Annotated in this window: 52 protein-coding genes (2 of these 52 cut by a window edge); 27 read left to right on the top strand and 25 right to left on the bottom strand. The window is 66.9% G+C overall.

What is annotated here, in order from left to right; all coding sequences use genetic code 11:
• Positions 1–941, bottom strand: partial view of an efflux transporter outer membrane subunit gene (locus AC1RNQ_RS15285; RefSeq protein WP_493172333.1) — the 5' portion only. It extends 487 nt beyond the left edge of the window; 941 of the gene's 1,428 nt are visible here — the first part of the coding sequence; the start codon lies at positions 939–941; its stop codon lies beyond the left edge, outside the window.
• A gap of 65 nt (positions 942–1,006) precedes the next feature.
• On the opposite strand from AC1RNQ_RS15285, the gene AC1RNQ_RS15280 reads away from it, so the two are divergent.
• A complete protein-coding gene (locus AC1RNQ_RS15280; RefSeq protein ID WP_493172331.1) occupies positions 1,007–1,654 on the top strand; it encodes a TetR/AcrR family transcriptional regulator in 648 nt (215 codons plus the stop codon).
• 12 nt (positions 1,655–1,666) lie between these two features.
• On the opposite strand, the gene AC1RNQ_RS15275 is transcribed toward AC1RNQ_RS15280, so the two are convergent.
• The 7 genes from AC1RNQ_RS15275 to AC1RNQ_RS15245 form a co-directional block, all read right to left on the bottom strand.
• Positions 1,667–2,707, bottom strand: a complete 1,041-nt coding sequence (locus tag AC1RNQ_RS15275) for a rod shape-determining protein (RefSeq protein WP_493172329.1) — start codon at positions 2,705–2,707, stop codon at positions 1,667–1,669.
• A gap of 174 nt (positions 2,708–2,881) precedes the next feature.
• Positions 2,882–3,262 carry a reverse transcriptase-like protein gene (locus AC1RNQ_RS15270; protein ID WP_493172610.1) on the bottom strand — a complete coding sequence of 127 codons (381 nt, stop codon included), beginning with the start codon at positions 3,260–3,262 and terminating at the stop codon, positions 2,882–2,884.
• Between the two features lie 190 nt (positions 3,263–3,452).
• Positions 3,453–5,546 (bottom strand): TonB-dependent receptor plug domain-containing protein, encoded by a 2,094-nt coding sequence (locus AC1RNQ_RS15265; protein WP_493172327.1) that lies wholly within the window; start codon positions 5,544–5,546, stop codon positions 3,453–3,455.
• A complete protein-coding gene (locus tag AC1RNQ_RS15260) occupies positions 5,543–6,409 on the bottom strand; it encodes a hypothetical protein (protein WP_493172326.1) in 867 nt (288 codons plus the stop codon). The genes AC1RNQ_RS15265 and AC1RNQ_RS15260 overlap by 4 nt, the downstream gene beginning before the upstream one ends.
• 118 nt (positions 6,410–6,527) lie before the next feature.
• Entirely contained in the window at positions 6,528–8,276 is a 1,749-nt protein-coding gene (locus AC1RNQ_RS15255; protein ID WP_493172324.1) for a M56 family metallopeptidase, read from the bottom strand.
• Positions 8,277–8,284: 8 nt separating this feature from the next.
• On the bottom strand, positions 8,285–8,662 hold the full coding sequence (locus AC1RNQ_RS15250) for a BlaI/MecI/CopY family transcriptional regulator (protein ID WP_493172322.1): 378 nt from the start codon (positions 8,660–8,662) through the stop codon (positions 8,285–8,287).
• A gap of 100 nt (positions 8,663–8,762) precedes the next feature.
• Complete coding sequence (locus tag AC1RNQ_RS15245) at positions 8,763–10,202, bottom strand: CYTH and CHAD domain-containing protein (RefSeq protein ID WP_493172320.1); 1,440 nt, start codon at positions 10,200–10,202, stop codon at positions 8,763–8,765.
• A 157-nt stretch (positions 10,203–10,359) separates the two neighbouring features.
• Between AC1RNQ_RS15245 and AC1RNQ_RS15240 the strand changes: the two genes are divergently transcribed.
• Complete coding sequence (locus AC1RNQ_RS15240) at positions 10,360–12,699, top strand: GH92 family glycosyl hydrolase (protein WP_493172318.1); 2,340 nt, start codon at positions 10,360–10,362, stop codon at positions 12,697–12,699.
• 10 nt (positions 12,700–12,709) lie between these two features.
• Positions 12,710–13,681 carry a magnesium and cobalt transport protein CorA gene (locus AC1RNQ_RS15235; RefSeq protein WP_493172316.1) on the top strand — a complete coding sequence of 324 codons (972 nt, stop codon included), beginning with the start codon at positions 12,710–12,712 and terminating at the stop codon, positions 13,679–13,681.
• A 433-nt stretch (positions 13,682–14,114) separates the two neighbouring features.
• Here the strand turns inward: AC1RNQ_RS15235 and AC1RNQ_RS15230 are convergent, their stop codons facing one another.
• Both AC1RNQ_RS15230 and AC1RNQ_RS15225 read right to left on the bottom strand, forming a co-directional pair.
• Positions 14,115–14,690 (bottom strand): SRPBCC family protein, encoded by a 576-nt coding sequence (locus AC1RNQ_RS15230; RefSeq protein ID WP_493172314.1) that lies wholly within the window; start codon positions 14,688–14,690, stop codon positions 14,115–14,117.
• Positions 14,690–15,337: a glutathione S-transferase family protein gene (locus AC1RNQ_RS15225; RefSeq protein ID WP_493172312.1), complete on the bottom strand. Its 648-nt coding sequence runs from the start codon at positions 15,335–15,337 to the stop codon at positions 14,690–14,692. The genes AC1RNQ_RS15230 and AC1RNQ_RS15225 overlap by 1 nt, the downstream gene beginning before the upstream one ends.
• A 159-nt stretch (positions 15,338–15,496) precedes the next feature.
• Here AC1RNQ_RS15225 and AC1RNQ_RS15220 point away from each other — a divergent pair, with 159 nt between their 5' ends.
• The 5 genes from AC1RNQ_RS15220 (at position 15,497) to AC1RNQ_RS15200 (ending at position 23,886) form a co-directional block, all read left to right on the top strand.
• Positions 15,497–17,146 carry a CHASE domain-containing protein gene (locus AC1RNQ_RS15220; protein WP_493172311.1) on the top strand — a complete coding sequence of 550 codons (1,650 nt, stop codon included), beginning with the start codon at positions 15,497–15,499 and terminating at the stop codon, positions 17,144–17,146.
• A complete protein-coding gene (locus AC1RNQ_RS15215; RefSeq protein WP_493172309.1) occupies positions 17,133–20,831 on the top strand; it encodes a hydantoinase B/oxoprolinase family protein in 3,699 nt (1,232 codons plus the stop codon). The genes AC1RNQ_RS15220 and AC1RNQ_RS15215 overlap by 14 nt, the downstream gene beginning before the upstream one ends.
• A 337-nt stretch (positions 20,832–21,168) precedes the next feature.
• Positions 21,169–21,843: a DUF969 domain-containing protein gene (locus AC1RNQ_RS15210; protein WP_493172307.1), complete on the top strand. Its 675-nt coding sequence runs from the start codon at positions 21,169–21,171 to the stop codon at positions 21,841–21,843.
• Positions 21,840–22,778: a DUF979 domain-containing protein gene (locus AC1RNQ_RS15205; protein WP_493172305.1), complete on the top strand. Its 939-nt coding sequence runs from the start codon at positions 21,840–21,842 to the stop codon at positions 22,776–22,778. Before AC1RNQ_RS15210 ends, AC1RNQ_RS15205 begins: the two co-directional genes overlap by 4 nt.
• A gap of 118 nt (positions 22,779–22,896) precedes the next feature.
• Positions 22,897–23,886, top strand: a complete 990-nt coding sequence (locus AC1RNQ_RS15200) for a DUF2891 domain-containing protein (RefSeq protein ID WP_493172303.1) — start codon at positions 22,897–22,899, stop codon at positions 23,884–23,886.
• Here AC1RNQ_RS15200 and AC1RNQ_RS15195 read toward each other — a convergent pair.
• From AC1RNQ_RS15195 to AC1RNQ_RS15180, 4 genes are read right to left on the bottom strand one after another with little or no spacing between them, the layout of a single operon-like run.
• Positions 23,883–25,118, bottom strand: a complete 1,236-nt coding sequence (locus AC1RNQ_RS15195) for a nucleotidyltransferase domain-containing protein (protein WP_493172301.1) — start codon at positions 25,116–25,118, stop codon at positions 23,883–23,885. The two genes, AC1RNQ_RS15200 and AC1RNQ_RS15195, sit on opposite strands and share 4 nt — an antisense overlap.
• The gene (locus AC1RNQ_RS15190) at positions 25,115–26,857 is read right to left on the bottom strand and encodes an ABC transporter ATP-binding protein (protein ID WP_493172299.1); all 1,743 of its coding nucleotides are present in this window, start codon (positions 26,855–26,857) and stop codon (positions 25,115–25,117) included. The genes AC1RNQ_RS15195 and AC1RNQ_RS15190 overlap by 4 nt, the downstream gene beginning before the upstream one ends.
• The gene (locus tag AC1RNQ_RS15185; RefSeq protein ID WP_493172298.1) at positions 26,850–27,338 is read right to left on the bottom strand and encodes a lasso peptide biosynthesis B2 protein; all 489 of its coding nucleotides are present in this window, start codon (positions 27,336–27,338) and stop codon (positions 26,850–26,852) included. The genes AC1RNQ_RS15190 and AC1RNQ_RS15185 overlap by 8 nt, the downstream gene beginning before the upstream one ends.
• On the bottom strand, positions 27,335–28,558 hold the full coding sequence (locus tag AC1RNQ_RS15180) for a cupin domain-containing protein (protein WP_493172296.1): 1,224 nt from the start codon (positions 28,556–28,558) through the stop codon (positions 27,335–27,337). Before AC1RNQ_RS15180 ends, AC1RNQ_RS15185 begins: the two co-directional genes overlap by 4 nt.
• 273 nt (positions 28,559–28,831) lie before the next feature.
• Between AC1RNQ_RS15180 and AC1RNQ_RS15175 the strand changes: the two genes are divergently transcribed.
• From AC1RNQ_RS15175 to AC1RNQ_RS15115, 13 genes are all read left to right on the top strand, one after another.
• Positions 28,832–29,428, top strand: a complete 597-nt coding sequence (locus AC1RNQ_RS15175) for an aspartyl/asparaginyl beta-hydroxylase domain-containing protein (RefSeq protein WP_493172294.1) — start codon at positions 28,832–28,834, stop codon at positions 29,426–29,428.
• Positions 29,425–30,351: a hypothetical protein gene (locus tag AC1RNQ_RS15170; protein ID WP_493172292.1), complete on the top strand. Its 927-nt coding sequence runs from the start codon at positions 29,425–29,427 to the stop codon at positions 30,349–30,351. Before AC1RNQ_RS15175 ends, AC1RNQ_RS15170 begins: the two co-directional genes overlap by 4 nt.
• Positions 30,352–30,359: 8 nt before the next feature.
• Entirely contained in the window at positions 30,360–31,214 is an 855-nt protein-coding gene (locus AC1RNQ_RS15165) for a sulfotransferase domain-containing protein (RefSeq protein WP_493172290.1), read from the top strand.
• Between the two features lie 56 nt (positions 31,215–31,270).
• Positions 31,271–31,561, top strand: a complete 291-nt coding sequence (locus AC1RNQ_RS15160; RefSeq protein WP_493172288.1) for a PqqD family peptide modification chaperone — start codon at positions 31,271–31,273, stop codon at positions 31,559–31,561.
• A 128-nt stretch (positions 31,562–31,689) separates the two neighbouring features.
• The gene (locus AC1RNQ_RS15155) at positions 31,690–31,830 is read left to right on the top strand and encodes a hypothetical protein (protein WP_493172285.1); all 141 of its coding nucleotides are present in this window, start codon (positions 31,690–31,692) and stop codon (positions 31,828–31,830) included.
• Positions 31,831–32,030: 200 nt separating this feature from the next.
• On the top strand, positions 32,031–33,854 hold the full coding sequence (locus AC1RNQ_RS15150) for an asparagine synthetase B family protein (protein ID WP_493172283.1): 1,824 nt from the start codon (positions 32,031–32,033) through the stop codon (positions 33,852–33,854).
• Positions 33,851–34,477, top strand: coding sequence for a sulfotransferase family protein (locus AC1RNQ_RS15145; protein ID WP_493172281.1), 627 nt, complete (start codon positions 33,851–33,853; stop codon positions 34,475–34,477). Before AC1RNQ_RS15150 ends, AC1RNQ_RS15145 begins: the two co-directional genes overlap by 4 nt.
• Positions 34,474–35,310 carry a glycosyltransferase gene (locus tag AC1RNQ_RS15140; RefSeq protein ID WP_493172279.1) on the top strand — a complete coding sequence of 279 codons (837 nt, stop codon included), beginning with the start codon at positions 34,474–34,476 and terminating at the stop codon, positions 35,308–35,310. Before AC1RNQ_RS15145 ends, AC1RNQ_RS15140 begins: the two co-directional genes overlap by 4 nt.
• The gene (locus AC1RNQ_RS15135) at positions 35,307–36,107 is read left to right on the top strand and encodes a sulfotransferase (RefSeq protein WP_493172277.1); all 801 of its coding nucleotides are present in this window, start codon (positions 35,307–35,309) and stop codon (positions 36,105–36,107) included. Before AC1RNQ_RS15140 ends, AC1RNQ_RS15135 begins: the two co-directional genes overlap by 4 nt.
• On the top strand, positions 36,104–36,859 hold the full coding sequence (locus tag AC1RNQ_RS15130; protein WP_493172276.1) for a sulfotransferase family 2 domain-containing protein: 756 nt from the start codon (positions 36,104–36,106) through the stop codon (positions 36,857–36,859). The genes AC1RNQ_RS15135 and AC1RNQ_RS15130 overlap by 4 nt, the downstream gene beginning before the upstream one ends.
• A gap of 49 nt (positions 36,860–36,908) precedes the next feature.
• On the top strand, positions 36,909–37,925 hold the full coding sequence (locus tag AC1RNQ_RS15125; protein ID WP_493172274.1) for a LacI family DNA-binding transcriptional regulator: 1,017 nt from the start codon (positions 36,909–36,911) through the stop codon (positions 37,923–37,925).
• Positions 37,926–38,338: 413 nt separating this feature from the next.
• On the top strand, positions 38,339–39,019 hold the full coding sequence (locus AC1RNQ_RS15120) for a hypothetical protein (RefSeq protein ID WP_493172273.1): 681 nt from the start codon (positions 38,339–38,341) through the stop codon (positions 39,017–39,019).
• A 123-nt stretch (positions 39,020–39,142) separates the two neighbouring features.
• Complete coding sequence (locus tag AC1RNQ_RS15115; protein ID WP_493172271.1) at positions 39,143–39,427, top strand: hypothetical protein; 285 nt, start codon at positions 39,143–39,145, stop codon at positions 39,425–39,427.
• Between the two features lie 34 nt (positions 39,428–39,461).
• Here the strand turns inward: AC1RNQ_RS15115 and AC1RNQ_RS15110 are convergent, their stop codons facing one another.
• From AC1RNQ_RS15110 to AC1RNQ_RS15095, 4 genes are all read right to left on the bottom strand, one after another.
• Positions 39,462–39,947: a MarR family winged helix-turn-helix transcriptional regulator gene (locus tag AC1RNQ_RS15110; RefSeq protein WP_493172269.1), complete on the bottom strand. Its 486-nt coding sequence runs from the start codon at positions 39,945–39,947 to the stop codon at positions 39,462–39,464.
• A 53-nt stretch (positions 39,948–40,000) separates the two neighbouring features.
• A complete protein-coding gene (locus tag AC1RNQ_RS15105) occupies positions 40,001–40,468 on the bottom strand; it encodes a Rid family hydrolase (protein ID WP_493172267.1) in 468 nt (155 codons plus the stop codon).
• A 472-nt stretch (positions 40,469–40,940) separates the two neighbouring features.
• A complete protein-coding gene (locus tag AC1RNQ_RS15100) occupies positions 40,941–41,810 on the bottom strand; it encodes a DNA adenine methylase (RefSeq protein WP_493172265.1) in 870 nt (289 codons plus the stop codon).
• Complete coding sequence (locus tag AC1RNQ_RS15095; protein ID WP_493172263.1) at positions 41,803–44,436, bottom strand: DGQHR domain-containing protein; 2,634 nt, start codon at positions 44,434–44,436, stop codon at positions 41,803–41,805. Before AC1RNQ_RS15095 ends, AC1RNQ_RS15100 begins: the two co-directional genes overlap by 8 nt.
• A 34-nt stretch (positions 44,437–44,470) precedes the next feature.
• On the opposite strand from AC1RNQ_RS15095, the gene acnA reads away from it, so the two are divergent.
• Genes acnA through AC1RNQ_RS15080 form a run of 3 tightly spaced genes read left to right on the top strand, consistent with a single transcriptional unit; the run spans position 44,471 to position 47,768 of the window.
• Positions 44,471–47,143, top strand: coding sequence for an aconitate hydratase AcnA (acnA, locus tag AC1RNQ_RS15090; protein WP_493172262.1), 2,673 nt, complete (start codon positions 44,471–44,473; stop codon positions 47,141–47,143).
• A gap of 19 nt (positions 47,144–47,162) precedes the next feature.
• Positions 47,163–47,444 (top strand): ribosomal protein L7/L12, encoded by a 282-nt coding sequence (locus AC1RNQ_RS15085; protein ID WP_493172260.1) that lies wholly within the window; start codon positions 47,163–47,165, stop codon positions 47,442–47,444.
• Between the two features lie 48 nt (positions 47,445–47,492).
• The gene (locus tag AC1RNQ_RS15080; RefSeq protein ID WP_493172258.1) at positions 47,493–47,768 is read left to right on the top strand and encodes a CBU_0592 family membrane protein; all 276 of its coding nucleotides are present in this window, start codon (positions 47,493–47,495) and stop codon (positions 47,766–47,768) included.
• Here AC1RNQ_RS15080 and AC1RNQ_RS15075 read toward each other — a convergent pair.
• Positions 47,765–49,207, bottom strand: coding sequence for an amidohydrolase family protein (locus AC1RNQ_RS15075; RefSeq protein WP_493172257.1), 1,443 nt, complete (start codon positions 49,205–49,207; stop codon positions 47,765–47,767). The two genes, AC1RNQ_RS15080 and AC1RNQ_RS15075, sit on opposite strands and share 4 nt — an antisense overlap.
• 46 nt (positions 49,208–49,253) lie before the next feature.
• On the bottom strand, positions 49,254–49,751 hold the full coding sequence (locus tag AC1RNQ_RS15070; RefSeq protein ID WP_493172255.1) for a GFA family protein: 498 nt from the start codon (positions 49,749–49,751) through the stop codon (positions 49,254–49,256).
• Positions 49,752–49,941: 190 nt separating this feature from the next.
• Here AC1RNQ_RS15070 and AC1RNQ_RS15065 point away from each other — a divergent pair, with 190 nt between their 5' ends.
• Entirely contained in the window at positions 49,942–50,109 is a 168-nt protein-coding gene (locus AC1RNQ_RS15065) for a DUF1328 domain-containing protein (protein WP_493172253.1), read from the top strand.
• A gap of 656 nt (positions 50,110–50,765) precedes the next feature.
• Here the strand turns inward: AC1RNQ_RS15065 and AC1RNQ_RS15060 are convergent.
• The 3 genes from AC1RNQ_RS15060 to AC1RNQ_RS15050 are packed head-to-tail and all read right to left on the bottom strand — an operon-like array spanning position 50,766 to position 53,571.
• Entirely contained in the window at positions 50,766–52,118 is a 1,353-nt protein-coding gene (locus tag AC1RNQ_RS15060) for a cytochrome P450 (protein ID WP_493172251.1), read from the bottom strand.
• 53 nt (positions 52,119–52,171) lie between these two features.
• Positions 52,172–53,413, bottom strand: a complete 1,242-nt coding sequence (locus AC1RNQ_RS15055) for a TonB-dependent receptor (RefSeq protein ID WP_493172249.1) — start codon at positions 53,411–53,413, stop codon at positions 52,172–52,174.
• Positions 53,410–53,571, bottom strand: a complete 162-nt coding sequence (locus AC1RNQ_RS15050; protein WP_493172247.1) for a hypothetical protein — start codon at positions 53,569–53,571, stop codon at positions 53,410–53,412. Before AC1RNQ_RS15050 ends, AC1RNQ_RS15055 begins: the two co-directional genes overlap by 4 nt.
• 204 nt (positions 53,572–53,775) lie before the next feature.
• On the opposite strand from AC1RNQ_RS15050, the gene AC1RNQ_RS15045 reads away from it, so the two are divergent.
• Positions 53,776–53,979, top strand: a complete 204-nt coding sequence (locus tag AC1RNQ_RS15045; RefSeq protein WP_493172245.1) for a helix-turn-helix domain-containing protein — start codon at positions 53,776–53,778, stop codon at positions 53,977–53,979.
• Positions 53,980–54,289: 310 nt separating this feature from the next.
• Positions 54,290–54,628, top strand: coding sequence for a GFA family protein (locus AC1RNQ_RS15040; protein ID WP_493172243.1), 339 nt, complete (start codon positions 54,290–54,292; stop codon positions 54,626–54,628).
• A gap of 369 nt (positions 54,629–54,997) precedes the next feature.
• Here AC1RNQ_RS15040 and AC1RNQ_RS15035 read toward each other — a convergent pair whose 3' ends face one another.
• Together AC1RNQ_RS15035 and AC1RNQ_RS15030 are read right to left on the bottom strand one after the other, a co-directional pair.
• A complete protein-coding gene (locus tag AC1RNQ_RS15035; RefSeq protein WP_493172241.1) occupies positions 54,998–55,315 on the bottom strand; it encodes a 2Fe-2S iron-sulfur cluster-binding protein in 318 nt (105 codons plus the stop codon).
• A gap of 16 nt (positions 55,316–55,331) precedes the next feature.
• A protein-coding gene (locus AC1RNQ_RS15030; protein ID WP_493172239.1) for a glucose 1-dehydrogenase crosses the window boundary here: on the bottom strand, positions 55,332–55,922 show its 3' portion. Its footprint extends 156 nt past the window's final position; only the last 591 of its 747 coding nucleotides appear in the window; its start codon lies off the right edge, out of view; its stop codon occupies positions 55,332–55,334.

Raw genomic sequence — 55,922 nt, 5'->3', positions numbered from 1 at the left:
GGATAGAAATCGGCGCGCGCGACGTCGATGCGCTTCGCCGCCGCCTCGCCGCGCAGCCTTGCCGCGACGATATCGGGGCGTCGCCCGACGAGCGCGATCCCGGCATCGGCGGGGAGAGCCGCAGGCGGCACGGCCAGCGTCGGCCGCGTCAGCGCCAGCCCGCGATCGGGCCCGGCGCCGACCAGCGCCGCGATGCGATTGCGGGTCAGCGCGATCGCTTCCTCGAGCGCGACGACATCGCCGCGCGCCGCCGCGACGCGGCTCTCGGCCTGGCGCTGCGCCGACAGATTCTCGATCCCCGCCTTCGCGCGCTCGGCCGACAGGCCCGCGCTGACGCCGCGCACGCGCACTGCATCCTGCGCGACATCGAGCGCCGCAAACTGCCCCGCGAGGTCGGCATAGGCCGCCGCGATCCCGGTGCTCAGCATCAGCCGCGCCTGCGCCGCATCGACGCGCGCCGCATCGGCCTCCGAAGTCGCCGCCGCCAGTGCCGCGCGGTTCCGGCCCCACAGATCGAGGTCGAAGGCAAAGGTCGCCGCGATATGGCCGGTATCCTGAATGCCGTCGGGCACGAACTGCGGCGGGATGCCCATATTCTTGCTCTGCTGGACCCCGCCCGCGCTGGCCTCGGCGCCGATCCGCGGCCCGAGCGCCGCGCCCGCCTGCTGCGCCAGCGCGTCGGCGGCGCGCACCCGCGCCGCGGCGATCGCGACGTCGGGCGAGCCCGCCAGCCCCTCTTCGATCAGCGCGGACAGCTGCGCATCGCCCAGCGCCTGCCACCACCCCTCGGCCGGCCATGCGCCCGTGGCGTCGGCGAAGGAGGTGCGCGACTCGAGCGACTCGGCGGCGAGCGGAACCGGCTTCGGCCCGACGTCGGGGGTGCTCACGCAGCCCGCAAGCAGGCCGAAAATTGCGGTTGTAAGAAAAAATCTGCGGGGCATGGCATCCAACGATACTAGCTGGTATCGTGGCCCAATGAACCCCGGAGAATGCGTTGTCAATTGAAATGATACCAGACAGTACGCCAAGTAGCATAAGCGCGCTCGACGATGCCGCCGCCGCGCGGCGCAAGGCGTTCGTCGACGCCGCGCGCGCGCTCTTCTTCGCGAACGGCTATGCGGGCACGACGATGTCGTCGATTGCCAGCAAGGTCGGCGGATCGAAGACCACGCTCTGGACCTATTTCCCGTCGAAGGAGGAATTGTTCGCCGCGGTCGTCGACGACATCGTCGGTCAATATGGCAGCACGCTGCACGTCGACCTGCCGGTCGACGAGCCCGTCGTGGACGTTCTCACCCGCTTCGGCAACATATTGATGACGGCGCTGGTGACGACGCCACTGTTGTCGCTCTTCCGCCTCGTCGTCGGCGAGGCCGAGCGTTTTCCGCACCTTGCCGAAACCTTCTACGAACGCGGCCCGCGCCGCGGCAAGGCGCGCGCCGCGCTGTGGGTCGCCGCCAAGATGGCGCGCGGCGAAGTGCGGCAGGGCGACCCGATGCAAGCGGTGCGCCACTTCGCCGGCCTCTGCCAGTCGGGGATATACCAACATGCCGTGCTCGGCCTGCCCGAAGGCCGCGAAACCCACCGCCTCGCCGCCGAGGTCGATGCCGCAGTCGACACCTTCTACCGCGCCTGGGGGCCCGTGACGCGCTGAACCGGCGCCCCGTCAGGCGGAGATCAGCACACCCTCATAGGCGGGATCCTCGGCGGCGCGCCCTGCACCCATCGCAACGCACATCAGCGCATCGTCGGCGACCATGACGTGCATCCCCGTCGCGCTCGCGATCGCCTCGTCCATGCGGCGGAGCAGCGCGCCGCCGCCGGTCAGGACGATGCCCTCGTCGATGATGTCCGCCGACAATTCGGGCGGCGTCTGTTCGAGCGCGGCGCGCACCGCGCCGACGATCTGCCCGACGGGCTCGACCAGCGCCTCGGCGACTTCGGCCTCGGTCACCCGCACCTCCGACGGCCGGCCGTTGACCAGGTCGCGCCCCTTGACCCCCATCACCAGCCCCTCGCCCTCGGGCGGGGTCGCACAGCCGAGCAGCAGCTTGACGCGCTCGGCGGTCATTTCGCCGATCATCAGATTATGCTTGCGGCGGATGTAGGAGGCGATCATCTCGTCCATCTTGTCGCCGCCGACGCGCACCGAATTGCTGTAGGCGATGCCGCCGAGCGACAGCACCGCGACCTCGGTCGTCCCGCCGCCGATGTCGACGACCATCGCCCCCTGCGGCGCGGTCACCGGCAGGCCGGCGCCGATCGCCGCCGCCAGCGATTCCTCGATCAGCCGGACCGAGACCGCCCCAGCGTTGGAGGCGGCGTCGCGGATCGCGCGGCGCTCGACCATCGTCGATCCCGAGGGGACGCAGATCACGACGTGGCTGCGCCGGCGAAAGCGGCTGGGCCCGCCCAGCGCCTTTTCGATGAAATGCGACAGCATCTGCTCGGCAACGCCGATATCGGCGATTACCCCGTCGCGTAAGGGCCGGATCGCCTGGATATTGTCGGGGGTCTTGCCCATCATCAGCTTCGCCTCGTTGCCGACGACCTTGACCCGCCGCACCCCGTCGCGCGTTTCGAGCGCGACGACCGAGGGTTCGTTGAGCACGATGCCGCGGTCGCGCACATAGACGACGGTGTTCACCGTCCCGAGGTCGATCGCCATGTCGTGTGCGGCGGAGGTCAGGCGGCGGAAAAACTGCATGATGAGGGTGCGGGCCTTTTTTGGATTCAGAGGGGGTGGGCGGGGCTGGCTCAAGGGGCGCCCGCGCCGTCGGTTGGTCTCCCTTTCGCCTGCGGCGGACGCCGGGGCGCGTCAATCGCCCGCGCCGCGCGGGGTGGCAGGCCGGTGGTTTCTCAGGTCCGGCCGATGGTGCGCCTATCGCGCGTGCAGCCGCGCGAGCGCGATCCCGGCGAGATTCTGGGCGCGCTTGATGTGACGGATGCGCGGGGGCGGTCCGCCCGCCGCCAGCGCCCGAAAAGCGGCGAGATGCTGCGCCGCACCGCCCCGCGCGGGCGCAGCGCCGTTCGCCTGCGCGACCACCGCCGCCGCATCGCCGAGCAGCAGCACATCGTCCAGCCCGCGCTCGCGTGCCAGCCGCAGCGCCGCGATCAGCGCCAGCCACTCGGCGTCGAGGCTGCCCCCGATGCCGATATCGCGCTCGATATGCGCGACCCCGCCCGCCACCACGGCGATCTCCATCGCGCCCGGATTGGGGCGAGCGCCGCCATCGAAATAGATCTTGGTCCGTCGCGTCATCATGCCGGCAGCATAGCGGAGACCGCAACGATCGAGAACGATCCTCCCCAAGCGCAGCGATGGGGAGGTGGCAGCCCGCAGGGCTGACGGAGGGGTCGACGCCGTCAGGCGTCGGTGCAACCTTTCAACCCCTCCACCACCGCTTCGCGGCGGTCCCCCTCCCCACGGCTGCGCCAAGGGGAGGATCTGGCTAGAACTTCCCGCGCACCGAGAATGCGAAGATCGGACCGATCAGCCGGTTGCGGTCCTCGATGAAGGCGATCGGGCTCTCGCCGCGCACGCCGGTGTAGACCGTGCGGTCGCGCCGCGAGCGCGCGTTGACGATATTGTTGATCGTCGCGCGGATCGTCAGCCCCATCACATCCTTGTGCTCGACGAAGACCGACGCCCAGACGGGCCCTTCCCAGACCTTGTCGGTCTGGTTGCGGCGATAATTGGGCTGGTAGTGGCCATATTCGGCATTCGCGCCCCAGGCGATGTCGCTGCCCGGGATGTCGTGGCGCACGCCGATCTCGGCGACGGTGTCGGTGAAACCGCTCCACTGGCGCTTCTCGCCGGTGAAGGGATCGCGCAGCGAGCTGGTCTGGAGCAGCAGGCGGGTATCGATCTTCATCCCCTTGATCCCCGCGGGGTCGAGGTTGATCGTCGCGGTCCAGTCGATCGCGCTCGCCTTCGCCTTGGCGATATTGCCCACCGCCTCGCCATTGCCGACCGGGACGATGTCGACGCGGTCCTCGACGTCGCGGTGGATCAGGATGATCTTGGTCGAGCCCCAGGCGCCGAACTTCTTGTTGATCTCGGCCTCGTAGCTCCAGTCCTGCTGCGGGCGGAGATCGAAATTGGTCTCGTTCTGGTTGCCGTCGTTGAGGAAGGCGCGGCCGAGGAAGTCGTAGAAGGAGAGCTGGAGCACGCGGCGGCGGATCTTGAGCGAGGCGTCGAAGTCGGCCGAGGGCGTCCACGACAGCGTCAGCGACCCCTTGGGCCGCGCGAAACTGCGGCTGAGTCCGTTGGGGCCCTTCTGGACGATCGTCGAATGTTCGGCGCCCGCCACCAGCTGGAAGGAGAATTTGTCGGTGATCTTGCGCCCGAAGCTGAGCAGCCCCTCGTAGCGATCCTCACTGACCCCGCCGGTGCCGCCCGGGAAGGGCTGGTTGACGAATTCGCCCGAGGGACCCAACACGCCGATCGACGCGACATTGTCGAGCGTGTTGAACGCGGCCTCGCCCGACAATTGCCAGTCGCCGCCCCACATCTTCCACTGATATTCGCCGCGCCCGATCGTCTCGCCGAGGTCGCCCACCTGCGCGAAGCGGTCGCCCGTCGCGGGGCTGCCGTCGTCGGGGGTCGAAATGACTTCGGACGAATAGGGTTCGTGGCTGAACCGGCGCAGCCCGATCAGCTTGAGCTTTCCGGGGCCAAGCCCGAACTGATAGTCGCCGCTGAGCTCGTAGTTCCAGCTGTCTGCATTGTCGCGCACGGTACGGAGGCGGTCGGGACGCCCCGGCGCGACACGCACGCCATCCTCGTAATAGCGGTCATATTCGCGCTGATAATGGCCGCCGAGGTTCGCGACCGTATCGCCCGCGGGATCCCAGGTGATGCGCCCCGACAGCTTGGGCGAGTCATAATGGGTGTGCCAGATGTCGCGCCGGCGCTCGATGATGTTGCCGGCTCCGTCGTAGATCAAGGTCGGGCCGCCCGCGCCGCTGCGCGCCGAATCGTCGTTGCTCAGCGCGGCCTCATATTCGACGTCGCCCTGGCGCCCGCGCACCGATATGTCGCCGCGGGTGAACAGCGGGTCGGTGTAATGCGGGCGAAACTGCGGCTTCCACGAGAATTGGCCCGAGAAGCCGTCGGCGCGGTAGACGATATTGGCGACCTGCCCCGACAGGCCGGGGATGTCGAGGCTCGCGCCGTCGACGATCTCGATCCGCTCGACATTGCCCGCGGGGATGCGCGACAATTGGGTGAACATATCGTCGCCCTTGTTCGAGGGCCGCTCGCCGTTGAACAGCACATTGCCCGTCGCAACGCCCAGCCCGCGGAGGTTCTCGTTGTCGCGGATCGAAAAGCCCGGGACCTGGATCAGCATGTCATAGGCGTTCGTCGGCGCGTAGCGCGCGAAGTCGGCGGGGGTATAGACCTGCCCCTGCGTGCGCTGGCCGCCGACCGGCGCCTCGGCCGGCGCGGGCGGCGGGGTGTCGCCGGTCGGGGCTTCCTGCGCCGCGGCGGGCACCGAAGACAAAGCTGCCGCGAGCGCGGCGAGGCTGGTCCAATGGCTCACCGGGCGGCCTCCACCGCGCCGTTCATCCGCCGGGCATAGTCGCCCGTCACCCCCATCGCCTTCATCCCGATCACATCCTCTGCCGATAGATTTTTATACCCCGCCGCGGTCAGCTCGCGGACGTAATCGCCGGTGACGCCGAGCGCCTTCATGCCGGTGACGTCGTCGATGCCGAGCCTGGCGAAGCCCGCCCGATTGAGGTCGCGGACATAGTCGCCCGACACACCGAGCGCGCGAAAGGCGACGGCGTCGTCGACCTCGCTGAGCTCCAGCGACGTGCCCTTGAAGCCGCGCACGAAGGCGGGGGTCACCTCGAGCGCCGCGGCGGCGATCAACTCGTCCGAATCCCCGGGCTTCACGCCCTCGGCGGTCAGCCCGTCGGCGAGTTCGATCGTCGCATCGACGATGAACATCGCGAAGATGTCGCCGCGCTTGTCCGGCGCGAGCCCGCGCGCCGCGAGCTCGCGCTCGAACCCCGCATCGGGGGTGAAGCTGCACCGCCCCTCGCCGCGATAGGCGCGCGCCAGCGTGCCGCTGCATTCGAGCGTGCCGGACTCGTGGCGCACCGAAAAGCGCACCGGCCCGGTGCCGCCGAGCGCGCTCCGCGCCGCGCCGAACTCGGGGCGCTTCGCGGCCAGCGCGCTGTCGAGCGAAAGGTCGCTGCTCGACTTGCGATGTTCGAGCCGCAGCTTGGGCTGCCCGCCCTTGCCCGCGTCAGCCTCGACGGTCCAGCGTATGTCGCCGCTCTCGGGACCATTCTCCGGGCCGCTCTCCTGCGCGGCGGCGGTCGCCGGCTGGCTGGGCGTCGTGCAGGCAAGAACCGACAGCAGCGCCAGGCTCGAGGCGAAAATCAGGGTCTTCATGGCAACACTCCTCCCTCGCGTGCGCCAGACGAGCACCATCGCTCGCCGCCGCAGCGACATTTTTCAAAACAGGTTCGATCAGCAACTTGTGGGTGCGGACGAACGTCCGGACGTCAGCTCAATATTCGGGCGGGACCGGGGGCACGGGGACCTCGGGCATTTCGACGCGCGCCACCGATCCGTCGGCGTGGCGCACCTCGACCACCCCGGCACCGGGGCCCGGACCCATGCGGACCGTCGCCGACTTCGGTCCCCTGTCGCCCTTGCCGCCCTTGCCGCCCTTCGGCGACTTGCTTGCGACAAACATGCCCGTGGCGCGCAGCTCGATCGCATCGTCGGCGTCGCGCATCCGCACGCCGGACTTCTGCATCTCGGTGACGAAATCGCAGTCGATCCCCATCGATTTGAGCGCGATCAGGTCGTCGAGCCCGACGCCGGGGAAATGCGATTTCATGTCGCGGGCAAAGACGGGCGTGACCCCCAATTGCCGCGCGCCGACCAGGTCGCCGAAATCGGCGCCCCGGACGATCCCGCGCATCTCGCGGATATAGGCGGGGTCGAGCCCGCTGGCGCGCGCCGCGATGATGTCGTCGGCGTCGATCGAGCCACCATGCTCGCGCATCTCGGCGACATATTCGGGGGTGACGCCGACCGCGCGCATGCTCACCAGCTCCTCGGCGGTCAGCGCCTTCGCCTCTGCCGCCGCGACGTCGCGGTCGGCTTCGGCAACGGCGCGCGTGGCGACCGCATTATGCGAGGCGGCCACCGCCGACCGGCGTTCGGCTTCGGCCACGGTGGAGCCGGCTTCGGCCGCGGCGGAGCCGGCTTCGGCGATCGCGCGCTCGTCGGCGGTTGCCGAAAAGGCCGCCAGCGGCGCGGTGACGCCCGCGAGCAGCAACAGGCTCATCAGCATCCAGCTCGCGCTCGCCGGGCCGCGCTTCAGCCCGCTGTCGAGGACGCGGGTGATGCGGCGCTTGAGGCTCGACTTGCCCGGCGCGACGCCGTGCGCGGCGAGCAGCGCGCCCTGATTGTCGTGCCGCGCCGCGCCGACCAGCAGGCTCGCATAGTCGGGGCCGTCGATATCGGCCATCAGCACCGCATCGTCGGCGGCTTCCTCGCGCAATTGGTGGCTCTCCCTTGCCAGCATCCACACCAAAGGATTGAACCAGAAGACCGCACAGGCGACGCGCGCGCCGAGCAGCTTCGCCCAGTCGAGCCGCGCGACATGGGCCAGTTCGTGCGCGATGATCGCCTCGGCCTCGCCCGTCGCGCTCACCGCCTTGGGGCTGAGTACGATCGTCGGGCGCAGCACGCCCCAGCTGATCGGCGAGCGCAGTTCCTCGCTGACCAGCAGCGCGGTGCCATGCTTGAACCCCATGCGCCGCTGCGCCTCGGCGAGCGCCGACAGCCACGATCTTTCGACCAGGATTTCGGCGCGGCTGCGCATCGCGAACAGCCGCACCACCGCGAGCAGCATCACTCCGAACAGCAAGGCCAGCGGGATCGCATAGAGAAAGGGGGCGATATCGCCCGGCGAAAAAACGATCGGCGGCGACCCGGCCTGTTCCACCACGACAGGGACTGAAGCCGTGGCGGGAGCAGGATCGGCCGCCGATCCCCCTGTTGTTGCGATTTCGGTTGCCGCAGGCGCGGCCTCGGCGAACCAGCTCGCGGGCAGCGGGGTCCACGCTGGCAGCATCAGGCTGGCGGCGGGCAGCGCGAGCAGCGCGATCAGCCCGGCATGCGCAATCATCGACCGCTCGCCCGCCGAGCGGCTGCGCACCAGCCGCAGCAGCAGCAAGGTGACGCCCGCGATGGCGACGGATTTCCAGGCGAGGCCCAGCAGCATGTCGGCTGTGATCGGCATATCCGGCATCATTTCGCTTTCCCTTCGCGTGCGTCGGCGATCAGTTTTTCGAGCTCGTCGAGTTCGGAGGTGCTCATCTCGCCCTGCATGCCGAGCAGCGCCGCGGCGGCGCTCGTCGGCGATCCGTTGAAGAAGACGCGCACGACCTGGCTCAGCGCCGACTTGCTCGCCGCCTTTTCGGGGACGCTCGGCGCGTAGACGAAGCCGCGGTCCGATGCTTCGCGGGCGACGAAGCCCTTGCCCTCGAGCCGCTTCAGCATCGCGCGGATCGCCGAGCCCGACAGTTCGTCGGCGAGCGCGTCGGCGATCTCGATCACGGTCGAGGCGCCGCGCTCGTACAGGATATCGACGATCTCGCGTTCCCGCGGCGGCAAACTGGTCAGCATCCGAATCACCTCATGCGCTACATTTGTAGCGTGCTACATTTGTAGCGCATGCTTGGCAAGGGGTTTTATCCGGATAATACACGCCGCCGCGAACGGCACGCTATTTCCAGAAACATTTGGCATCGACCAGCGCATCGAAGGCCTTGTCCGCCGCGGCGATCAGCTTGGGTTTGCGGCGCGTGCGCACGAGCGACTCCACCCCCTCGACATCGGCGATGCCCGCGCGGGCCAGTATCGCGGGCGCAGCGGCCAGATCGTTGAGCGCGCCAAGCGCGTCCTGCAACGCCTCGAGCGCCCTGACGAAATGCCCGTGCCGCCGCCGCTCGACCTTGCCGTCGAACAGCGGGGTAAAGAACTCCGCGGCGTAGCGGAGCTTCTTTGCGCGCTTGCGAAGGTCGTGCCGCTCCTCGTCGCTCGCCTCGGCAAGGCCGCGGCCCGCCTTCTTCATCTGCCGGCGCAGGCGGCCGAGCGCGCGGACCGCGAAATCGCGCGCGGGGCCAGCGGCGACGGCACTCTCCGCCCACGCACCGAGCGCGGCCCATTCGGCGATATCGAGCATCAGCGCCCGCGCGCGCGGCGCGGCGCGCGCCGCCTCGACGCGCGCATAGGCGGTCTCGCGCGCCGCGGCGATCCGGCGGTGCAGTTCGCCCTCGCCGGCGCGCGCGAGCAACACGTCGAGATCGCGCGCTTCGCCGAGCGACCCCGCCAGCCAGCGCAATTCGCCGCGCAGCGCCGCGGCGCTGCGGCCCGTCACCGACCTGAAGATCGACAGCGCCGAGCGCAGGCGCCGGATCGCGACGCGCGCCTGGTGCAGCGCCGCCGGGTCGCGGGTCGCCGACAGCAGCGCCTCGTTGAGCCGGAACTGCCGCACGCAGCCGCCGACGATATGCCGCACCGCCTCCGCCAGCGTGGCGTCGCGGCCGAAGTCGGCCGGGTCGGCTTTTACCGCCGAAGAGGCGGGGCCGATCAGCACGAAGCCGCGCTCGGCCTTGGTCTGGACGCCCAGCCGCACCGGGACGACCGCATCGATTTCGCGCGCCAAGGCGAACAGCGCCGATGCCTCGCCCGACAGGAGTTCGAGCTCGATCTCGCAAACCGGCGCGCGCCGAGCGCCCGCGATCACCGCGCCGCGGTCGAGCACCAGCTCGATCGACGCGCCATGCGCCGCGGCGATCCAGCGCCGCCGCTCGACCGCCACGGTGAAAACCGGGCCCAGCCGGTCGGCCGCGTCGCCGACCAGCGCCGCCGGCCCTTCGCCCTCGATCACCGGCGTATCGCTGCGGACGACGCGCTCCCATTCGGGTCGCACGAACAGCCCCGCCGCGCCGCTCCCACTCGCCTTGATCGTCTGCACCCTTTTGCGCCCCGATCGGCGAATGCGCAGCACCACGCCGGCCTGCGACAGCTCATGGTCCGGGGTGTCGAAATAGATCGCGCCCAGCTTCGCCACTTCGGGCTCGCCGGCGACCAGCCCCGATCCCTCGAACGCATCGGCGGCGGCGTGCGACAGTTCGAGCTTCAATTCGATCTCGTCGGCCATGGCGTCGTTCCATCCATCGACGTGGGGAAGAATAGCGGCGGGGTCATAGCATGACAGCGCGCGGTTAAGGGAACGGGAATCCTGCGTCTCGCCACCCGCTTCAAGATCCGGCAATTCGCGGTTGGCGGGCGCGCCACTTCACGGCACAAGCGTCGCCATGAAACGCCTGCCCTTCGCCGCCGCCGCGCTCCTGCTCTCGCCGCTGTCGTTGCAGAGCGCCGCAGAGGAACCTGCGCCCGACGTCCTCACCTACGTCGACCCGATGATCGGCACCGGACCCGAGGGGCATACCTTCCCCGGCGCGACCGCGCCCTTCGGCATGGTCCAGCTGTCGCCCGACACCGACGCGACGTGCCGCATCCGCGACTGCTACGACCATGCCGCGGGCTATTCCTATCACGACAGCACGATCCAGGGGTTCAGCCACACGCATTTCTCGGGCGCCGGCCATTCGGACCTCGGCGATGTCCTTGTCATGCCGCAGGTGGGCCCAATTGCTAACGTCCAGCTCGACCCCGGCGATCCCAAGGGACCCGGCACGGGTTACCGCCAGCGCTTCAGCCACGACAGCGAGCGCGCCAGCCCCGGCTATTATGCCGTCACGCTTGCGGACAGCGGCATCCGCGCGGAACTCACTGCGGGCACGCGCGTCGGCATCCATCGCTACACCTTCCCGGCCGGACAGGAAGCACATCTCCTCCTCGACCTGCGCTCGTCGCTCTACGACTATCCAGGCAAGATCCTCTGGTCGGGGCTCCGCCGCCACGCCGACGGCACGATCACCGGCTTTCGCGAGACGCGCGGCTGGGCGGCCGGGCGCAAGCTCTTCTTCGCGATGCGCTTCTCGGCGCCGCTCGCGGGCCACGCCTTCCTCGATCGCGACGCGGCGATCGCGTACAAGGGGTTCCAGGGTCCGGGATGCGGCAGCGACGCGCTCGCGGAAAAGCTCGGCAAGGCGCTCGAGGCGCGCTTCGATTTCGGCAAGCTGAGCGGGCCGCTTGAGGTCCGGGTGGCGCTCTCCGGGGTCGACGAGGCGGGCGCGACCGCCAATCTGGACGCCGAAGGCGCCAGCTTCGACGCCGTCCGCACGCGCACCGAGGACGCCTGGCGCACCGCGCTCGGCGCGCTCGAGATCGAGGCGCCCGCGCCGATGCGCACCAACCTCACCACCGCGCTCTACCACAGCCTGCTCGCGCCCAGCGTGTGGAGCGACGTCGACGGCCGCTACCGCGGCCCCGACGACGCGGTCCATGTCGCGAAGGATTTCACCTTCCGCTCGACCTTTTCGCTGTGGGACACTTTCCGCGCGCAGCACCCGCTGCTCACCCTCGTCCAGCCCGAGCAGGTCAACAGCGACATCGTCAAATCGCTCGTCGCCAGCCGCCGCCACAGCCCGCACGGCATCCTCCCCGTCTGGCAGTTCCACGGGCGCGAGACGTGGACGATGATCGGCTATCACGCCGTCCCGGTGATCGCCGACGCTTATATGAAGGGCGTGGGCGATTTCGATGCGAACGAAGCTTTGGACGCGATGGTCGCGAGCGCCGAATATGCCCCCTATGGCGGGCTCGGCGACTATATGACGCGCGGCTATGTGCCGATCGACCGCGAGCCCGAGGCGGCGTCGAAGACCGTCGAATATGCCTATGACGACTGGACCATCGCGCGCATGGCCGAGAAGATGGGCCGCAAGGATATCGCGGACCGCTTCTATAAACGCGCCGGCTATTGGCGGAACAGTTTCGATGCGAAGACCGGCTGGCTGCGGGCGCGCAAGGCCGACGGCAGCTTCCGCACCCCCTTCGATCCCACCGCGATCAACTATGGTTCGGACTATACCGAGGGCAATGCCTGGCAATATTCGTGGTTCGTGCCGCAGGATCAGGCGGCGCTCTTCCGCATCCTCGGCGGCGACGCCAAGGCGGTGGCGAAGCTCGACGCGATGTTCGATTACGACGTCTCGAAGCTCGACTATAGCCACGCCGAGGATATCGCGGGGTTGATCGGCCAATATATCCACGGCAACGAGCCGAGCCACCATGTCGCCTATCTCTATAATTATGCGGGAGCCCCCTGGCGTACGCAGGAGCGGCTGAAGCAGATCATGGGCAGCCAGTACAAGCCCGCCCCCGACGGGCTGTCGGGCAACGACGACCTCGGCCAGATGTCGGCGTGGCTGCTCTTCACCGGCCTCGGCTTCTACCCCGTCGCGCCCGCGTCGAACCAATATGTCATCGGTCGCCCCTTCGTCGACCGCGCGGTGCTGAACCTGCCCGGCGGCAAGCGCTTCGTCGTCGAAACAATCGGCCTCTCGGACGCCAACCCCTATGTCGGCAAGGTCGAACTCAACGGCAAAGTGCTGAGCCGCAGCTGGATTGGCGACGAAGAAATCCGCCGCGGCGGGACGCTGCGCTTCACGATGCAGTCGACGCCCGACGCCGATTGGGGCAAATGGCCCGGCGCGCGGCCCTATTCGATGTCGACCACGGGCCAATAGGAGAGCGCCGATGCCGATCATGGCCGCCCGCCATTATAATCATGGCAAGCTCGTCCGCGACCTCGGGCCCGACGACATCATTCCCGAGGATTGCGACGAGGGCGATTTCTACTGGCTCGGCCTCTATGAGCCGACCCCCGACGAGCTCGCTGGCATCGCCAAGCGCTTCGGCCTCCACCCGCTCGCGGTCGAGGACGCGCTCAAGGCAAAGCAGCTGCCCAAGGTCGAGGTCTATGGCGACCAGTTGTTCGTCATCGCCGCGACGGGCAACCGCGAGGGCGACACGATCCAGTCGGGCGAGACCGCGATCTTCGTCGGCCGCCACTTCATCGTCAGCGTCCGCCACGGCTCGGCGCGCGCGCACACCGATGTCCGCGCGCGGCTCGAAACCCTGCCCGCAAAGCTGTCGCACGGCCCCGACTATGTCCTCTATGCGATCCTCGATTTCATCGTCGACGGCTATTTCCCGGTGATCGACGCGATCGAGGACCGGCTGCTGCTCGTCGAGGAAAGCGTGATGGACACCCCGCTCGACGCGCAGGAAATCCGCCACCTTTATGGCCAGCGACACGAGATCATCCGTTTCCAGCGCATCGTCGGGCTGATGAAGGAGATCGCCTGGCGGCTCGTCCATGCCGAGGACCTGCCGTGGATCGACGAGGCGGTGCGCCCCTATTTCCGCGACATCTGGGACCATGTGCAGCGCGCCGAATTCCGCCTGTCGGGCCTCCGCGAAATCACCGCCTCGGTCGTCGAGACCAATTCGCTGCTCGAACAGCAGCGCCAGGGCGTGATCACCCGCCAGCTCGCCGCCTGGGCCGCAATCCTCGCGTTGCCGACCGCGATCGCGGGCATTTACGGCATGAATTTCGAGTTCATGCCTGAACTCGGCTGGACCTTCGGCTATCCGCTTGCGTTGACGTTGATCTTTGGCGGCTCAGGTTTCCTGTTCTGGCGCTTCAAGCATATCGGGTGGCTTTGACCGGTTGAGGATGGTTCGGGGCGGGGAGCTGCCGCTGCTCAACCCCTCCTCTTCAGAGGAGGGGCAGTGAGACTTGGTCCGGCGTAGCCGGGCCTTTAGTCGAACGGGGTGGTGGCCGAAGGAGCACGCCGGCCCGAAGCACCACCCCGCTGCGACTAACGAACAAGTTCGTAAGTCTCGTACCCCCTCCTCTGAAGAGGAGGGGCTTGCAACGTCTTCTAACGCCCGTAACCAATCGCCACCCCACCCAAATCACCCATCCACCTTGGGCACCCGTTTCCCTTTGGTCCGGCTCGTCAAATGAAACCGCCCGCAGCGGTCGCATCGATACGCCCGCAGCACCAGCCCGCTTTCCCGCGCCGCCGCGATCGCCTCCTCCACCGAGGCATAGCGCAGCTTGCGCGCGCAGATGCTCGCCCGCGTGCGCACGGGCTCAGCGCCGCGCCGCCGCCCAGTCGATCGGCCCGCCCACGAAGCGCTGGCGCAGATTGCCGAGCGCCATGGCGTTGCCGCCCTCGAAAAAGCCGACCAGCGCGCGCCCGCCGTCGCTGCCGGGATAGCCGCGCGAGGTCAGCCGCACGCGTGTCTGCTGGCCCGCCGGCTCGATCTCGAAGACGCTCGTCACCTTCTGATAGTCGTCCCAGTGCGGAAAACCCGCGGGCGCCTTGACCGTCCGAAACGCCAGCCGCTTGCCCGCGACCCGCTCGCCGAAGCGCTGCTGGATCGTGTCGGGACCGCCGGGCTTGGCCGCGGGATCGTAGCTGCTCTCGATCAGGTCGGGGTCACGATCGACGATCCGCGCGACCGGCACCGCCCATGTCATCCAGCCCTCGGCGGTCGAGATCGCGGTCCATACATCCGCCGGACGAGCATCGACCAGCACCTCATGCACCATCGTCGTCGTCGCATCGGCCTCGACCGTCTTGGCGACCGTCACCTTGTCGGCCTGCGCCGCCGTCGGCATCGCGACCGAAAGCGCCGCCGCCAGCCCGAGGAGCAGAAGGCGCATCAGGCGAGCAGCTTCGCCATCATCCGCTCTTCCTTTTCGACCCACGGCGCAAAGCTCGGCCGCGCCAATATCGCCGCGCTCCACGCCGCGACCTTCGGGTGCGTCGCGGGGTCGACGCACGCGCCGCAGTGGCGAAAGTTCATCAGCGGCGACGCCACCGCGAGGTCAGCGAGCGTCAGCCGGTCGCCGACGAGGAAGCCCGACGCCGGGATCGCACTTTCGAGATAATCGAGCAGCTTGGGCAGTTCCTCGCTCTCGGCGAGCGCCGCCGCGGCGAGGTCACCCTCGCGCCCGAGGAATTTCGGCGCGACGATGCGGTTGAAGAACATCTTGCCGCTGCAGGCCGCGAACACCGTGTCGCCGAACTCCTCCCACCAGATCACGCGCCCGCGCGCCTGCGGGTCGGCGGGGATCAGCGCGGGCGCGGGATATTTGGCCTCCAGATACTGGATGATCGCGCTCGAATCGGCGAGCATGAAGCCGTCGTCGTTCATCGCCGGCATCTTGCCGAGCGGCGAGGCGGCGCGGAACCCCGGGTCGGGATCGCCGATGCCGACCCCCTTCAGCTCGAAATCGAGCCCCTTCTCGCCCAGATAGGCGAGCAATTTGCGCACGAAAGGCGACACCAGCGAACCATAGACGATCATATCCCGCTCCCGACTTGTTTCGCCGCCATAGTGGGACAGGCGGCGGCGGATCGCAAGGCGCCAACGGCCTGATATATAGCGCTTGCCATGCCCGCCGCCGCATGTGAGAGTCCTCGGCGAGGGGCGCCATCCACGGCAATTGCACCGCAGGAAAGCATGATGTTGGGCTCCGCTTGGGCAGATCGGCTGATGGCGCTCTCGGTGCGCGTGATCGGCTTCGTGATCGTCGCCGCCGCGCTCGCCGGGGCGGCGGGCAGCTTCCTCTACAACCAGTCGCAGGAGGCCGATCAGGCGGCGCGCATCGCGCTGCAGATGAACACGCGGCTGCGCGACCATGTCGGGGTGCTCGAGGGCGTGCGCGCGATGTACCAGTCGGATACCGCCGCGAGCGGCCCCGGCATCCGCTCCTATCTCGCCGCGCTCAGGCCGCAGGAGAATGCCCCGGGCATGGAGGGGGTCGGCATCGCCGCCGCGATGCGCCGCGACGATCCGTCGACGGCAGAGGCGCAATTGCGCGCCAACTACGGCCGCGACATCAGGGTCTGGCCGAGGGCGAGCAGCCAGAAGGTCGGCTTCGCGGTCGTCCTCGTCGAGCCCTATACCCCGCGCCGCAACGTCGCGCTCGGCTTCGACATGTACAGCGAAAGGACGCGGCGCGAGGCGATGCGCCGCGCCTGGCAGACCGGACGCCCCGCCGCGAGCGGCATCGTCCACCTCGCGCAGGAACGCGCCGCCGCGGTCAAGCAGCCGGGTTTCCTCATCTATGTCCCCGTCTATGCGCGGCGCCCGATCGAGGCGCCCATGCTGCCCCCCGGCCGCCCGCCTTCGGAAAGCGACGCCCCGGTCATCGCCACACTGCCCGGCCAGCGCCCGGTCGAGGCCTTCATCTACGCGCCGTTCCGTACCGACGACATGATGCGCGCGATCCTCGGCGAGCAATTGAATTCGATCGACGGGGTCGAGGTGCGCGCGGGCGAGGGGCCGTCGGCGCCGCTCGTCTTCCACCACGGCACGCTCGGCTGGGACGCGCATGAACAGAAGTTGCGCGTCGCCGACCGCCAATGGACGATCCGCATCTCCTATGGCCGCTTCCTCGACCGGCTCGGCCGCCCGCTCGGCATCTTCCTCTTCGGCGTCGCGCTCGCGCTGCTCGCGATGCAGATCCACCGCCTCCAGCATCGCCGTCTCGATGTGGCGCAGGCGCTCGCCGACGAACAGGCGCGCCACGCCGAAGACCGCGAGCTGATGATCGGCGAGATGGCGCACCGGATGAAGAACGCCTTCGCGCGCATCGGCGCGCTCGCGCGCATCACCCTCCGCGAGTCGGCCGATCTCGCGGAGTTCGAAACCAAATTCGACGGCCGCATGCGCGCGCTGTCCGACGCCAAGCAGATGCTCGTCACGGGCGCGGTCGATATCTTCGACCTCGGCCGGATCATCCGCCGCGAACTCGAGACCACCGGCCGCAGCTCCAACGATGTCGTCGGCCCCGATGTCCGCCTCGACGACGAAGCTGCGCAGGCGATCTCGCTCGCGGTGCACGAACTCGTCACCAACAGCATCAAATATGGCGCGCTCGCGGACAAGGGCGACCTCAAGGTCGGCTGGCGCCGCGTCGGCGACGACATCGAGCTGAGCTGGACCGAGAACAACCTGCCCGAAACGCCCACCATCGAGGGCGAAAGCTTCGGCACCCAGTTCATCCGCACGCTGATCGAGCGCCAGCTCAAGGGCAGCTGGTTGCGCGCCGCGACCGATCATGGCCTCACCATCACCATCCGCTGGCCCGATCGCGATGTCGGGGCCTGACCCCATCTGGCAGATCTGGATCGACCGCGGCGGCACCTTTACCGATGTCGTCGCGCGATCCCCCGACGGCCGCGTCGTCACGGCCAAATATCTCAGCGAAGACCCCGCGCGCCCGGGCGACGCTGCGGTCAATGCGATCCGCGACCTCACCGGCGCCAAAGCGGGGGCGCTGCCGCCGCTCGCGATCCGCATGGGCAGCACCGTCGCGACCAACGCGCTGCTCGAACGCAAGGGACAGCCGACCTTGCTCGCGATCACGCGCGGTTTCGGCGACGCGCTGACGATCGGCTATCAGGACCGCCCCGACCTGTTCGCGCGCAAACTCGACCGCACGCGCCCGCCGCACGCCGAAGTCGCCGAGATCGTCGAGCGCGTCGGACCCGACGGCGAAGTGCTGACCCCGCTCGACGAGGAACAGGCGCGCGCTGCGCTGCAAGCTGCGCGCGACAACGGCCTTTCGAGCATCGCGACCGTGCTGATGCACGGCTATCGCTACCCGGCGCACGAGCAGCGCCTCGCCGAAATCGCCCGCGACCTCGGCTTCACCCAGATTTCGACCAGCCACGACGTCAGCGCGCTGATCAAGCTCGTCGGTCGCGGCGACACGACGCTCGCCGACGCCTATCTCTCGCCCGTCCTGCATCATTATGTCGACCAGTTCGTCGCGCAGCTCGGCACCGGACCGGGTGGGGGTGCGGCCCCGCAGTTCATGAAAAGCTCGGGCGGCCTCGCCGCCGCCGCCGCCTTCCACGGCCGCGATGCCATCCTCTCGGGGCCCGCGGGCGGGATCGTCGGCATGGTCGGCAGCGCCGCACCGCTCGGCAAGGACCGGCTGATCGGCTTCGACATGGGCGGCACCTCGACCGACGTCAGCCATTATGCGGGGCGCCTCGAGCGCGATAACGAAACCATCGTCGCGGGCACCCGCATCCGCGCCCCGATGCTGCGCATCCACACCGTGGCGGCGGGGGGCGGCTCGATCTGCCGCTGGGATGGCGCGCGGCTGCTCGTCGGCCCCGAAAGCGCGGGCGCGAACCCCGGCCCCGCCGCCTATGGCCGCGGCGGACCGCTCACCGTCACCGACTGCAACGTCCTGCTCGGCAAGATCCAGCCCGATCATTTTCCCAAGCTCTTCGGCCCGAAAGGCGACCAGCCGCTGGGTCGCGATGTCGTCGTGCAAAAGTTCGCCGCGATGGTCAAAGACGTCGGCCTCGCGCCCGAAGCGCTCGCCGAAGGCCTGCTCGCCATCGCGGTCCAGCAGATGGCGAACGCGATCAAACGCATCACCATCGCGCGCGGCCACGACGTCACGCAGGGCTACAGCCTTGTCGGCTTCGGCGGCGCGGCGGGGCAGCATGTCTGCCTCGTCGCCGACGCGCTCGGCGTCGACGAAATCCTGCTCCATCCGCTCGCCGGCGTGCTCTCGGCCTATGGCATGGGCCTCGCCAAGCCCTCGGCGATCCGCGAGCGCACGCTGGCGCTCAAACTGGACGACGATTGCGCCGCCGTCCTCGCCGCCACCGAAGCCGAACTGTCGGACCAGGCGCGCGCCGACCTCGCCGGGCGCGCCGGGACCGCCCGCGAAACCCTGCTCTTCGTCCGCCTCGCCGACAGCGACAATGCGATCGAACTCCCGCTCGCGCCGCCGCAAGAGGTCGCCCGGGCCTTTGCCGCCGCCTTCCGCCAGCGCTTCGGCTATGCCCCGCACGACAATCTCGTCGTCGACCGCATCCGCGTCGAACTGACCGAGACGGGCGATGCCCCCGCGACGCTACCGCCGCCCGCGGCGACGGCCGAGACCGCGCCCGAGACCGTCACCGCCTGGCTCGCCGGTGCACAGCACGACGTCCCGCTCTACCAGCGCAGCGCGCTCGCCCCCGGCCGCAGCATCGCCGGCCCCGCGATCATCATCGACGCGCTCTCGACCACGGTGATCGAGCCGGGCTGGAACGCGAGGGTCGAGCATGAGGGGACGTTGCGGCTCCAGAAAAGCCCCTCCCCTTCAGGGGAGGGGTTGGGGTGGGGGCCCGAAACCTCGCGCAAGGCCGCTGGCCCCCACCCGCTGCGACTAGGCCCGGCTTTGCCGGACCAAGTCTCGCTGCCCTCCCCTGAAGGGGAGGGCGAAGTCCAGCAACCCGACCCCATCCGCCTCGAAATCTTCAACAGCCTGTTCATGGCGATCGCCGAGGAAATGGGCGGCGCGCTCCAGCACAGCGCCTCGTCGATCAACATCCGCGAGCGGCTCGATTTCTCGTGCGCGCTCTTCGACGGCAGCGGCAGCCTCGTCGCCAACGCCCCCCACATGCCCGTCCATCTCGGCTCGATGGGCGAGAGCGTGCGCACCATCCTTCGCCAAAGGACCAGCGACGGCCGCGGCATCCGGCGCGGCGATGCCTATGCGCTCAACGCGCCGTACGACGGCGGCACCCACTTGCCCGACATCACCGTGATCATGCCGGTCTTCGTGAACGGCGACACGCCCAGCTTCTTCGTCGCCGCGCGCGGCCACCACGCCGACCTCGGCGGCATCGCCCCCGGGTCGATGCCCCCCGACAGCAAGAGCATCGCCGACGAAGGCATCCTGTTCGACAATGTATTGATCGTCGACGACGGAAATTTCCTCGACGATGCCGTCCGCGCGCATCTCACCGCCGGCGACTGGCCGGCGCGCAACCCCGCGCTCAACATCGCCGACCTGAAAGCCCAGGTCGCCGCCTGCCAGCGCGGCGCGAGCGCGCTCGCCGACCTCAGCGCCGCGCACGGCGTCCAGACCGTCGTCGCCTATATGACGCACGGCCAGCGCCAGGCCGAAGCCGCGGTCCGCCAGCTCATCGCCCGCCTCGACGACGGCCGGTTCCATTATGCGATGGACAATGGCGCCAAGGTCGCGGTGGCGGTGAAGGTCGATCGCGAAGCCCGCCACGTCACCATCGACTTCACCGGCTCCTCGGCAACGCTGCCCGACAATTTCAACGCCCCAGCGCCGGTCGTCCGCGCCGCGGTGCTCTATGTCCTGCGCACGATGCTCGACGATCCGATCCCGATGAACGAAGGCTGCCTCGCCCCCGTCACGCTGATCGTGCCCGACGATTCGATGCTCAGCCCGCGCTATCCCGCCGCGGTCGTCGCGGGCAATGTCGAGACCAGCCAGGTCATCACCGACGCGCTGTTCATCGCCTTCGGCGCGATGGCGGGTGCGCAGGGGACGATGAACAATTTCACCTTCGGGGGCGACGCGCACCAATATTATGAGACGATCGCCGGCGGCTCGGGCGCCGGGCCCGGCTTCGACGGCACCAGCGTGATCCAGACGCATATGACCAACAGCCGGATGACCGATCCCGAGGTCATGGAAACCCGCTTCCCGGTGATCGTCGAGGAATTTTCGATCCGCAAGGGTTCGGGCGGCGACGGTCGCTGGCATGGCGGCGACGGCGCCATCCGCCGCATCCGCTTCCGCGAAGCCATGGCCGCGAACATCCTCGCGAACCGCCGCAAGGTCGCGCCCGCGGGCCTCGCGGGCGGCGGCGACGGCGCGCCGGGACGCAACTGGGTCGAGCGTGCCGACGGCTCGATCGAGATGCTCGCTGCGACCGGCAGCGCCGAGCTTGCCGCGGGCGACGCCTTCGTGATCGAAACGCCGGGCGGCGGGGGCTATGGGAAAGCGGGGAGCGCGGGCGAATGAAAATGGTTCACGCGGAGACGCGGAGACGCGGAGGACCTGGTTCGCGCAGCGGCGCACAGTTCGCCGAGATTTTGTTCGCGCAAAGACGCAAAGACACGAAGAAGCGGTGGCAGCTGCGAAGCGGCTTTCTCCTTCGACGTTGCGCCGGAACGCGTGGTCAAAAGAACAGGGGGCCTGGCGGCTCGAGCTGCTTTCTTCGTGTCTTTGCGTCTTTGCGCGAAACCCTTCTCCCTCTGCGCCTCTGCGCGAATCCTCCTTTTTCCTCTTTCTTCCTTCTCCGCGCCTCCGCGCCTCCGCGTGAACCTTTAAAATCACCCACCTCGCAGGCGCGCAGCTGATGCTCGTCCTGATCGGCATCCTCATCATCATCGCGGGCTTCCTGCTCCGCTTCAATCCGCTGCTCGTGATCATGGCCTCGGCGCTAGCGACCGGGCTCGCCGCGGGGCTCGACATCGCCGCGATCGTCGCAGCGTTCGGCAAGGCGTTCAACGACACGCGCTATGTCTCGATCATCTGGATCGTCCTCCCCGTCATCGGCCTGCTCGAGGCCTATGGCCTGCAACAGCATGCCCGCAATATCATCGGCCGTATGAAGGGCGCGACCCTCGGTCGCCTGCTGACGGGCTATCTGCTCCTCCGCCAGGCGACGTCGGCGGCCGGCCTTACCTCGGTCGCAGGCCATGCCCAGACCGTCCGCCCCCTGGTCGCTCCCATGGCCGAAGCCGCCGCCGAGGCCCAGAACGCGGCGCTCGCCGACGACCAGCGCGAGGAAGTGAAGGCCTATTCGGCCGCGACCGACAATATCGGCCTCTTCTTCGGCGAGGACATCTTCCTCGCCATCGGCTCGATCCTCCTCATGAAAGGCGTGCTGGAAGGCCATGGCTACCAGATCGAGCCGCTGCATTTCTCGCTCTGGGCGATCCCGACCGCGATCGCCGCCTTCCTGATCCACGCTTTCCGCCTCTGGCGCCTCGACAAAAGGATGCGCGCATCCGGGGAGCGCGGCGCATGATCACCCTCGGCCATGTCTATATCCTGGCGGGCCTTACGTTCGCGCTCTTCGCGCTGCTCGGCCTCTATGACCGCAGCAACCCGAAGCGCTTCGGCAACGCCGCCTTCTGGGGCCTGCTGGCGGCTTCGATGATCCTTGGCGATTATCTCGGCGATTTCGGCAATGGCGTGCTCGTCCTCGCGCTCGTCGCGATTGCCGGCGCCGGCCAGATCGGCCGCGCGCCCGGCGGCGAGGTTCCCGCCGAGGTGCAGGCGACACGCGCCGGGAAATACGGCAATTTCCTCCTCCTCGTCGCACTCATCATCCCCGTGGTCGCGCTCATCGGGACCTTTCTCTTCAAGGAAATTCCCGGCCTCGCCGACCCCAAGCAGGCGACGCTCATCTCGCTCGCGATCGGCGTGCTGATCGCGCTCGCCGTCGGCATGGCGCGGTTCAAGCCGCCCCCCCTGCTCCCGCTGCAACAGGGCCGCCGCCTGCTCGATTCGGTCGGCTGGGCCGCGATCCTGCCGCAGATGCTCGCCAGCCTCGGCGCGGTCTTTGCGCTCGCCGGCGTCGGCAATGTCGTCGGCGACCTCATCGGTACCGCCATCCCGCAGAACAGCCTGTTCGGCGCGGTGCTCGCCTTCGGGCTCGGCATGGCGCTCTTCACCATGGTGATGGGCAACGCCTTCGCCGCCTTCCCGGTGATGCTGGCCGCGGTCGGCATGCCCTTGCTCATCAAGCAGCACGGCGGCGATCCCGCGGTCGTCGCGGCGATCGGCATGCTCGCGGGCTTTTGCGGCACGCTGATGACCCCGATGGCGGCGAACTTCAACCTTGTCCCCGCCGCGCTGCTCGAGCTCAAAAATCCCTATGGCGTGATCAAGGCGCAGATCGGGACCGCGCTGCCGCTGCTGGCGGTGAATATCGTCTTCATCTGGCTCTTCGCCTTTTAGCGCCCTCCCCAGATCCCGTTCGCCCTGAGCTTGTCGAAGGGTCGTTCTTTCTTTTTGACGCCGCAAGGAGAAGGACGGTGCTTCGACAAGCTCAGCACGAATGGTTAGGGGAAGGCAGATGACCCTCACCCCCGACCGCGCCACGCGCTTCGCGGCCGCCACGCTGTCGCACCTCGGCCGCGAATATCCGTACAAGATGGACCTCGTGATGAACGGTGCCGAGGACGCGAAGCCGCCGCGCGACCATCATCCGATCTTCCACGGCAGCTTCGACTGGCACAGCTGCGTCCACGGCTGGTGGCAGATCCTGCGCCTCGCGCGCCGCTTCCCCGACCTCCCCGTCGCCGCCGAGATCCGCGCCCGCGCCGACGTCATGCTCGTCCCCGAAAAGATAACGGGCGAACTGGCCTTCCTCTCGCGCCCCTATTCGGCCGCCTTCGAGCGCCCCTATGGCTGGGCCTGGCTGCTCGCGCTCCACGCCGAGGCGACAAGCCACAACGCCCCTTGGGCCGCGGCGCTCGAACCGCTCGCCGCCGCCTTTGCGCAACGCTTCCACGCCTTCCTGCCCAAGCTCACCTATCCCTTGCGCGTCGGCACCCATTTCAACATCGCTTTCGCACTCCTCCTCGCGCGCCACTGGGCCGACGCGCGCGATCCCGCGCTGGTCATGCTGATCGACACCCGCGCCCGCGACTGGTTCGCCGACGACCGCGACTGTCAGGCGTGGGAGCCCGGCGGCGACGAATTCCTCTCCTCGGCGCTCACCGAAGCGCATTTGATGGCGGCCATCCTCGGCGATGATTTCACCACCTGGTTCGACGCCTTCCTCCCCCGCGCCGCGCAGGAACAGCCTGCGACCCTCTTCACCCCCGCCACCGTCTCCGACCGCAGCGACGGCAAGATCGCGCATCTCGACGGCCTGAACCTCAGCCGCGCCTGGTGCTGGCGCGCCATCGCTTCGGCGCTCGGCCCTGCGCACCCCGTCGCGCCGGTCGCCGAAGCCGCCGCGCAGCGCCACTTGGGCGCCGCGCTCCCGCACGTCACCGGCGACTATATGGGCGAACATTGGCTCGCGAGCTTCGCCTTGCTCGCGCTCGACGGGCTCTAGGCTTCGTCCGTCCCCAGCCACGCGCGCATCGCACGCGCATCGGCGACCTCGGCGTCGAGCGCCGGGTCGCCGCGCTGCCGCACCCAGCGCCACGCATGGCCCGCCATCCGCGCGGGATAAGCGGGCCACACGCGCCAGCTGCCCACCGGCACCCCGGCATAATGCGCGACGATATGGCGCGGCGGAAAAGCCCGCGCCAGCGCCAGCGCCAGCTTGCCGCGCTTGCGCCCGGTCTCGGCCATGCGCGTCGCAAAGCCGCGTTCGGCGCGCCGGTCGGCGTCCTGCAGCAACAGCGCCTCGGCCGCCGCGACCAGCCGCGCGGGCACTGCCGCCAGCGCCGGGTCTCCGGTGTCGCGTTTGCCCATATATTTGGCGACCAGCGCGAACAGCAGCCGCGCCCCGCCCGCCCGGCCTGCCCGCTCGGCCTTATCCCAGAAGCGCGGCCAGTCGATCGCCGCCGCGTCGATCGCGCGCGCGAGGTCGGTCAGCACCTGCGGCCCGATGTCGAAGGGCTGGCGCCCGTATGCCGCGTGCACGACGAGGTGCAGCAGCAAATCGGTGGGGTCGAGATAGGCGATCTCCGCCGGCCCCAGCGCCGCCCCCACCCGCCGCGCGAGCAGCCCCTCGGTCACCGCAGCCATCTCCGCCCGATCCTTGCCATCGCCCGGGTTCGACAGCCGCCAGTGCAGCTCGAACGCGATCTTCTGCGGCCCCCAGTGCAGCGGCGGCAGATGCTTGTGATGGATCAGCGCATAGTCGATCGGCGTGTGTGACACCGGCCCCGGCACCGCCCCCGCCGCTTCCATCGCGGCGTAGAGCCGCAGCGCATCGGCTTCGCCCAGCAGCAGGTCGACGTCGCGCATCGGCCGCAGCGCGGGATTCGGATAGGCATGCCAGGCGAGCCAGGCCCCCTTGAGCGCCGCATAGGCCAGCCCCTCGCGGTCGGCGAGCGCCGCTACCGCGATCAGCGCCTGCTGCACCGCCAGCGACCGCTCGCTCGCCGCGCGCCACCCCCGCGCCCAACGCGCCCTCAGCGCTGCGGGCACCGGCCAGTCGGCCCCGCGCCGCTGCAGCTGGTCGTGCAGCAGCGGCGCCAGCCGATACTGCTTCGCCATGCCGGCTATCGTTTCCCACTCCGCCTCGGACAGCGCCGCGAGCACCGCGCGGTCGGCGGCGCGCGCGTCGGCGAGCATGTCGAGCAACAGCCGCGCGAGCGCCGCCCGCCCCGTCATTCGGCCGCCTCGACATGGCGGACGATCCGCCCGTCCTCGATCGCTACCTGCTGGTCGGCAAGGTCGAGCATCGTCTGGCGATGCCCGATGATCACCAGCGTCACCTGTCCGTGCAGCCCGGCGATCGCGCGGCGGATCGCTGCCTCGTTCGCGGGGTCGAGCGCGCTCGTCGCCTCGTCGAGTACCAAGAGCTCGGGCGACAGCAGCAATGCCCGCGCCAGCGCGATGCGCTGCCTCTCACCGCCGGACAATTGCTGCCCGCGGTCGCCGACCGGCGTGCCCAGCCCCTGCGGAAGCGCGAAGACGAAATCGGCCGATGCCTTTTCGAGCGCCGCGCGCAGCTCGGCCTCGCCCGCGTCGGGCGCGGCCCAGAGCAGATTGTCGCGGATGCTGCCCCCGAGCAGGAAGGGTTGCTGCTGGACATAGGCGACCGAGCGCCGCCACAATTGCCGCGCCGCGCCGGCAATCACGACATCGTCGACGCGCATCTCGCCCGCATCGGGCGACAGCAGCCCCATCAATATATCGGCCAGGCTGCTCTTGCCCGCCCCCGACGGCCCGACGATCGCGGTTGTCGTCCGCGCCGGCAGCGTGAGGTCGATATCGTGGAGCGCCGCCCCCTCGCGCCCCATATAAGTGAAACCGACCCCGGTCAGCGTCACCGCGCGCGCCAGCCCGATCGGCGCCGCGCCGTCGGGCGCCGGCATCTCGGCGACGCTTTCGGTCGCGCGCCGCAGCGCCTCGCTCTCGGCCATCGCCGCGGCCGAATGCAGCCAGCTGTGCCAGCTCTGCTGCACCACCCCCAGCATCGGCACCAGCCGCGCGAAGACCAGCAATATCGGCAGCAGCGCGGCGAGCGGCAGCGCCAGCACCCCCAGCCCGACATAGACCAGCGCCGCGAGCAGCGCCCCCCCGCCGAGCTGCAGCACCGTCCGCCCGTGGCTCGCGCTCGCGGCATGGTCGACCTGCCGCGTCCTGAGCGACCGCAGCACATCCGCGAAGCGCGCGCGCTGCCGCACCTCGCCGCCGAGCATCTTGGTGATCCGCACCCCGTCGAACCCCTCGGCGACCTCGGCCTGCAGCGCCTTGTTCGCGCCGCTCAGCGCGCGGCCCAGCCGCACCGCATGGCGGCGGTGCCCGGCAAAGCCGAAGAGGATCAGCGCCCCGCCCAGCGTCGCGACCAGCGCGACCTGCCACGACAGCAGATAGGCCGCGGCCAGATAGGCGGCGACGGTGAACAGGGTCGCCGCCAGCGTCAGCAATTGCTGGAATGCGCCGCCGATGCGCCCGATGTCGGTGATCAGCAGGCTCGCATGATCCGACGCGCGCCGGCTCGCCAGCCAGCGCCATTCGGCCGACACCAGCCCGGCGAAGATCGCCTCGCGCATCCGGTCGACCATCGCATGTTGCAGCTCAAGCGCCTTCATCGTCTGCACATGCTTGATCCACGCGCGCATCACGAGCAGTGCGAGGAAGATCAGCACGACCTGCCCCAGCGTCACCCCGCCCGCGATCCCGCCCAATATCTCGCCCAGCCGCCCCGGCACCGCCGCGCCGCCGCCGTCGACCCCGGCATCGACCAGCGCCAGCATCGGCACCAGCATCATGATGCCGACCCCCTCGGTCAGCGCCGCCGCGATCATCAGGAGCAGGACGACGGTGAGCCGCCCGCGGTCCGCCGACGCCAGCATGGTCTTCAGCAGCGCTACGGGCTCGACCGGGGGCGCGGGGTCAGACAAAGGCCGCGACCTCGACCAGCGCCGGGTCGACCGGATAGCCGGTGATCCTTTGCCCCGATGCGTCGAGCCAGGCATGCGCCGGCGGCGTGTCGGGATCGGCCTGCACCGCCGCCGCATGGTCGCGCCACACGCCAAGGTGCAGCGTCGCGGCGATCCCGCGCCGCTTCAGCATCGTGCGCGCCGCCATCGCCTGCGGCAGGCACACCGTTTCGACCGGCAGCCGCCCGACCGCGAAGCGCACCGCCCAGCTTACCAGCGTCGCCGCGTCGTCGGGGCGCTCGCGCGGCGCGGGCGGCGGCAGCGCCGCCGGCGATACCGGCGTCCCCAGCCAGCGCGCGACGTGCCGGAACGGCAGCATCGCCACAGCGATCCGCGCCGCGAGCAGCAACAGGCTCGCCTCGGCGACGAGCAGCACCCGCCGCCCGCCGAGCCGCCACGCGCTGACGAGCTTGCGCCGCGCGAGGGCGATCCGCCCGGTCATGCGTCCAGGTCGACGAAGATCGCGCCCGCCGCGGCGAGCCGCACGACATAGGCCGCCAGCTCGCGCCGCACCGCCCCGTCCAGCCCCGCCGCAAGCGCCGCAAAGTCTGTGTCGCTGCCGCTCGACAGCCGGCCGAGCACCGCGCCCACCGCGTCGCTGCACGCCAGGAAGCGCTCGCCGACCCACAGCCCGAAATCGCCGCTCGCCGGGTCGTGCACCGGCGCCAGCGCCCGCGCGCTCGCCAGCCGCAGCCGGCTGTCGTCGCTTAGCCGCGGCAGCGTGCCCGCCGCAAATTCGGGCAAAGTGAAGCGCGGCCGCGCGACGCGCTCGGCCTGCTGCTCGGCCAGGAAGGCCGCGGGCGGATGCGCCGCGTGCAGCACCTGCATCGCCGCGCCCAGCTCGTGCCAATATTGGGTGGTTGCCGCCGCGCCCGCCGCGACCGGCCAGTCGGCGCGGAAGCGGGGGTCGGCCAGCGCCTTGCCGACCAGCCAGCGCAGATAATCCTGCCCCGACGGCGGCGCGAGCGCGACCGTCAGGTGCAGGCTCGGCTCCTCGACCGGGGTCGCGACGTGCCACCAGCCGCGCGGGATATAGAGGATCGCGCCTTCCTCGAGGATGCCGTCGAACACCGGCACATCGTCCTTGGGCAGCAGCGGCGCTTCCTCGCCGCGCGCGGCATGGTCGCGCGTCGGGCGATGGACACGCCAATGCTTGCGCCCGGCGACCTGCAGGATGAAGACGTCGTGGCGGTCCCAATGCAGGTCGAAGCCGTTGTCGGCGCGCCATCCGGCATAGAGGTTGATGTTGCAGCGCGCGCCGAGTTCGCCGCCCAGCCGGTCGGCGAGCACGCCGATCCGCGGCACCATCTCGTCGACGAAGCTCAGCACCAAAGTCGCGCCCTGCGCCAGCTGCGCGGTCACCGCGCCCGCGTCGATCCGCCGGTTGTTGCCCGACACATGGATAAAGCGCTCGGTTGCGACATTCTTGCCGCCCTTGACCAGCATCAGCCGCGGCGGCTCCAGCCGCTGCGTCGTCAATATATGGTTGATCTCGTCCCAGCCGATCAGCGCGGCAAAGCGCCCCGCCTGCCCCGGCCAGGCGCGAAAGTCGCGGTTCCAGCATTGCGCCAGGAAATCGGGGGCCGACAGCGGCGCGACCAGCTCGGCCAGCGCCGGCGCTCCCGCCTCGCGGCTGGGCCGTCCCTGATCCCGTTCCGCCACACCCGTCTCCCCTGGCAACGCCGCTCCGCCCTTCCTTAGCCAGCGCCGCGCGGCGGTTCAATGCGCGTGGGGTGAGTTGCCGATCCTCCCCGGAACGGGGAGGGGGACCATGCGAAGCATGGTGGAGGGGCACAGGAGGCCACCGCTGCGTTAGACTGCACGTGCCCCTCCACCACCCTCCGGGTGGTCCCCCTCCCCCTCTGGGGGAGGATCGCTATGTCCTCCCCCACTTCCCCCTTGCCGCCCCAGCCCGCACCCGCCAATAAGGCGCCCATGGCCGTGATCGTCACCAAACCCGCCAATGTCCGCGACCTCGGGCCGGTCGACGCGTCGGCGCTGCGCGACCGCGTCATCGCGATTTCGGACCGCACCTGGGGGCAGGAAGACGCGCTGAAGGAAAATGATTTCGAGGTTTTCCACCACACCCGCCACATCGTCTTCCGCTTCACGCCAGGCAACCGCGACCCCGAAGATCATTACGAGAATCCCGCCTGGTACGTCTGGCGCGGACTGCTCCAGCCGGTGATGGACGCCGCGATCGTCCCCTATGGCTTCGCCGACCCAGCCTTTCCGAAGGCGATGCTCGCACGGCTCGAGGCGGGGCAGAAGATCGACCTCCACCGCGACGGCGCGGGGTCGAACCTGCGCACGCACAAGATCCACGTCCCGCTGATCACCAATCCGGGGGCCTATTTCCTCTGCGGCCCCAATCGCCATCATCTCGGCTATGGCCATGCGTGGGAGGTCAACAATATCGCCCCGCACGGCGGCTTGAACGAGGGCGACGCCGACCGCATCCATTTCATCTTCGAAGTCTTCGACCGCGCCGCCACCGAAAGCGCCGCCGCCGAGACCGCACCCGCGAAATGACGGCGGGCCATTATTATTCGCATTACGGGTTCAACCTGCGCTCGGACCTCGCGCTACCGCACCTGCTCCCCGGCGATCCCGCCGCGCCGGTCGATGCCGAGATCCGCATCGCCCCCATCCCCGCCGACCGGCTCGGCGACGCGCTGCATTTTCGCAACTGGCGCGCCGAGCCTGGCGAAATCCTGTTCCATGCCTTTGGCATCTGCCGGCTGCTCATCGCAAATGGCGCCACGATCACCGTCGAGCGCGAGGCCGGCGCGACCGACGCCGCGCTCGTCTCGATCATCCTCGGCACCGGCATGTCGGCGCTGCTGATGCAGCGCGGCATCGTGCCGATGCACGCCTGCTCGATCGCCAGCGACACCGGCGCGATCCTCGTCATCGGGCGCTCGGGCGCGGGCAAGTCGACGCTGCTCGGCGGGCTGATGGCGGCGGGCTGCACGATGCTCGCCGACGATGTCACCGGGGTGACCGTCGATGCCGGCGGCGCGACCGCGATCCCCGCCTTTCCGGCGATGCGACTGTGGACCGACAGCCTGTCGCTGCTCGGCAGGGACGGGGACGACAAGGTCCAGGTGCGCGAGGATATCGAGAAATATTATGTCGGCGTCGACCGCTTTCGCGCCGATCCGATGCCGGTGCGCGCGGTCGTGCTGCTCCAGGGACATAATGGCCCCGCGATCACCTCGCGCCCGGTCGCGATGGCGAACCGTGTCGAGGCGCTCGCGCGCTATGTCCATCGCAAGAATTTCCTGCGCGGCCTCGGACTCCAGCGCTGGGGTTTCGACGCGGTCGTCCGCCTCGCCCGGTCGGTCGACATGGTCGCGATCGGCCGCCCGATGCTGGGCGCGACCCCCGCGTCGATGGCGGCGGCGGTGATCGATCATTTCGGCATCGACCCCGCGCTCGAACCGGCGGCGTGACGCGCGCGGTGCCCCGCTCGCTCGTCTGGCTCGCCTCCTATCCCAAGTCGGGCAACACCTGGTTGCGCGTGATGCTCACCCATCTGCTCCACGCGCCGGGCGAGGATTTCAGCGTCAACGCGCTCGCGGGCGGGATCGTCGGCGGCGACCGCCATGCGCTCGACGACGCCTGCGCCATCTCCTCGGCCGAGATGACGCCCGCCGAGCTCCTCCCCTATCGCGCCCTGCTCCACCGCCAGATGGCGGCCGAGGCGGCGGCGCCCTTCTTCGTCAAGACGCACGACCAATATGCGCTGAGCGCCGACGGCACCGCGCTGTTTCCGGCGGACGCCAGCCGCGCCGCGATCTACATCGTGCGCAACCCGCTCGACGTCGCGCTCTCCTTTGCGCACCACAGCCAGCAGGACCTCGACGCCACGATCGCGCGCATGGCCGACGCGCACGCGACGCTCAACGTCTGGCCCGACCGGATCAGCGATTTCCTGCCCGTCCATCTCGGCAGCTGGAGCGATCATGTCGCCAGCTGGACGCGGCAGCAGGCGATCCCCGTCTGCCTCATCCGCTACGAGGACATGCTCGCCGATCCCGCCGCCGCGCTGGCGCGCGTCGCCGCGGCCGCCGGGATCGACACCCCCCCCGAAGCCATCGCCGCCGCGGCCCGTGCAAGCAGCCTCGAAAGCCTCCAGGCACGCGAGGCGGCCGAGGGTTTTTCCGAAAAGCCCGCCAACATGCCGACCTTCTTCCGCAGCGGCCGCGCCGGCGAATGGTCCTCCGCGCTCAGCAAAGCGCAGGTGGTGCGCATCGTCACCGATCATCATGACCAGATGGCGGCGCTCGATTATCTGCCCGCTTCAATCGCTTGACGCCCCATGTCCCCGCTCGCTATCGCGGCGTCGGGGTAGAGATTTGGGGGGAAGGCATGACAGCCGCAATTTCGGGCAGCACACTCGTCACGCGCAATCCGTCGATACTCTTCAACGATTTCGACGACGGGCTGATGATGATGGACATCGACAGCGGCAATTATTTCGACATCGATTCGGTCGGCGGCCGCATCTGGGCGCTGATCGAAGCCCCCGCGACGCTCGATACGATCTGCGAATCGCTGGTCGCCGAATATGATGTCGAAGCGAATGTCTGCCGCACAGAAACAATTGGATTCATTGAGGAGCTGGCCGAAAAAGGCCTCGTAACGCTGCAGGAGTCCTAAGTATTTGGGACATGGGCCTATTGCCTTGACGCAAGGGTCATTCTGTCCCACTATGAGAAGGTATTTGTCATTGGGGTGGCAAGGGCCGAAGGCTATGCTGCCGGCATCAGCGTAAAGAGGGGGAAGTCATGACCAAGACCATAGAAACTCGCACGCCGCGCAAGGATTGGCAGAAGCCCGAACTGCGTTCGGTGATCCCGGCCGAACGCACCCGCGGCGGCGGCGGCGACATAGAAGACCAGGACGACACTTTCTACGACGCGTCCTGATTGCGACCGGGCGCCCGAAGGCGCCCGTCACTTTCCTTTTCGGACCCGTTAGACGGCCGCGCGGCGCGCGGCCGTTGCGTTGTTGCCGTGCCCTGCACTTCGGCGCCCTCGCTTGACGCCCGTCCGCCGCTCGGGCACGGCTGCGTCGTCGGGGATCCTCTGGAACCGGACGGACAATCTGGGCGGATCGATCAAGCGCAATGCATCGATTATGTGGTACCATCGACCGTCGGGGCGCGCCCGCTGATCCCACGGCGATCGCCGCCGCGCTCGGCCCCGATGCGACGACCGAAACGCGCGCCGCCGCCGCTTTCGGCGCCGTCGCCACGATGCGCACCGCCCCACCGCACGATGCCCTTATCCTTTCGGACGGCCTGTTCGTCGTCGCCGATGCGCGCATCGACGGCCAGGCCGACCTCCGCGCCGCGCTCGGCGATCTGGCGCCCCCGGCCGATGCCTGCGCCGCCGCGCTCATCGCCGCCGCCTGGCGCCGCTGGGGAACCGGCTGTCCGCAACATCTCCACGGCGATTATGCCCTCGCGCTCCACGACGCCGCGACGGGCGAAAGCTTCGCGGCGCGCGATCATGTCGGCGCGCGCCCCTTCTTCTATGCGCTGGAGGGCGACCGCTTCGCCTTCGCCAGCGATTCCGCGACCCTGCTCGCGCTCCCCGGCATCCCCGACGATCTCGACGAGGATTTCGTCGCCACCACGCTGCTCCACCGCGAGTTCCAGCCGCTCGGCCGCAGCTTCCTGCGCGCCGTCCGCCGCCTCGAACCCGGTCACCGCCTGCACATATCGGGCGGCTCCGTGCATATCGATCGCTGGTGGCAGCCCGAGGCGATCGCGGTAAACGAGACGGCCGGCGACGGCGAAACCCTCGCGCGCTACCGCACGCTCGTCGAACAGGCGGTGACCGACCGCCTCGCCGGCGCGACGCGCGTCGCAGTCCACCTCAGCGGCGGGCTCGATTCGTCGCTCATCGCCGCGCTCGCGGTGCCCGAGCTCCGCCGGCGCGGGCTCGCCGATCCGCCGGGCTATAGCTGGCACCTCGTCGACCCGCAGGCGACCCCCGACAGCGAGCCGGGGTGGAGCGAGGCGATCCGCGCCCATCTCGGGCTCGAGCTTTTCGCGCCCACGCTCTCGGCCGATGAAATGACCGCGCTGTTCGCGCGCGACTGGACGCGCGGCCCCGACATCCGCAACCTGCTCCACGAAGGCGCGACCCAGCGCGAGGCCGCGGCGCGCGATATCCAGGTCATCCTGTCGGGCTGGGGCGGCGACGAGGGCGCCTCGTTCAACGGCCGCGGCCATCATCCGAAACTCTTCGCGACCGGCCGCTGGGCGACGCTCTATCGCGACGCGCAGCGCCCGGGTCTCGTCGCCGGCCTCCGCACCATCTATCAGGCCGGCCGCCGCCTCGGTCGCGAATATCGTCCGCGCCTGCCGATGCGCTGGCGCCACCGCTCGGGCGATAGCCTGATCGACCCCGGCTTCCTCCGCCGCGCGCGCCTCTACCCCGTCCCGCGGCTGCGCGAGTTCGGCGTCCGCCACACCCAGCATTATCTGCTGCGCTACAGTTCGACGACCGCGCGGCTCGAGGATTGGGCGATCAGCGGCGCCGCGCACGGCCTCGACTATCGGTTCCCGCTGCTCGACCGCCGCCTGCTCGAATTCATCTACACGCTGCCGCCGCGCATGTTCCGCCGCGGCCCGATGCGGCGCTGGCTGATCAAGCAGGCAAGCGCCGGCCTGCTCCCCGAGGTGGTCCGGCTCAACAACAGCAAGAAAGAGCCGCTGCGCGTCGCCTGGATGGAAAAGGCACTCGGCGAGGCGATGATCCGCATCGCCGACCGCCTCGACGCCGCCGAGACGCCGCCGGCACGCGCGCGCTACCTCGACATGGCCGAGGTGCACAAACGCCTCGCCGACGCCCGCCGCACCGGCACCAGCCGCGATTCGGCGCTGCGCCTTGCGATCCAGTTCCTCGACATCCCCCTCGATCCGGCAGCGCCGCGGCCATGATCCTGTCGTTCAGCCGCCGCTTCGCCTTCATCGCGATCCCCAAGACCGCGGGGCACGCGCTGCGCACCGCGCTCCGCCCGCTGCTCGCGCCGAACGACTGGGAACAATGCACATTGTTCGACAAGCGCTATTTCCCCGTCGCCCCGCTCGCCGCGATCGGCCACGGCCACCTCAGGTACCGCGACGTCGCGCCTTTCCTCCTCCCCGGCCAGTGGGACGGAATGACCAGCTTCGCGGTCGTCCGCTCGCCTTTCGACCGCTTCCTCTCCTTCGCGCGCTTCGCCTGGCGCAAGGGCGACGCGATGGAGCGCGACCCGCTCGGCACGATGAAGCGCGCGATCGAAGGCGACCGCGGCCATATCCTGCTCCGCCCGCAGCATGAATTCGTCTGCGACGCGCATGGCGCGATCCGCACCAGCCTCCTCCTCCGCCACGAAAATCTGGCGGCGGATATGGCACGCCTCTCGGCCGTTCTCGGCGCGCCGCTTGCACCGCTCGAGCCGGTAAATGTCTCGCCCGAACGCCCGGGCGCCGCGCTCGATACCGAACTGGCCGACATGATCCGTACCCGCTACGCGCGCGACTTCGCGCTCTTCGGCTACGACCCAGCGGCCGCGCCATGACCGTAGCGACGCTCGTCACCGTCTCCTCGCCCGATTTCCGCATCGGCACCGAGGTGATGCTCGCGAGCTTCCTCGCCACCAATGCCTGGTTCGACGGCGACATCCTGATCCTCCACAGCCGCCTGTCCGAGGCCGACCAGGCCGCGCTCGCCGCCGCCTTTCCGCGCCTGTCGTGCCGCACCGCCGGCCCGCGCCTGATCGCCGCGATCGATGCCCTCGTCGCCGCGCACCCGCATCTCGCGAGCCGGCGCGACCGTTTCCTCAGCCTCGAGACCCTGCTCCTGGGCACGCCGGGCAAACACATTTTCGCCGACAGCGACCTGCTGTTCCGCGGGGATGTTTCGGCGCTGCTCGCCAGCGATGCGCCGCTCGTCGCCGCGCCCGACGCGGCGATGCTGCGCGGCAACCAGCGCGACGCCGACACGCTCGCCGAGGTAGCAGCGGTGGGCGACACGCAGGCCAGTTTCAACGCCGGATTGCTCGTCTACGACCCTGATCCCGCCACGGCCGACGCGCTCTGGCCCTTGCTCGACCCCGCCGGCTGGTCGCGCATCGCCTCCCAGCACACCGACCAGGCGGTGTGGAACCTGCTGCTGCGCGACCGCGTCGAACTCGTCGGCACCGGCTTCAACCTGATGATCGGCCACCGCGCCGCCAGCTTCGCGCACGAGGCGGTGCCGCTCGCCGACGCGCAGGTCCTCCACTTCAACGGCGCCGCCAAACCGTGGCGCCCCGACCGCCACGCCGACGCCATCGCGCGCGACCCGGCTTATGCCGACGCGCTCCGCCTGTGGGCTGCGGCGCGCGCCGACTGGCTGCGGAACCGCGCATGATCGCCGGCGCGGCGGGCGCAGTGCGGCGCCACCTGTTCCTGCTCGCGCCGAACAACAGCGGCTCGACCTTCCTCGCCGCCGCGCTCGCCGGTTGCGCGCGCGCCTGGTCGCTGCCGCGCGAGGGGCAGCATGTCGCGGGGTTCCGGGGCCCAAGCTCGCGCGGCACCGGCACCCGCCTGCTCTGGGCGGCCGACCCCGTGTCGGTCGCGCGCTTCCGCGATGCGTCCGCCTATGACTGGACACGCTCCCGCCGCGCCTGGGAATTCCACGCGCGCGCACAGCGCCCGGGCGCCGACACGCTGGTCGTGGCGTCGCCGCCCTTCCTGCTGATCGCAGACGGGCTCGCCGCCGAGTTTCCCGATGCCGCCTTCTTGGGTCTGGTGCGCAACCCCTATGCGGTCGCCGAGGGTATCGTCCGGCGCGGCGCGGCGGCGGGTCCGGTAGCGCCCGGCGGCAGCATGGCCACCACCGCCGCGCGCCACATCGTCGCCGCGCTCGAAGCGCAGGAGGCGAACCGCGCCGCACTCGGCCCGCGCGCCGCATTCTTCACTTATGAGGAGATGTGTGCCGCACCCGATGCGGTGGCCGCGCGCATCGCCGCGCTCGTTCCCGAACTCGCCGACCTCGACCTCGCCCGCGCCCGCCCGGTCAAGGGCCGCTACCACGAGCCGCTGCGCGACATGAACGCCGACCAGATCGCGCGCCTGACCCCCGACCAGATCGCCGACCTCGATGCCGTCTTCGACGCGCACCGCGCCTTGCTCGCGCGTTTCGGCTACGACAAGGTCGGCCCATGACCGAAACCGCGCGCCCGCTGTGGATTTTCCTCCACGTCCCCAAATGCGGCGGGACGACGCTGAAGGCGCATCTCGAACGCCATTTCGTCATGGACGAGCAATTGGTCGAATTTTCGCACTGGGGGCGCAGCTATCGCAAGACGCACGGCCGCGCTGATTTCGCCGATCGGCCGCCGGAGGAACGCGCCCGTGCCGAGATCCTCTCGGGCCACCAGACCTGGTACGGCATAGACCGCCTCGTCCCCGGCGTGCGCGACCCGCGCTATTTCACCGTGCTGCGCGATCCCGCCGAGCGCTGCGTCTCGCTCTATAATTTCCGCTGGAGCCGCGGCCACGCGCCCGACGATTTCGAGCGCTGGTACGCCGACCATTATCTCGTCGAACAGCGCGACTATATGGTGCGCTTCTTCGCCGAGGCGCTCTACGGCACCGCGCTGCCCACGGACGACGCGCAGCGCTTCGCGATGGCGCAGCAGCTGCTGACCCGCTGCTGGTTCGTGACCACCACCGAGCGCTGGAACGAGGGACTCGACTTCCTCTGCGGCGCGATGGGCATACCCACCGACTGGCAGCATCACCGCGCCGCGGGCGATTCGGCGCAGCTCCCCGCCTCGCACCCCTCGCAAAGCGAGGTGGTCGCGCGCCGCCTCGCGCTCGACGACGATCTGCGCGCGCGCATCCGCGCCGACTCGCCCGGCGACGTCGCGCTCGTCGACTGGGTCCGCGCGCGGCGCTGGCCGCTCGCCGATTGACAAGCGCCCCCCTCGCGGCGACAGACGCCAAAGAGGGGAAGAGGCCGGAATGACCGCAAAAATGCTGCGCCCGACATCGTTCGACGTCGCCGAACGCGCGGGCGTCTCGCAATCGACCGTTTCGCGTGCGCTGCGCGGCAGCCCCGGGGTCAATGCCGAGACGCGCGCGCGCGTGTCTGCCGCGGCGCGCGAACTCGGCTATGTCGTCGACCGCCACGCCTCGTCGCTGCGCCTCAAGAGCAGCGAGACGATCGCACTCGTCACCATCTGCCGCCCCGGCGAGGACCGCAGCGCGATCAACCCCTTCTATTTCGCGCTGCTCGGCAGCATCGCCGAAGCGACCTCGGCGCGCCGCTTCAACCTGCTCGTCAGCTTTCAGGAAAGCCCCGCCAATTTCCGCGCCGACTTCGTCGCCTCGGGGCTCGCCGACGCGATGATCGTCATCGGCACCACCAGCAACCGCCCGGCCTGGGCCTATTTCGCCGAGGCGCAGGCCTCGGGGCTCGACTTCGTCTGCTGGGGCAGCCCCGGCGACCCCTTCCACTGGATGCGCAGCGACAATGACGCGGGCGGCCGCCTCGCCGCCGAACATCTGGTCGCGCAGGGACGCCGCCGCATCGCCTTCCTCGGCCCCGCCGACTCGGCGCAGCGCCAGTTCGACGAGCGGCGCGAGGGGCTCGTCGCCGCGCTCGCCGGCCATGGCATCGAACCGATCGTCTGGCCCGCGGTCTCGGCGACCGACCGCCATGCGCAGGGCGTCCGGGGCGTGCGCGACCTGCTCGCCGCGCATCCCGACGTCGACGCGGTCTTCGCCGCGACCGACATGCTCGCCCTGGGCGTGCTGCAGGGGCTGAAGGAAGCGGGGCGCAGCGTGCCGGACGACGTCGCGCTGATCGGCTTCGACGGCATCCGCGCCGGCACGCTGGCCGACCCCGCGCTCACCACGATCGAGCCCGACCTCGACGCCGCGGGCGAGGCGCTGGTAGCGATGGCGCTCGAGGACGACGAACACGCCCGCGACGGCACGCGTGTGCCGGTGAGGCTGGCGCTGCGCGGGAGTGCTTAACGGAAGGCACGCGGCAAAGGTCCTCCCCACCGCGAAGCGTTGGGGAGGGGGACCGCGCCCGCAGGGCGTGGTGGAGGGGTCGAAAGGTGGCACCGACGCCTGACGGCGTCGCCCCCTCCGTCAGCGCTTCGCGCTGCCACCTCCCCATCGCTGCGCGTGGGGAGGATCCATAACCCCCAACCCGAAACCGCCCACCCGATCGCTTCGTCGCTTCCCCGACGGCATCGTAACGGCTTATTATCCCTAATCTTGTCACGCCGCGCGCGAGAGGCAGTCAGCCAGTGCCGGGTCAATTCTTCATCGCGTTGCTCAACCCGGGCATGGGCCTGTTGCTTGGCGTCGCCTTCCTGCTTTTGTAGCGGCACCGCCGCGACCAGCGCTATCTCCTGCTCGCCGCGCTCGGCTATGTCGCGATGGCGGCGGGCTTCCTGATCCTCGACTTCGCGCCCGTCCTGCCCTTCGAGCTTCAGCGGCGGCCCGCAAACATCGGCTTCCTCGCCGCCGCCTGCCTGATCGCGGGCGCGGCGATCGGGCGCTTCCGCCTTCCCGTCCCCAGGCGCGCGATGGCGGCGATCTGCGGCGTCGCGCTCGCCGTCTTCCTCTGGTTCCTGCTTGTCCAGCCCAGCATCACCCACCGCGTGCTGACAATCAGCATCGCGCTCGGCCTCGTCGCGCTCCAGATCCCGCTCGCGCTCCGCCGCGTGCCGCGCGCGCATCTGATCGACCATGTGATCTTCTGGGTCGGCATGCTGTCGGCCGCCAATTTCATCGTCCGCCCGCTGCTGATCATCGCGCTCACCGGCGGCTTCTCGAGCTACGCCGGCTTCCAGCAGTCGGTCTATTGGACCACCGTCCAGTTCACCCAGGCGATGATCTCGATCCTCTTCGCGCTGAGCCTGATGGTCGCCGCTGCGATCGACCTGATGGCCGAGCTCCAGGAACAGGCCGACGGCGACGCGCTCTCGGGCTTGCGCAACCGCCGCGGCTTCGAAGGCGCGGCGAGCGCCGCAGTCCACGCTGCGGCCGACGACGACCGCGTGCGCGCCTTCACCCCCGCGCCGGTGCCCGCCTCGCGGATCGCCGCCGCCTCCTGAGACGCATGTCCCAATCGCCGCGCACATCGCGCTTGCGAAGAGCGGAGGCGACATTTTGTGCATTGCACACTAACCATGCTTATACTAACATAGCTTAGTATAAGGTCTCACAGGGGTAACATCATGCGTCTCGCTCTCTCCCTCGCCGCCGCCTTGTTCGTCGCGGCGCCGGCGCTCGCCACCGAAACCGCAACTCCCGCCGCGCTCGAACGCGCGCCCAGGCAGGGCGAAGTGCTCCGCGACACCGGCGGCCGCCTGATCGGCAAAGTATATCAGGCCCAGCCCTCGGGCGCGGTGCTCGCAATCGTCAACGGCGCGACCGTCCGCATCCCCGCCGACACGCTCAGCATCGTCGACGGCAAGCTGGTCACCACGCTGACCAAGGGCGAAGCGCTCAAGCAGAAGTAACCGCAGCGCGCCGGGCGGGGGACAGGCTCTCCCCTCAGCCCTCGTCCGGCTCGCACACTGCGGTCTCGGCCCCATCACCTCCGAGATTCGCGGTGATCCGCCCCAGCATCGCGTGGAGCGCCGCGCGTTCCGCGGCGTCGAAGCCCGCGAGCGCCGCGGCTTCCTCTTCTTCGCCGATGCGCGTCAGCTCGTCGATCAGCGGCTCGATCGTGGCGGTCAGCCAGATGCGGTGCGCGCGGCGGTCGGCGGGGTCGGCGCGCCGCTCGACCCAGCCCGCCTCGACCAGCTTGTCGATCGAGCGCCCGACGGTGACCTCGCCGACCTCGAGCAGCCCCGCGACCTCGCGCTGCGTCGCGCCGGGGCGCCGCCGCACGCAGGCGATGGTCTGCCACTGCGCGCGCGTCAGCCCCAGCGGCACGACGCGCCGGTCGAAGCGCAGCCGCAGCATCCGCGACAGCTTCATCACCTTCATCCCCAGCGCCTTGTCGTCGTCGACCGCCTGCACGCACATCCTCCCCATGTCGCGCGCGACTGTCGCCGACCGCGCGACGCGGCGCAAGAGCTTCGGGACGGTCAGCCCTTCGGTTTGCGCGCGATCACCTTGACCTCGACGATCGCGGTCGGCTCGTAGAGGCGCGAGATGCCGATCGCGGTCCACGCCGGCGGCGGGCCCTTCACATGGCGGTTCTTGACCGCGACGAAGGCGTCGATCTGCGCGGGCAGGTCGGTGTGGAAGGTCGTCGTGTCGACGACATCGTCCCACGACGCCCCCGCGCGCGCCAGCACGTCGGCGATGCGGACGAACACGCGTTCGAAGGCCGGCTCGAGCCCCGCCTCGCCCTCGCGCGGCGCGGCGACCACGCCCGAGAGATAGATGGTGTCGCCCGCGATCACCGCATCGGCAAAGCCGACCTCCTCCTGAAAGGCGCGCGCCTTGGGATCGACCGGCATGATCACATCGGCCGCCTGACGCGCCGCCGTGGGCGCCGCGAACGGCAGGGCCAGCGCGGCGGCGGCGAGCGCGGCATATGGGCTTCGCATGATCATCTCCCCTCTTCGGATCCTGGGGGCGAAAGGTGACAGGCGGGGCGTGCGGGCGCAAGCGCCCTGCCGAGCGGCCGGCCCGTCTTCATGGTCCTCCGCGTCGCCATGCCGCGGGCCGGGTCGTCCCGTGGCCAAAGTTCAGTAAAGTTCAGCCCAATGACGATGCCGGGGATGCGATTTTTTCTAAACTTGCACAAACAGGCGAGGTGCTCGTCGGGTGTCGTCGATCGGCTTGCTCCCCTGCCGCAGCGAGGTGGCGGGGGAGCGCCCGTTTCGGTTGTCGCCGCCGCCCGGCACTACTGCTTATCTCCTCCGCGGAATCCTCGCCACCTTACACCATAGTCCATCGCCCGAATCGCTTGGAAATAATTGTCGACAGTATGAACCTATTTGGATAAATTAAGCAAGGGGAAGTTTCCGGCAACAGCCGTCTTCATGGGCTTCCATCGAAAGCCGAGCCATGCTTCGGTCAAACTGAACCCCGGCTTTCGCCGGGGACCGCAAACATTAGGGCTGGGGCCGCTTTGGTCGGCATATTCGCCACGAAGAGGGCTTCGGAAGTCCGCCCTCGTTTGGACGCGTCACCCGCAAGAACGCTTGATCTCCATACCTGCCGATAATGCGCAAGGTCTTTGTATAGCGCGCGCACGCTCTCATGATCAGCATTTGTCACGACAACACAGGTCCCTCTGGCGATGGCGCGGGCCACCGCTGCTCGAAGACGCAGTTGGTCAGCCCATGAAAATATGTTCTCATTGTATTTCAGAAAGCCATTCATGTTGTGATTTGCCGTGTACGGCGGATCAACGAAAAGAAAATCGCCGGCCATTGCTGAGTCTATCGACGCCTCGAAATCGGAGCATCGGATCTCAGCTGACGCCAAAGAGGCAGCGACCGCTTCTAACTCGCCCGCTCCAAAAGCCACAGATGTCTTCGTTCCAATTGGAACATTGAATTTTCCTTCTCGATTCACTCGGTACAGGCCGTTCCAGCATGTGCGATTGAGGTAGATAAATCTTACTGCCGCTTCGATGTTGTTTGCCGGTCGGCTATCACGGACCTTATAGTAGTGTTCCTTACTATGCTGGCCGTGATGATGAGATAGCCCGGCCGTGATTAAATCTACGTGGTCCCTCAACTGTACATAAGCATTGATCAGTTCAGGATTGATGTCGCTCAAGAGAGCACGAGCGGGATGCGTGGCGAAGAATACCGCGCCACCGCCAAGGAAAGGTTCGATATACCGGGCGTTGGCATCGGCGATGGGCAATTGATTGCTCGCCACCAGCCAACGCTTGCCGCCAGCCCATTTTAGGAACGGGTATGCTCGCTCAGTCATCTGAAGCTCCAAGCTTTTCGTAAAGCTCAGAAGCTATCCAGTTAACGAACTCCACGTCCTCATCGTTATATTCTCGCAATTCGTTCTTGTGCGCGGCAATCTTTCTAAGATCGTTGAGCCGTCCAATCCATCCGGTATAGAACTTTTTTCCCTTTTTCTCACCTTCCATAGGGTGATTATATATTCCTTGAAAGTGTAGCCAGTTATTTTCTTGCTCCATTATCGATTTAAGATGAATTGTGTCTAAGTACGCCTCTTTCCTTTTTCTCCTATCTTCTGGGTCATCTTGCTGCTTTTCGTAAGCCCTCTTGCGGACCTCTTTGCTTTGCACTCCTTTGTCCCAATATGCGGGCTCACCTGAATCAAGGATTTGCTCACCGTGCACGCTCTTAAGCGTACCGACGACATGATTGTGCATTAATTCGGTCAACTTTAGTATCGTCGCCGTAGTTTCTTCTACCACCTCTGTGGCACGCGCCCTCTTCCGCTGGAGAAACTCTTCAGTCCCGAACTCGGTATTCACTGCGTTGATTTTCTCAACAATTCCATACCAGTAATCTCGAACACCTGCGTCACCGAATTTGCGAGCGAAGGAGGCCGCGACGTCTTGGTCAGATGCCGTTTTCACGAAGACCAGAAATGGCTTGATGACGGACGTGATCTCTTCAATGATTGCGTCTGCAGTTGCTGAATCGAAGTCCATCGCTTTCTTATGCCGCACAAAAGCCATGATTTCCGGAAGCAGTCGAAGGTGTGCTCGAATGCCAGGGTTGACGCATATATAGCCGGTCCTCCCTGACTCCCAACGCGAAGGATTGGCCGCGCGAATGGCTTCAAAGTAGCCATTCAGCACGCGACGACAGCGCTCGATCGTCTCCTGATCGGTCGCCGCCGATAACGGGCCTGGAGCCAGCTTACTATGCAATACCCTTCCGATCAGCGCACTGGACTTGAGCCCTTTAACAGCCTCAGATATCGTCAAATTCTCTCTCGGTTCCGCCGGAACGTCGGGTTTAGAAAATCGACCGCCAAGCGGACTCGTAAGGTCTGCATTAATTGTACGGACTATTGCAGAAGACAGCGCGGACAAGCCGGTAGAAGGATTCGGGTCCCCCATACGCAGATCCGCTAACAACGTTAGAAGAAGACCGGGAGGAACGCTCTTTTGCTTGTGGTTGATCGTAATAAAAAGGTCGGCCTCCTTGCGAGAATCCATTCCCTTGAAAGCCAATACGAACAGACTATGGTCTAAGAACTTATCATCGAGATCAGTGAATCCATATAGTCTGTGTTGACCATCTATGATCCACAGCGATCTATATTTTGATGGAATCGTAAGCCAGCCGAACTTGATCGATTCATCTGTGTTTTCCTTATTTGGCAAGAGATCGAATTTTGGCTCGGATACGAAGTTTGCGAGAATATTAGTTGGGAAAAATCCCCCATCTTTAATGTATCGTCCAATTTCTTTTATACGCTTCGACGAAACCATCCTTTGATAAGCGGGTTTACCATCCGGATGGTTGAAAGCTTGATGGTTCACAAAGGACACTTTGAGAAGATCACGTGCCGTGGTTACGAAGCTATAAAAAGTGTAGCCGCCAAGCTTTCCCCGTATCGCGGGAATTCTTGTTCCAGCCAATCCGGGAATCTTGGTGTCCTTGAGAAGCTCACCTAAGAGCTGATATCGGCCTGCCGTCCCCATGTGCGACAAGAATGCTTCAAAATAATTCAGCTCATTCTCAGTGACAATGTAGACATTTGCGTCTCGAGCCCGGGCGATGTCAGCGTCAGACCAGATCACGTTGCAGGTGACGTACATCCAGATGATTTTTGGCTTGGGTTTATTCGTGAACCCAGAATTGATCGAGTCCCGAATATAAGACTGCAGCGCGCGTGTCTCTTCGAGATCCTTTTGCAGGGATCGACGTCCCCGCTCTCCACGGGATTTGCATTCCACGACGATAGCCGTCTCATCATCGAAGCCGAAAGCGTCGATTTGCTTTTTACCCTCTGCGCCTGTTCCGCGCTTGAAGCGGATGACGAATTTTTCGCGGCTCAGATTAGAGTATCCCATCCGGTACAGAAGCACCCAAGCGCGGTCTTCGAGTTGCTGATTATGGAATTTTGGACGCCGAATTTGGCTTTTGCGTTTACCACTGCGGCTGAGTTCCCACCCCTTCGCTTGATGCTCTTCCACGTCCGCAGGGTGAACGGACCGCGTTTCAAACTTGCTGTTACGCGACCTAAAAGCGGAAGCCCTTTCAGCGACGTTAGTCAAAACATCGTGCGCTAGATGGGACGTCTCGTTCAGAACCTCGACAGTCTCTGCATTCTCCGCCGACATATCCCTCCCCTTATTGATCCACCTCTCTCCATTTTTGACCTGCGAAGTGCAAGGGTCTTCTGGTTCAGGTTGATCAATATTGGTGGAGCACGCCCAAAGGTCGAGCTTGAGGTGACGAAGCTGTGAACGACGACTTTTCTCAGCGCCTCCGCGTCTCCGCGCCAACCAACCTCCCCCACCCCCTTGCAATTCCCCTCCCCCGGCGTAAGGCGTCCCCAACAAAAACCGCGCGTGCGACTCCCGTTTGCCCCGCTCTCCCGGTCGGGCTTCGGGCGTCATTTCCCCGCCGCGCCCAACAGGGGACTGCAAGCCTATGACCACCACCGGCCAGGACACGCTGGGAACGCGCTCGACGCTCGATGTCGGCGGCAAGAGCTATGCTTATTATTCGCTCGACAAGGCCGCGGCGAAGCTCGGCGACGTGTCGCGGCTGCCGTTCAGCATGAAGGTGCTGCTCGAGAATCTGCTGCGCTTCGAGGACGGCGGCTTCACCGTGTCGACCGATGATGTGAAGGCGCTGGTCGACTGGCAGAAGGACCCGCATTCGAACCAGGAAATCCAGTATCGCCCGGCGCGCGTGCTGCTGCAGGATTTCACCGGCGTTCCGTGCGTCGTCGACCTCGCCGCGATGCGCGATGCGATCGCGACGCTCGGCGGCGACACGACCAAGATCAACCCGCTCGTCCCCGTCCACCTCGTCATCGATCACAGCGTCATGGTCGACGAATTCGGCCATCCGAAGGCGTTCGAGCAGAATGTCGAAATCGAATATTATCGCAACGGCGAGCGCTACGACTTCCTGAAATGGGGATCGAAGTCGCTGTCGAACTTCAAGGCGGTGCCCCCGGGCACCGGCATCTGCCACCAGGTCAACCTCGAGCATATCGCGCAGGCGGTGTGGTCGAGCGAGGACGCCGCGGGTGAAACCGTCGCCTATCCCGACACCTGCGTCGGCACCGACAGCCACACGACGATGATCAACGGGCTCGGCGTGCTCGGCTGGGGCGTCGGCGGGATCGAGGCCGAGGCCGCGATGCTCGGCCAGCCCGTGTCGATGCTGATCCCCGAAGTCGTCGGGTTCAAATTCACCGGCAAGCTCACGGAAGGCGTCACCGCGACCGACCTTGTGCTCACCGCGACGCAGATGTTGCGCGCCAAGGGCGTCGTCGGCCGCTTCGTCGAATATTTCGGCCCCGGGCTCGCCTCGCTGAGCCTCGCGGATCGTGCGACGCTCGCCAATATGGCGCCCGAATATGGCGCGACCTGCGGCTTCTTCGGCGTCGACGACAAGACGCTCGATTATATGCGCCTGACCGGGCGCAGCGACGAGAATATCGCGCTGGTCGAAGCCTATGCGAAGGCGCAGGGGCTGTGGATCGTCGAAGGGGCCGCGGACCCGATTTTCACCGACACGCTCGAACTCGACCTCGGCAGCGTCGTGCCGTCGCTCGCGGGGCCGAAGCGTCCGCAGGACCGCGTCTCGCTCCCCGACGTCGACGATGTGTTCAACGCCGACATGGTCAACACCTATAAAAAAGCGCAGACGCGCGTGCCGGTCGAGGGCGAGGATTTCGACATCGGCGACGGCGACGTCACCATCGCCGCGATCACCAGCTGCACCAACACCTCGAACCCCGGGGTGCTCGTCGCCGCGGGTCTGGTCGCGAAGAAAGCCGACGCGTTCGGGCTGAAGCCCAAGCCGTGGGTCAAGACCTCGCTCGCGCCGGGATCGCAGGTCGTCACCGACTATCTGGTCAAGGCGGGCTTGCAGAAGCATCTCGATAACATCGGCTTCAACCTCGTGGGCTATGGCTGCACGACGTGCATCGGCAATTCGGGCCCGCTCGCCGAGCCGATTTCGAAGGCGATCAACGAGAATGGCCTCGTCGCCGCGGCCGTCATCTCGGGCAACCGCAACTTCGAAGGCCGCGTGTCGCCCGACGTGCGCGCGAACTTCCTCGCCTCGCCGCCGCTCGTCGTCGCCTATGCGCTGAAGGGCACGGTGATCGAGGATTTCACCACCACCCCAATCGGGCAGGACCAGTCGGGTAACGACGTCTTCCTTGCCGACATCTGGCCGACCAACCTCGAAGTCGCCGAGGCGGTGGCGGGCGCGGTCGACCGCGACATGTTCGTCGCGCGCTATGCGCATGTCTACAAGGGCGACGAGCATTGGCAGAAGATCGAGGTCGAAGGTTCGGACACCTATCAGTGGCGCGCCGGATCGACGTATGTGGCGAACCCGCCCTATTTCGAGGGCATGACGATGACGCCGGCGCCTGTCGCCGACATTATCGACGCGAAGCCGCTCGCGATCCTCGGCGATTCGATCACCACCGATCACATCAGCCCCGCGGGCTCGATCAAGGCGGACTCGCCGGCCGGAAAATGGCTGATGGAACATCAGGTCAGCAAGGCCGACTTTAACAGCTACGGCGCGCGCCGCGGCCACCACGACGTCATGATGCGCGGCACCTTCGCCAACATCCGCATCAAGAATGAAATGGTCCCCGGCATCGAAGGCGGCATGTCGCGCTATGGCGCCGAGGTCATGCCGATCTACGACGCCGCGATGCGCCACAAGGCCGACGGCACCCCGCTGGTCGTCATCGCGGGCAAGGAATATGGCACCGGCTCGTCGCGCGACTGGGCGGCGAAGGGCACCAATTTGCTCGGTGTCCGCGCGGTGATCGTCGAGAGCTTCGAGCGCATCCACCGCTCGAACCTCGTCGGCATGGGCGTGCTGCCGCTCCAGTTCCTCGAAGGCCAGAGCCGCGAGACGCTGGGCCTGACCGGTGACGACCAGTTCACGATCACCGGCGTCGCGGACCTCAAGCCGCGCCAGACGGTGACGGTGAACGTCACGCGCCCCGACGGTTCGACCTTCGCCTTCGACACGCTGTGCCGCATCGATACGGCGAACGAGGTCGAATATTATATGAACGGCGGTATCCTGCACTATGTGCTGCGCAAGCTTGCGGCCTGAGCGGTAGAAGGCGGCGGCGATGATCGGCAAATTGCTCTTCCTCGCCGTCGGCCTGTTGATCGGGCTGCTCCTCGCGCGCTTCCTGCGCGGGGGCGGAGGACGGCGCGACCTCACCGCGCCGCCGCCCGCGCGCCCACCGCTGCGGCGCATCGGCGACGAGCGGATCGACGACGAGGCAATCCGCGAACTGATCCGCCAGAACCGCAAGATCGACGCAATCAAGCTGATGCGCCAGAAGACCGGGCTCGGCCTCGCCGAGGCGAAGGATGCGGTCGAGGCGATGGAAGACGGGATGCGCTGAGCCGCCGTCTCCGCTAACGGGGGCGCCGGCCACCGCAAAGGGACGGATATGGACGCTCTCACCATCGCGATCGAAGCCACCGGCTGGAGCGCCGCGGTGCTCATCCTCGCCGCCTATATATTGCTCTCGCTCGGCAAGCTCGAGGCGCGCGGCTATGCCTATCAGTGGATGAATGTGATCGGCGCGGGCGGCTTCGTGATCAATTCGGGCTATAATGGCGCGCTGCCCTCGGCGGTGCTCAACGTCATCTGGGCGGCGATGGGGCTGTTCACCCTGTGGAGCGTGTGGCGCGCACGGGCTGCCGCACGAGCGGCGATCCCCTAGGGCTTATCCCACGCCGCGACCTTGGCGCGCGTATCGGCGAGCATTTTGTCGAGCGCGGCGCGGTCGTGGACAGTCCCGCGCATCACCACCGTGTCGATCTCGCGCGTCGCGGCTATGTCTTCCAGCGGATTGCGGTCGAGCAGCACGAGGTCGGCGGCCATGCCGGGCTTGATCGCACCATAGCGACCCAGCCAGCCGAACCATGCGGGGCCGGCGCGCGTCGCCGACGCGAGCGCCTGCGCCGGGGTCAGGCCTTTTTCGACGAAGAGCGACAGTTCGTCGTGCAGCCCGAAGCCCGGATAGTTGAAGCTGTTGAGGAACCCCGCGTCGGTGCCCGCGATTATCGGCACCCCCGCCTCGGCAAGCATCGGCAGGATCGAGGCGACATCCTCGATCTGTTTGTGCCGCGCGGCGATCGCGGCGGCATCGGCCTTTGCCGCGCGCTCGACGCGCCATTCATAGGTCTTGCGCAGCTTGGACCCGATATAGGCGAGCCCCACGTCCTTCGAATGATCGTCGCGGTCCAGATAGGCGATGATCCGGCTGCCGTTGAGGGTGGGAGTGACGTAGACGCCCTGCTGCGCAAAACGGCGATAGGTGGCCATCGCGGTATCATGATCGAAGCCGGTGTCGAGGCGGCGGTTGGCCTCGGCGCGGTCGATGCGGCCCGCGGCGAAATCGGCGGCGATGGCGGCCTCGTCCTTCGCGCCGGCATTATAGGCATAGTCGAGATGCTCGATCGAGGAGAGCCCCGCATCGACCGCCTGCCCCGTCGTCAGCGCCATCGGGATATGCCCCGAGGTGCGGATGCCGAGCGCCTTCGCCTGGCGCAGCGCGTAGAGGAAGAGTTCGGGCTTCAGCGTGCTGTCGGTGATCTTGACGAAATCGACCTTGTCGCGGTTCTTGAGCCGATCGAGCGCGGCGTCGACATCGGCCGTGCTGCCGACCTCGATCGTCCCCTTCCACAAGGGCGCGATTCCCTCGATCTTCGCGCCCGAGGTGAGCAGGCGCGGGCCGAAGAGCTTCCCATTGGCAATCGCGCTCCGCCACGCCAGCACCTGGCCGGCAAGGTCACCCGAACAATCGCGGATCGTGGTGATGCCGTTCGCGACATAGAGCGGGAAAAGCGCCTCATTCTCCGCGATCAGGTCGGGGCCGCCGCCGAAATGGACGTGCATGTCCCATAGCCCGGGAATCAGATATTTGCCCTTGCCGTCGATGCGCTGCTTCGCACGCCAGCCCTGCGCGATTTTGGCGTCCGGCCCAACCGCGACGATATCGTCGCCGTGCAGCACCACGGCCTGATCGGCGACCGCCTTCGCCGCCTCGACGTCGATCAGCGTGACATGGCGGATGATCACGTCGCCCTGTTTCTGCGCCGCACGCGCGGGGCTGGCGACGGCAAGCAGGGCGGCAAAAATGGCGAGCAGATATTTCATCGGCGGGAACCTCTCCGCTCCGTCCCTAGGCGCATCCGGCGCAAGATCAAGCGACCCAAAGCCCCGCGTCCTTGTGCCATTCTTCGAGCGATTTTTCGGGGTAGAGGTCGAACGCCGCATCGCCCGGACCGATGTCGGGTTCGACCCACGCCGCCCTGTATTTGAGCATCAGGTGGACGCGCGACGGCGGCACCGGGAGTTCGCTGTCGATCGCGCTCGCGAAGGGATGGACGAGATCGGGCCAGCTCGGATCGTAGAGCCACAGCGCCGAACCGCATTGGCGGCAGAAGCGCCGCTCGCCGCTGGAAAGCGCGCAACCTTCATGTTCGTCGTCCTCGATCCGGGCGCGATAGAGCCCCAGATGCTCCTCGCCCTCGACCTCGAGCGTCCGTGCATCCGCGCCGAGATTGATCGCATAGCCCCCGCCGCCCTGCTGCTTGCGGCAGATCGAGCAATAGCAAAGCTGATACGGGACGGGCATGTGGCTCTGGACTGCGAAGCGCACCGCGCCGCATCGGCATGATCCCTTGAGCTGGCTCGGCATGTCGAATCCCTTCGGCCATCGATTTCGCGTCAACGCACGAACCCGCGCCGGTGTCCATCGCGCCGGCCGGAACCTTGTCGGCAAGAGGGCGTTAACGGCTCATCGATGCATGACAATTCGACGGTGCCGATCCGCCGCCTATCGCGCGCGGAAGGGAGCGAAGTCGTGCGTCCGGGAAGGAGCGAGAAATATGTTCAGATATGCCATCATCTTCGCCGTCATCGCGCTGATCGCCGCGCTGCTCGGCTTTGGTGGAATCGCCGGCCTGTCGGCCGATTTCGCGAAAATCCTGCTGATCGTCGGCGTGGTCCTGGTCATCGTGGCCTTTGTGTTCGGCCGCGGACGCCGCACCCTCTAGCGACACCGGTCACGGCGCGTTCGCACGTCAGACGTGCCGGCGGTTTTCCCCTTGGGCCGCCGGCATTTCTGTATCGCAATCGGCGGGCGGACGATGGACCGGGGAATCTGGTGATGTGGGCAGTCGAGGGCGAACCCGTCTCCGGCCAATTTCCCTGCATAACAGGGAATTTATTCGCCGGAACAGGGATCGCCCGGCGGCATATCAAGGAACTTGTGTGGTCACGCCAATGCGTGGAACGCGCCTCATATAGAGCCAGCCGCTGACGCGCGGCGCGTAACAAATTGTCAGTCCAAAAGCCTAATTCATTACGCGCTAAGCGTAGAAGTATTGCGCGCAGCGCTCCTCAAGATCGATTTGGATTTCGAGATCACGGACTCGGCACCGGTTCCCCATCGGCTGGAGCCCAACGCCGGACCACCTGCCCGACCCCGACCAACACGGGCGTTTGCGGATTCAATCTGGGCATGTCTTCCTCGCTCGGCATTGCTCGATGCGCGCAGCGAGCCGCCGCGACGCCCGGTTGTGCCCAGTACGGCCGCTCAGTCTTCCTTCGCGATGACGAAGCGCATGCCCGCGATGCGGTCGCTGAACGGGATCTGGCACGAAAGGCGCGAACAGGCGTCACGGTCGGACGAGCAGATTGGACGTTACGCTCAGGCCTTGCGCACCGGCACGGCGTCGGGACAACGGATGATGAACCCGGTCGTGCGGACCTCCGACGGATCGACGGCGAGCTCGATGTCGGGGAGGTTCGTCGTCAGCGACCGCATGACATGGGCAAAGCTCTGGCGCGCCAGCTGCTGTCCCATGCAGCTATGGCTTCCCGCGCTGAAGGTCAGGTGCGGGGTCCGTTTGCGATGGATGTCGAAACGGTCGGCTTCGGGCCAGATGCGCGGATCGCGGTTGGCGACGCCGAAGATACCGTACATGCTGGATCCTGCGGGGATGTGAACGCCGGCAAGCTCGGTGTCCTTGGCCGCGGTACGCGGAAGGACGAAACCAGACGGCATCCAGCGCGTCGCTTCCTCGATCGCGGCCGTGGTCAGCGAGGGGTCGGCAATGATCTGTCGATATTGTTCCGGATGAAGCATCAACGAATAGCCGATGTTGGCGGCCTGCCGCCAAGTGGTCTCGATACCTGCCGGCAGGAGGAAGCGGCAATAGACGATGATTTCGCGCGCGGAAAAACGAAGACCGTCGCGCTCAGCCTGGCCCATCAGAGACATCAGGTCGCCCTTGTCGAGGTCGCCCTTCGCCTTTCGCTCTTCATAGACCTTGCCGAAATAGCGATCGAACTCTTCGGCGGCCCTTCCCGCCGCCTCGAAGTCGCGCGGACCGCCGAAGACGGCTTCGCCGAGGCCGACGAAATAGGCGAGATCGACCATATCGATGCCGATCACCTTGGCCATGCTCATATAGAGGAGCGGGAGGGCGAGGTCGCGGCATAGATCAGCATTCTCGCCTTCATCGACCATGCCGCGGATACGCTGGGTCAGGAATTCGGCGAGCGGGGCAATCGTGTCATCGGCGAGGTCGGTCAGGAAACGGCGCGAAAAAACCTCCTGCTCGAACAGTCGCCGCATCGCCTTGTGATCGGCCCCGTCAAGTTCGTTCACGAAGGTGAAGCCTGGATTCTGCGCATCGCCGTGCGCGCCATATGCTCCTTCGTTGACGAAGGACGCAGGATCGAGCACCATCGACTTGAGCGCGCTATATCCGACCACGGCGAAGTTCGGCAGGGCGAGGTCGCGGCCGAAGCCGTTATAGACGGCGAGCGGCCCGTATTTGCCGTCAATATACTGAATGACGTCCTGACCCGCGTCGCGCAATTTTCCGAAATGCGCAAAAGGGTCGATCGACACCGCCGGATCGAGCCCGGCAACGCCATGATCCGCCGACCGCAGCTGTTCATCCGGAATCTCCCGGATCACGCGGTCGAGGCGCAGCATTGCCTGCTGGTCGAGCAGTGGATTGGCCGCAATTCTGTCGATAACCGTGCTACCCATGGCTTACTCCACATCTCGATTGAACAGTTACGGCCCGCCGCCGGTGCGTCAGGTCAGAATTTGCGCGAAAGCTTCACGCCCCAGGTACGCGGGGGTCCGAAATTGCCCATATAGCCTAGACCGAAGTTGATGACGTGCTGCTTGTAGGTCACGTCGAAGGCATTGTTCAGAAAGGCCGTCAGCTGGGTCTTTTCGTCGACGTCCGAAAGCGTCGCGGAGAAATTGACCAGCGTATATGCCTTCTGGCGCTCGAAGGGATTCTGGTTCTCGTAGCGCAGCACGACCGACGAACTGTGCATCAGATTGGCATCGAGCCGGAGCGACGACAGGAACGAACCGCCGAGGTCGAATGTGTTCGAGGCGCCCACGTTGATGCTGAACTTCGGCGCGCGCGGCAGCTGACTGCCGTCGAGATCGACATTCGCGCCGACGATCGGATCGAAGGTCACGAACTTGTCGAAAACAGCATGCTGCAGCGTCGGCGCCACCGATAGGTTGAAATTTGGTGTCGGCGACCAGCGGAGCTCGGCTTCGACACCGTAGATTTTGGCATTGGCGTTGCGAACGACTGTCGTCGCCGGCGGCACGTCCTGCGTGATCTGCAGATCCTTATAGTCGTAATACCAGCCCGCGAGGTTGAACGTCAGCGTCCGGTCGAGGAACTGCGACTTGATACCCGCTTCGAACGCGCTGATATTCTCCGGCTTGTAGAGCGGCAGGATCTCGCCGCTGCCCGACGGGAGATTGACCCCGCCCGACTTATAGCCCTTCGACCACTGGATATAGGTGTTGATGTCAGGCGCGAGTTCGAACTTCAGAGCGATCTTCGGAATGAACTTGCTCGCCTTCTTCGGCAGGTCGGCGAAGAACTCCGGAACGACCGGCACAAGCGAGAATATCTCCTGATACTTGTTGTCTTCATGGTTGTAGCGGAGGCCCAAGTTGAGCGACACGGCGTCGTTGAAGCGATAGTCGAGGTCGACGAAAGCCGCGACATTGCTGATGTTTGCGCGCTGCCCGAGATTAATCGTGGCCCCAACCGGAAGTCCCAGCGACGGCGCCAGGTCCGCCTGCAGCGCGACCGGCAGATTGCCGTAATATTTCTCGTGAAAGTAGAAGAGCCCGACGATCCAGTCGAGGTTGCCGGTGTCGCCAACGAGGTTCAACTCCTGGCTGAAGGTCTTCGACGTCCGGACAAAATCGTCGGTATATTGGAAAGCGGCAAGCGAGCCGTCGTCGTCGACGCGCGCATGGCTGTTGTGGTCGATATAACCCGTCAGCGATTTGAGCGTCACATGGTCGAACGAAATCCCTTCGCCGTACTCAGCGTGGCAATAGTTTCGAGGTCGTCGTCCTTCAGTTCGACCGCTTTCTGAAAATCAGCAGATGTGAGCTTTAGCAGCTTGGCCTTGTCCTTCTCCCGCTTCTTTTCGATCTGCTGCGGCGTGATCATCTGGGCATGAACCGGAAAACACAACGAACTCGTCATGAGAGCTATACCGGCGAACGCAAATCCAAGCCTCGGGGACCTTGCCATCAAACCTCTCCGTGTCGACAATAAGTCACATGACACAGGCCCTGCCGGCACAGACAAGTCAAGCCCGATGTCACTGATCGTCTGTAGATCAATCAGTGACATCCGGCTCTTTGCTGGTGGGTGGAAATTTGCATTCGCCTTGGCCGAAACGTACGCAGCCTGCGGCAAGAACGCGGCTGGAGCCAGGAAGATTATGCCGACAGAGCGGGCATTCATCGGACTTACGTGAGTGATATCGAACGCGGGCGCCGAAACCCCACGGCAACGCTTATTCAAAAGCTAGCAGAGCCATTCGGCGTTAGCCCCGGACGGTTGCTCGATTAGCGTGCGACATTTCGGACCGGCAGATAGCTTTTTTTGCAATCCCCGACTTTAGCCGTGAAAGCCGAGCCTAAGCGGCCGCAGGATAATGCGGACAGGAAACCGCTTCGAAGCGCGCCTGCAGTTCGCCTAGCGCGGCAAGGATGATGTCGCGCTTGGCTTGGACGCGCTCGATGTTGCGAACTTTGAGAAGCGGACGTTCGAAACCGGTGCGGCGAGGTTGGCAGCTCGCGACCGGTTTCGGTCATCGCTTTGAACTGGCGGGATTGTTAAAAGTAGGCGCTCAAGATGACTTGAGTTAGAAGGAGCGACGATGATCGAGCACCACGGCAGCTGCCATTGCGGGCGGGTTCACTTGGTACTGCGCGACGAGCCAACCGAAGTCAGCGAATGCAACTGCTCGATTTGTCGGCGTACCGCCGGACTGTGGCACTATTGCCCGCCGAAATCGGTCACGGTCGAGGGAGAGGGAGTAGCCTACCAGCAGGGTGATCGCGCACTCGACACGTGGCACTGCCAAGCCTGTGGCTGTACGACACACTGGACGCCAACTGATCCCAATTACCATCGCATGGGAGTCAATCTCAGGATGTTCGAACCCGATTTGTGGCGCGATTTGCCGCGTCGTCTTGTTGATGGCGCGTCTTACTGAAAGGGATTGAGCCATGTCGCTCACGGTCTTGGGTTCTGGCTACTGGAGGAAATGGGGTTGGCTTGTCGGCTAAGACCGGTCGACCTTCACGCCGAGGCTGGATGCCCGCAAAGAAAAAAGAATGCATGGGTCGCCTCTTTGGCTGATCAATGATCTCCAAGCGCAACGCGCTCTAGCAGGGCACGGCAGCTTTTCTGCTTCGTGGTGTAAAAGCGGACTGTCGGCACCGCATCCCATTTCGGCTGTTGGAGGCACTAACTGTCTCGCCAATCATCGAAACCGCCAACTCTGGCCGTTAGCGGCCAGTCTGCTTTGAGGATAGAGCTTCAAACAGCAGACGTCCGTTGCTGCTCGCCGGTCCGAACTCGGCTAGTCGTCGCCCGCAATCGTTACCCGAAGATCGTCGAGGTGGTCGCCAAAAGGGATCTGGCAAGATAGGCGCGACGTCGCGGTGCGGTTGGACGAGCTGTCGAGGAGGTCGTCCTCGTCCGCGCACATGGGCGGGACCTTGCCGACAAACTCCGGCGAGACGTGGACGTGGCAAGTTGCGCAGGAACAACAGCCTCCACAAAGCGCGAGCAACTCGTCGAAACCATGCTCCCGGATTATTTCCATCAGATTTAGGCCCGCATCAGCTTCAAGGCTATGCGCGGCCCCGTCACGGTCGATTATTGTCAAACGCGGCATATTGCGATCCTTCGCTTCACTGAGCCGTCATGCCGGCGTCGATTACATGCTCGGCACCGGTGATGTAGGAGGACTGGTCGGAGGCCAGGAACAGGACGAGGTTGGACACTTCCTCGGGCTCCGCGATGCGGCGCAGCGGGATTTGCGCGAGCGCGTCGCCGCCCTCCTCGTCGGTCGCCTCGACCATCATCGGCGTCATGATGAAGCCGGGGTGGACCGAATTAACGCGGATATTGTCCGGACCATATTCGACGGCGGCCGCCTTGGTCATTCCGCGAACGGCAAATTTGCTCGCGACATAGGCAAGGCTCGGAAAACCATAGTTGGCGACCAGTCCGGCGATCGAGGAGATGTTGACGATCGAGCCCTTCCCGGCCTTCAGCATCGACGGAATCACCGCGTGCATGCCGAGATAGATGCTGTGCTGGTTGACGGCGCAGACGTGCATATAGTCAGCCTCGGTTACATCGGCAGTCTTCGCCATCGGTCCCAATATGCCGGCATTGTTCACCAGCACCGTAACCGGTCCGAACCTGTCTTCGGCTACCGCCACGACGCGCTGCCAGTCGGCGGCGCTGGTTACATCATGATCGGCAAAGGCGGCCCG

This window comes from Sphingopyxis sp. GW821-FHT12F08 (assembly GCF_058806755.1).
Note: the sequence above shows the minus strand (reverse complement) of the source record. Positions and strands in the feature narration are given on the sequence as shown.

Excerpts from the sequence above, each read along its gene's own strand:
- AC1RNQ_RS15280 (WP_493172331.1), top strand. The coding sequence starts at position 1,007 with ATGATACCAGACAGTACGCCAAGTAGCATAAGCGCGCTCGACGATGCC.
- AC1RNQ_RS15275 (WP_493172329.1), bottom strand. The coding sequence starts at position 2,707 with ATGCAGTTTTTCCGCCGCCTGACCTCCGCCGCACACGACATGGCGATC.
- AC1RNQ_RS15270 (WP_493172610.1), bottom strand. The coding sequence starts at position 3,262 with ATGACGCGACGGACCAAGATCTATTTCGATGGCGGCGCTCGCCCCAAT.
- AC1RNQ_RS15260 (WP_493172326.1), bottom strand. The coding sequence starts at position 6,409 with ATGAAGACCCTGATTTTCGCCTCGAGCCTGGCGCTGCTGTCGGTTCTT.
- AC1RNQ_RS15255 (WP_493172324.1), bottom strand. The coding sequence starts at position 8,276 with ATGCCGATCACAGCCGACATGCTGCTGGGCCTCGCCTGGAAATCCGTC.
- AC1RNQ_RS15250 (WP_493172322.1), bottom strand. The coding sequence starts at position 8,662 with ATGCTGACCAGTTTGCCGCCGCGGGAACGCGAGATCGTCGATATCCTG.
- AC1RNQ_RS15245 (WP_493172320.1), bottom strand. The coding sequence starts at position 10,202 with ATGGCCGACGAGATCGAATTGAAGCTCGAACTGTCGCACGCCGCCGCC.
- AC1RNQ_RS15240 (WP_493172318.1), top strand. The coding sequence starts at position 10,360 with ATGAAACGCCTGCCCTTCGCCGCCGCCGCGCTCCTGCTCTCGCCGCTG.
- AC1RNQ_RS15235 (WP_493172316.1), top strand. The coding sequence starts at position 12,710 with ATGCCGATCATGGCCGCCCGCCATTATAATCATGGCAAGCTCGTCCGC.
- AC1RNQ_RS15230 (WP_493172314.1), bottom strand. The coding sequence starts at position 14,690 with ATGCGCCTTCTGCTCCTCGGGCTGGCGGCGGCGCTTTCGGTCGCGATG.
- AC1RNQ_RS15225 (WP_493172312.1), bottom strand. The coding sequence starts at position 15,337 with ATGATCGTCTATGGTTCGCTGGTGTCGCCTTTCGTGCGCAAATTGCTC.
- AC1RNQ_RS15220 (WP_493172311.1), top strand. The coding sequence starts at position 15,497 with ATGTTGGGCTCCGCTTGGGCAGATCGGCTGATGGCGCTCTCGGTGCGC.
- AC1RNQ_RS15215 (WP_493172309.1), top strand. The coding sequence starts at position 17,133 with ATGTCGGGGCCTGACCCCATCTGGCAGATCTGGATCGACCGCGGCGGC.
- AC1RNQ_RS15210 (WP_493172307.1), top strand. The coding sequence starts at position 21,169 with ATGCTCGTCCTGATCGGCATCCTCATCATCATCGCGGGCTTCCTGCTC.
- AC1RNQ_RS15205 (WP_493172305.1), top strand. The coding sequence starts at position 21,840 with ATGATCACCCTCGGCCATGTCTATATCCTGGCGGGCCTTACGTTCGCG.
- AC1RNQ_RS15200 (WP_493172303.1), top strand. The coding sequence starts at position 22,897 with ATGACCCTCACCCCCGACCGCGCCACGCGCTTCGCGGCCGCCACGCTG.
- AC1RNQ_RS15195 (WP_493172301.1), bottom strand. The coding sequence starts at position 25,118 with ATGACGGGGCGGGCGGCGCTCGCGCGGCTGTTGCTCGACATGCTCGCC.
- AC1RNQ_RS15185 (WP_493172298.1), bottom strand. The coding sequence starts at position 27,338 with ATGACCGGGCGGATCGCCCTCGCGCGGCGCAAGCTCGTCAGCGCGTGG.
- AC1RNQ_RS15175 (WP_493172294.1), top strand. The coding sequence starts at position 28,832 with ATGGCCGTGATCGTCACCAAACCCGCCAATGTCCGCGACCTCGGGCCG.
- AC1RNQ_RS15170 (WP_493172292.1), top strand. The coding sequence starts at position 29,425 with ATGACGGCGGGCCATTATTATTCGCATTACGGGTTCAACCTGCGCTCG.
- AC1RNQ_RS15160 (WP_493172288.1), top strand. The coding sequence starts at position 31,271 with ATGACAGCCGCAATTTCGGGCAGCACACTCGTCACGCGCAATCCGTCG.
- AC1RNQ_RS15155 (WP_493172285.1), top strand. The coding sequence starts at position 31,690 with ATGACCAAGACCATAGAAACTCGCACGCCGCGCAAGGATTGGCAGAAG.
- AC1RNQ_RS15150 (WP_493172283.1), top strand. The coding sequence starts at position 32,031 with ATGCATCGATTATGTGGTACCATCGACCGTCGGGGCGCGCCCGCTGAT.
- AC1RNQ_RS15145 (WP_493172281.1), top strand. The coding sequence starts at position 33,851 with ATGATCCTGTCGTTCAGCCGCCGCTTCGCCTTCATCGCGATCCCCAAG.
- AC1RNQ_RS15140 (WP_493172279.1), top strand. The coding sequence starts at position 34,474 with ATGACCGTAGCGACGCTCGTCACCGTCTCCTCGCCCGATTTCCGCATC.
- AC1RNQ_RS15135 (WP_493172277.1), top strand. The coding sequence starts at position 35,307 with ATGATCGCCGGCGCGGCGGGCGCAGTGCGGCGCCACCTGTTCCTGCTC.
- AC1RNQ_RS15130 (WP_493172276.1), top strand. The coding sequence starts at position 36,104 with ATGACCGAAACCGCGCGCCCGCTGTGGATTTTCCTCCACGTCCCCAAA.
- AC1RNQ_RS15125 (WP_493172274.1), top strand. The coding sequence starts at position 36,909 with ATGACCGCAAAAATGCTGCGCCCGACATCGTTCGACGTCGCCGAACGC.
- AC1RNQ_RS15120 (WP_493172273.1), top strand. The coding sequence starts at position 38,339 with ATGGCGGCGGGCTTCCTGATCCTCGACTTCGCGCCCGTCCTGCCCTTC.
- AC1RNQ_RS15115 (WP_493172271.1), top strand. The coding sequence starts at position 39,143 with ATGCGTCTCGCTCTCTCCCTCGCCGCCGCCTTGTTCGTCGCGGCGCCG.
- AC1RNQ_RS15110 (WP_493172269.1), bottom strand. The coding sequence starts at position 39,947 with ATGGGGAGGATGTGCGTGCAGGCGGTCGACGACGACAAGGCGCTGGGG.
- AC1RNQ_RS15105 (WP_493172267.1), bottom strand. The coding sequence starts at position 40,468 with ATGCGAAGCCCATATGCCGCGCTCGCCGCCGCCGCGCTGGCCCTGCCG.
- AC1RNQ_RS15100 (WP_493172265.1), bottom strand. The coding sequence starts at position 41,810 with ATGACTGAGCGAGCATACCCGTTCCTAAAATGGGCTGGCGGCAAGCGT.
- AC1RNQ_RS15095 (WP_493172263.1), bottom strand. The coding sequence starts at position 44,436 with ATGACGCCCGAAGCCCGACCGGGAGAGCGGGGCAAACGGGAGTCGCAC.
- acnA (WP_493172262.1), top strand. The coding sequence starts at position 44,471 with ATGACCACCACCGGCCAGGACACGCTGGGAACGCGCTCGACGCTCGAT.
- AC1RNQ_RS15085 (WP_493172260.1), top strand. The coding sequence starts at position 47,163 with ATGATCGGCAAATTGCTCTTCCTCGCCGTCGGCCTGTTGATCGGGCTG.
- AC1RNQ_RS15080 (WP_493172258.1), top strand. The coding sequence starts at position 47,493 with ATGGACGCTCTCACCATCGCGATCGAAGCCACCGGCTGGAGCGCCGCG.
- AC1RNQ_RS15075 (WP_493172257.1), bottom strand. The coding sequence starts at position 49,207 with ATGAAATATCTGCTCGCCATTTTTGCCGCCCTGCTTGCCGTCGCCAGC.
- AC1RNQ_RS15070 (WP_493172255.1), bottom strand. The coding sequence starts at position 49,751 with ATGCCGAGCCAGCTCAAGGGATCATGCCGATGCGGCGCGGTGCGCTTC.
- AC1RNQ_RS15065 (WP_493172253.1), top strand. The coding sequence starts at position 49,942 with ATGTTCAGATATGCCATCATCTTCGCCGTCATCGCGCTGATCGCCGCG.
- AC1RNQ_RS15060 (WP_493172251.1), bottom strand. The coding sequence starts at position 52,118 with ATGGGTAGCACGGTTATCGACAGAATTGCGGCCAATCCACTGCTCGAC.
- AC1RNQ_RS15050 (WP_493172247.1), bottom strand. The coding sequence starts at position 53,571 with ATGATCACGCCGCAGCAGATCGAAAAGAAGCGGGAGAAGGACAAGGCC.
- AC1RNQ_RS15040 (WP_493172243.1), top strand. The coding sequence starts at position 54,290 with ATGATCGAGCACCACGGCAGCTGCCATTGCGGGCGGGTTCACTTGGTA.
- AC1RNQ_RS15035 (WP_493172241.1), bottom strand. The coding sequence starts at position 55,315 with ATGCCGCGTTTGACAATAATCGACCGTGACGGGGCCGCGCATAGCCTT.